The organism is Streptomyces sp. NPDC091377, from assembly GCF_044757045.1.
Lineage (GTDB): Bacteria > Actinomycetota > Actinomycetes > Streptomycetales > Streptomycetaceae > Streptomyces.
On sequence record NZ_JBIVUE010000001.1, the window covers coordinates 854,470 to 910,917 of the forward strand.

Below are 56,448 nucleotides of genomic sequence, written 5' to 3' on the forward strand. Positions count from 1 at the left end.
GGTGCCATGAGCCCCTGAGCCGTGTCCGGAGGGACCGTGTCAGGGACCCGTAGCCGGTGTCCCGGTGGACCCGTGCCGTGAGCCCTGAGCCCTGACCCGTGTCCGGAGGGACCCCGCCATGGACCCCTGGCCGGTGTCCCGGCGGACCCCGTCACGGACCCCTGGCCGGTGTCCCGGTGGGCCCGGGTTACGGACCCTGGCCGTTGTCCCGGCGGGCCGCCTCGTGGGCACCCGGCCCGCGTTCCGGGCACCCCCGCGGTGGGTGTCCGTACCCGGGCCCGGGCGGGCCGCACCCCGGGCGCCCGGGGCGGCATTTACCCCGCCACCCCCCGCCCGGCAAGGGCTCAGTGGCGGTGGAACTCCCCGTCGCCGGTGTCGAGTTCCAGGACCTCGGCGGTGTCGACGCGGTAGTACCAGCCGTGCAGGCTCAGCCGGCCCTCCGCGACGGCGGCCCGTACCTCGGGGTAGCCGCGCAGGGTGTCGAGCTGGGTGGCGACATGGCGCTGCACGAACGCGGACATCGTCGGGTCCTGGGGCGGAGTGCCCAGCAGCGGTTCGAGCCCCGGCCGGGCGAAGGAGACCCAGCGCGCGACGCTCGGCAGCGAGGCCAGGTCCTGCCTGCTGGCCACGGCCCCGATCGCGCCGCAGTGCGAGTGCCCGCAGATCACGATGTCCTGGACCCGCAGCACATCCACCGCGTACTGGAGCGTGGCGGCCTCGCCCGAGGAGCGGTCCGGGTCGTAGGGCGGGACGATGTTGCCCGCGTTGCGCAGTTCGAAGACCTCGCCGGGGCCCGAACCCAGGATGAGCGCGGGAACCACACGGGAGTCGGAACACGTGATGAACAGCGTGCCGGGGCTCTGACCGACGGCGAACTGCTGGTACATGTCGCTCGCGGGGGCGACGCGGTCGCGGAAGGTCCGTGCGTTGTCGAGCAGTTTCCTCATGGCTGTAGCTCCTGCCGGATCTGCGAGTCGGCAGCCGCGGGCTGACACCACCGGGGCGGCCGGTAGGGGGAGGGACATCGTGGGGGTCGTCCGACGGGACGGTCGATGTCCTGGCCCGGAAGCATGCGTGCAGGTCATGAGTCCGCTGTGAGATCACGGTGAGAGAGTTCTCACCGATCTGGCAACGTTGTCAGACGCGAAGAACGCCCTGCCGACGACGTGACTTCCCCTCACATACAGGGCCCGGTACCGGCCGGAGGCTCACGCCCGCAGCCGGTACCCCACCCCCCGTACCGTCTCCACCCGGTCCGGCCCCAGCTTGCGCCGTACGTACCGCACGTACACGTCGACGATGTTGGACCCGGGGTCGTAGTCGAACCCCCAGACCCGGCTCAGCAGTTGCTCTCGGGTCAGCACCTGGTCCGGGTTGCGCAGGAAGACCTCGGCCAGCGCGAACTCCCGGGCCGACAGTTCGGCGACCCGGCCGTCCACATGGACCCGCCGGGTCCGCAGATCCAGTACCAGGTCACCGGCCCGCAGCACCGAGGACTCGGGACCGCCCTCGGCGCGCAGCCGTAGTCGCAGCCGTACCCGGGCCAGCAGTTCCTCGAAGGCGAAGGGCTTGGAGATGTAGTCGTCCGCACCCCCCTCCAGGCCCGCCACGACGTCCGAGACGCTGTCGCGGGCGGTGAGGATCACCACCGGCAGGGTCACCCGTAACTCCCTGAGCTTGCGCAGCACGGTCAGTCCGTCGACGGCCGGCAGCCCGAGGTCGAGGATCATCAGATCGCAGTCGCCGGCGCGGGCGTGCTCGTACGCCGACAGGCCGTCACCCACTACTGAGGTAATGAACCCATTTCCGCGTAAGCCCCTTTCTACGAAGGAGGCGATCCCCGCCTCGTCCTCCGCTATGAGAATCCGGTGCATGGTTTCCTTCCTGGCCGGGGTAGTACGCCGGAAGCTCCAGTACGAACCGCGCTCCGCCGGTCTCCGCGTCCTCCACCCACGCGGTACCGCCGTGCGCCTCCGCGATCTCGCGGACGATGGCGAGGCCGAGCCCGATCCCGGACCCCGCGCCGCCGTTGCCGTAGGCCCCGCCCAGCCCGAAGCGGCCCGCCTGGGCGAACCGGCCGAAGATCCGGTCACGGTCCATCGGGCCGACCCCGGGGCCGGTGTCGCGCACCCACAGCAGCACCCGGTCGTCACGGATCGCCGACCCCATCTCGATGAGGTCGCCGTCCAGGGTGTGCCGTACGGCGTTGGCGGCGAGCTGGATCAGACCCTGGGTGAGCCGCTGGCCGTCGACGAGTACGGTCGCCTCGGCGACGGACGCGACCCGCCAGTACCGGTCGCCCAGCGCACGGGCCTTGGCCACGACGTCCACGATGAGGTCGGTGAGGTTGGTCTCGCCTACGTTGAGGAAGTCGGGCCGCTCGGCCCTGGCGAGGAGCAGCAGGTCGTCCACGATCCTGCTCATCCGGTCCAGTTCGTCCAGGACCAGGGAGCGCATCGCGGTGCGTTCGTCGAGGGTGGTGTCCAGACCGCCGGAGCGCTGTGGCCGCTCGCAGTCCAGGAGTTCGAGATGGCCGCGTACGACGGTGATGGGGGTGCGCAGTTCATGGCCGACCTCGTCCAGGAAGCGCCGTTGCGCGGTGAAGGCCCGCTCCAGCCGGTCCAGCATCCGGTTGAAGGTGTGGGCGAGCGCGGCGACATCGTCGTCGCCGCGCACATCGAGGCGCTGGGTGAGGTCGGACTCGCTGATCCGGGCCGCGGTGTGCCGCACCAGCCGGACCGGCGCCAGGATCCGCCCCGCCACCAGCCAACTCGCCGCGCCCGCCAGGATCAGCGCGCTGAACCCGGCGGCCAGCAGCATCTTCGCGACCCGGCGTTCCTCGGAGAGCTGACGGTCCCGGAACTCCAGGATCACCAGCCGTACGTCATGCGGGTCCCCCTCCACCCGGACAGGGATGACGCCGTAGCGGACCCGGCCCACCGAGGCGTCGTTGAGCCAGCCCACCTGGGAGCGGCCGGAGGGCAGGGCGGACAGCCGGGCCACGATCGTGGGGTCCCGGTCGAGACGGGCGGGCGCCGGGGCGACACTCCTGCGGTCCGCCTCGCCGTCCACGATGCTGAAGAAGGTCTCCTCGCGGTTGGGGAGGTTGATGGTCATGAACGCGGTCAGCAAAGAGGCGCCGTCCGGATAGCGCGGACCGGCGCCCGGCTCCTCGGCGCTGACGGCGAACTGCCGTAACTTCTCCGCCTCCCGCAGCATCTGGGCGTCGATCTGATCGTCCAGCTGGGCCTGCCACACGACGGTGATACCGACCGTGGGCAGGGCGAGTGCCGCCCCCACGAGAAGCAGCATCCAGCCCACGATCCGGGACCGCGCGCTGGCGGTGTGCCGCCGCACGGGTCAGTCCCCGCCCTGGTCGTCGTCGAACTCCGGCGCGTCACCGCCGTCACCGCCGCCGCCGCCGTCGCTCTCGTCGCCCTCGCCCTCGCCCTCGTCTTCGCCCTCGTCGTCGTCATCGTCGTCGTCCGAGGGGAGCGGGGCGGGGGCGGTGGTCGGGGCGTCGTCCTCACTGCGGGGCGGGGTGAGCGAGGGCACGGGGCGCCCACCTGGGCCTTCCGAGGACGACGGGCCCGGTGGATCGGGGTCCGCGGACTCCGGGTCGGGCCGCGGCGCGGAGGCCGAGGTGGAGGGGCGCGCGGAAGTGGGGGTGAGGGGGGAGGACGAAGGGCCGTGCGGTGACTTGGGGGACGCCGAGCGGAAGGCGGACGGGTCCGCGCTGGGCCCCCGCACCTGGAGCGAGGGCCCCAGATCCAGTGGCTGTCCCGGGTCGGCCAGGGCCTTTCCCACCATCAACCCGGCCCCCGCGAGGGCCGCGATCGCGGTGATCGCCAGATTGGCTTTCCGAAGCCTCTTCATGGAGAGATTGTCCAGTCCAATCGAACAGTTGACTGAAAGAGGAGAGGATTCTCATTTCTTGGGCGGCTGATGGGGTGGTTGAGGTTGACAGACGGCATGCCGGAAGGTGATACGTACGGATCGACGTGACCGCTCGGTAGCTTGTGGATCAGTTTTCGGGCCCGCCGCCGTCGCGGTGGCCGGAGCCTTCCCGTGCCCGGGTCCGGAGGGCGCCGGGTCCGGAGGGCGTCGGGTCCGGAGGGCGTCGGGTCCGGAGGGCGCCGTGTGGGCCGGGGCGGGGTGATTTGCCTCGTGGGTCACCGGTGACGTAACGTTGCATTCATCGACGCGGGGTGGAGCAGCTCGGTAGCTCGCTGGGCTCATAACCCAGAGGTCGCAGGTTCAAATCCTGTCCCCGCTACTGAAGGCCGAGGGCCGGAACCCAGATCAGGGTTCCGGCCTTCGGTGTTCCCCGGTGTTTCCCGGCGTCTCCGCGATTCAGCGCTGGTGCCCCACCGCCTCCTCGTACAGGGCGCGGTTCACCGTGCGTGACTCCGGGAGCGGGGATCCCTCCGCCACCCCCTGTGCCTCGTACGCCGACTGGAGCCGGTCGGTGGTGCCCGCGCGGATCTCCCAGTCCATCCGGAGCGACGGCGTCGACCTCAGGACGGCCGCGTCCTGCTCCAGCAGCTTCGACAGATAGCCGACGAACTCCGGGTCGTCCTTGTAGTCGGCGGCGAAGTAGGTGTTCACCGTGCGGATGTAGGCCCGGATCAGGGCCACGCCCGCGTCGGTGTCACCGGAGAGCAGGTCGGGCCCGTACAGCAGACCGCCGAGCGGTTCGCCCATCGGCTGGCCGCCCAGGAAGGTGTACCCCTGCCTGCCGTCGACCTTGCGCCAGACCGGATCCAGCAGCCAGGCCGAGTCCACGCCGCCGTTCTCCAGCGCGGTCAGGACGTCGGCGGAGCCGAGCTGCTGGTACTGGATGCGGTCGAGGCCGCCGCCGTGTTCGCCCAGCGCCCGCTGCATCGGGTACGCGATCACCGACCCCTTGCCGATCATCGTGCCGAGTCTGCGGCCGGCCATCTCGACCCGCTCCGTGCTCCCGCCGTCGCCGGTGCGCACCCACAGGCCGCTCTTGGACGCCGGGTCGGGGGAGAAGTTCCCCGCCACCCAGCGGATGTCGAAGCCGCCCTTGACGCCGTTCATCACCGCCGCCTCCGGGGCCGCCCACAGCGCGTCCAGGTCGCCCTTGGCCAGCAGCGGCAGGGCGTCCGGGGTCGGCAGCACCTTCAGCGTGACGTCGAGACCCTCCTTCGCGAACTCGCCCTTGTCCAGCGCGACCCGCAGCGGCGCCACGTACTCGGCGTTCAGCGTGCCGGTGGCGACGGTCAGCTTCCGCGTCCCGTCCAGCCGTTCCGCGGCCGGGGCGCCCGGGTCGCAGCGGGCCGGGGCGCGGTCCCGCGCGAGCAGGGCGGGGTCGGTCCAGGAGCCCTCGCCGCAGCCCTCGACGGGGCTGACCGTCCGGGGCTCCGCGGCGTCCGCCGCACCGGACGGGCCCGCCGCCGACGAACAGGCCACCGACGCGAGCAGCCCGACGACCAGCAGGACAGCACCGTACGCCCGTCTCCTCGTGGGGCGTCCCGGCCCGGTGGCGGCCCCGGTCCCAGGTCGCCACGGTGCCGTTCCGGCCGCGCCCCTCTGTCGCCGCACCCGCCGTCGTGTCATGACTGCCCCCGTCCCCGGTCGCGTGGTGCCCAGGGGGTGAGGAAGCGGCCCGCCAGGCGGATCAGTTCGGAGAAGAGCACGCCCAGCACGGCGACACAGACGATGCCGACGAACATGACGTCGTTCTGGAAGAGCGCGCGGGCGTCGAAGATGAGATGGCCGAGGCCGTCGGAGGCCGCGATCTGCTCGGAGGCGACGATGACCAGGACCGCGACCCCGGCCGCGATCCGGGCGCCGACCAGCACCGCGGGGAGCGAGGCGGGCAGCAGGACATGCCGGAACATCTGCCAGGGCGAGGCCCCGAAGACCCGGCCCGCGTCCCGGTGCCCGGCCGGCACCGCGATCACCGCCGACATGGTCGAGATCCACACGAAGAAGAAGACCGTCGCGGCCACCAGCGCCACCTGCGGCCCCTCGCCCAGCCCGAACATGTTCAGGAAGATCGGCAGCAGCGCGAGTTTCGGGACCACGTAGCGCGTCGAGCAGCGGCTCCAGTGCCGCTCTGACCAGCGGCAACGATCCCATCAGCAGACCGAGGGCATAGCCCGCGGCGGTGCCGACGGCGTATCCGGCGAGCACCCGTCGCAGGGTGGCCCGGACATCCGGCCACAGCTCACCGGCGGCGGCCCGGTCCCAGCCGTCGGCCAGGATCGTGGAGGGCGCCGGGTAGACGCGGTCGTCGATCCACGCCTGGGCGGCGGCGAGTTGCCAGAGCAGGACCAGGGTCAGCGGTACGGCGAGCGCGAGGGAGATCTCCAGGGCGCGGCGGCGGCGATGGGTGCGCGCGGGGTGCAGTTCCCGCGGTCCCGGCTCGCGGACCAGCACCGACTCGGCGGGGGTGGTGGGGCTGGTGGCGTCGGTGACGGTGCTCATGCCGGCACCGCCTCCTTGCGCAGCAGGTCCCACAGCTCACCCTTCAGCGCGTTGAACTCGGGGGTGGCCCGGATCGCGCCGGTGCGGGGGCGCGGGAACGGCGGGCGGTGCTCGGCGATGATCCGGCCGGGCCGCGCGGACATCACCAGCACCCGGTCCCCGAGCACGATCGCCTCCTCCAGGCTGTGGGTGATGAACAGGGTGGTGGTGCGCAGCGCCTGGGTGATCTCCAGCAGTTCGTCCTGGAGGATCGTGCGCAACTGCGCGTCCAGCGCGGCGAACGGCTCGTCCATCAGCAGCAGTTCGGGTTCGACGGCGAGCGCGCGGGCGATCGCCACCCGCTGGCGCATACCGCCGGACAGGGTGGCCGGGTAGGCCCGGGCGAACTCGGCCAGCCCCATCCGGTCCAGCCAGTCGGCGGCCCGTCGGGTGGCCTCGCGGCGGGGGACGCGCTGTACGTCGAGTCCGAAGCTGACGTTGGCCAGCACGGTCTTCCAGTCGTAGATCCCGTAGTCCTGGAAGATCATGGCGGCCGGGCGGGTGCTGCCGGTACGGATCTCCAGGCGGCCCGCGCTGGGGCGCAGCAGACCCGCGGCGATCCTCAGCAGGGTGGACTTGCCGCAGCCGGAGGGGCCTACGACACAGACGAACTCGCCGCGCTCGACACTCAGGTCCAGCGGGCCGAGGGCGTCGACCGCGTGGGGGGTTCGGCCGAAGGTGCGGGCCAGGTCGGTTGCGATGAGTTTCGGACAGGGCTCGTGAGCGGGGTGCGGCTGTCCCACGGGGTCTCCTTGCGGAGTGGTACGGACTGGTGGGCGCCGCCGACGATATGACGGTCCGTCAGATTCAGGAAGGGCGGCGACAGGGCCGCCGCACCGCCGTACCCATGCCGAAGGCCCCGGCTTCCAGGGGATGCCGGGGCCTTCGGGGAGGTCGGTGGGGGTGCGGGGGCCTTCGGGGTGGTCGGTGGGGGTGCCGGGCCGGTGTCGGAGGAGTGCCGACGGGGCCGGGTGGGGCCGCGCGGGGGCGCCTACGCGCTTGCGCAGTTCGGGCAGACGCCGCGGTAGGTCACCTCGACGCCGGACACCATGAAGCCGAAGCGCTCGGAGTCGGGCAGGTCGGCCATGGGGTTGCCGGTCGGATGGACATCACGGATCGCGCCGCACTCGGCGCAGATCAGATGGTGATGCGGCCGGTGCGCGTTGGGGTCGTAGCGCTTGGCGCGTTTGTCCGTGGTGACCTCCAGGATCTCGCCGAGCGAGACGAGTTCACCGAGGGTGTTGTAGACCGTCGCGCGGGAGATCTCCGGCAGCTTGACCACGGCGCGCGCGTGCACCTCGTCGGCGGTCAGGTGGACATGATCACCGGCGAGCACCTCGGCCACGACGCGCCGCTGCGCGGTCATCCGCCATCCGCGTCCGCGCAGCCGTTCCAGAAGGTCGCTCATGCGCACCACTTTAACAGCAAGGGGCCCAGGTCCTGAATAGGTGTGGCTTTAGAGCCTCGCTTGACTTAGACAATGTCCATTGTAGGATCGAGCTGGGCTCTGGCCGAGGGCGGGCGAGGGTCCGCGCGGTGAGCCGGGTGTGATCCACCCCGCCGCGGACAGACGGCAAGAGCACGCGAGAACGCGCAAGAACACAGCAAGAACCCAGCTGGAGGCTGACGTGACGACGCAGGGACCGCTCACGACGGAGGCCGGGGCACCGGTCTCCGACAACCAGAACAGCGAGACCGCGGGCATCGGCGGCCCGGTGCTCGTCCAGGACCAGCTGCTGCTGGAGAAGCTGGCCCACTTCAACCGCGAGCGGATCCCGGAGCGCGTGGTGCACGCGCGCGGCGCGGGTGCCTACGGCACCTTCACGGTGACCGCCGACGTCACCCCCTACACCCGCGCCGGCTTCCTCTCCGAGGTCGGCAAGGAGACCGAGGTCTTCCTGCGGGTGTCGACGGTGGCCGGCAGCCTCGGCTCGGCGGACGCGGTACGGGACCCGCGCGGCTGGGCGCTGAAGTTCTACACCGAGGAGGGCAACTACGACCTCGTCGGCAACAACACCCCCGTCTTCTTCATCAAGGACGGGATCAAGTTCCCGGACTTCATCCACACCCAGAAGCGCGACCCGTACACCGGCTCCCAGGAGGCGGACAACGTGTGGGACTTCTGGGGGCTGAGCCCGGAATCCACCCACCAGGTGACCTGGCTCTTCGGTGACCGCGGCATCCCCGCGTCCTTCCGCCACATGAACGGCTACGGCTCGCACACCTACCAGTGGACGAACGAGGCCGGCGAGGTCTTCTGGGTCAAGTACCACTTCAAGACCGACCAGGGCATCAAGAACCTCACCGCCGAGGAGGCGGAGGCGCTCGCGGGCCAGGACCCCGACTCCCACCAGCGTGATCTGCGCGAGGCGATCGAGCGCGGCGAGTTCCCGACCTGGACCGTGCAGGTGCAGATCATGCCCGCGGCGGACGCGGCGGCCTACCGCTTCAACCCGTTCGACCTCACCAAGGTCTGGCCGCACGCGGACTACCCGCCGCTCACCATCGGCCGCCTGGAGCTGAACCGGAACCCGGAGAACGTGTTCGCCGAGGTCGAGCAGAGCATCTTCTCCCCGGCCCACTTCGTGCCCGGCATCGGCCCGTCCCCGGACAAGATGCTCCAGGCCCGGCTCTTCGCGTACGGCGACGCCCACCGCTACCGGGTCGGCATCAACGCCGACCAGCTTCCGGTGAACCGCCCGCACGCCACCGAGGCGCGCACCCACGGCCGGGACGGCCACCTCTACGACGGCCGGCACAAGGGCGCCAAGAACTACGAGCCGAACAGCTTCGGCGGCCCCTTCCAGACGGACCGCCCGCTGTGGTCGGCCACCGGCGTCACCGGACTCACCGGTGAGCACGAGGCCCCGGCCCATGCCGAGGACAACGACTTCGTGCAGGCCGGGAACCTCTACCGGCTGATGTCGGACGCCGAGAAGGAGCGGCTGATCGCCAACCTGGCCGGTGCCATCGCGGGGGTCTCCCGCGACGACATCGCCGAGCGCGCGATCGGTAACTTCCGTAAGGCGGACGGTGACTTCGGCAAGCGGCTGGAAGCCGCGGTCCAGGCCCTGCGCGGCTGACCCACCCCCGCACCACGGGGCCGCCTGCCGAGGCGGCGACGGGCCGGGTTCCCTCGGGAGCCCGGCCCGTCCGTCATGAGCCGGCCCCGGGCGGCTGTGTACCGGCCGGCCCCCGGGAGGCTGCGTACCGGCCGGCCCTCGGGCGCGGGTGCGTGCCTCGGACGGTCAGACGGGTACCTGCCGGCGGCGCGGGGCCCAGCAGCGGATGATGTCGCGGACCGAGACGATGCCGGTCGGCTCGCCCCGGTCGAGCACGATCAGATGACGGAAACCACCGTGGGTCATCGACCGCGCGGCCTCCTCCAGGGTCCAGGCCGGCGCGGCGAAGACCACATCGGTGGTGGTGTGGGCGTGGGCGCGCTCGACGTCCGGGTTCTGCCCCAGACCGAGCGAGTCGAGGATGTCGCGCTCGGTGAGGATGCCGATCCCGTCGGCGTCGGGATCGTGGACCACCGCCGCGCCGACCCGGCGCGCGGACATCAGCGCGGCGGCCTGGCGGAGTGTGTGGTCGGGGCCGATCGTGAGGACCACGGTGCTCATGGCGTCGCGGACGAGCATGGGCTGGAGCCACCTCCTTGGGAGATCCCCGCCCCCGGTGCGGCCACGTTCATCGTTTCACAAATTCACAAGGGTGGGGAGCCCCAGACTCCCAGGGGCGGGACGGGTCGACAAGGGGGCGCGCACGGCTCGCGCACGGCGCGCGGAGGCGCCTGGCTCAGCGGCGGCCGTTGACGAAGTCGAGCAGATCGTCGTGGAGCAGGCCGTTGGAGGCGGCGGCATTGCCGCTGTGCGGGCCGGGGCGCCCGTCGAGACCGGTGAAGGTGCCGCCGGACTCCGTCACGATGATCGCGTTCGCGGCCATGTCCCACAGCGAAAGCTCGGGCTCGGCGCACAGGTCGACGGAGCCCTCGGCGACCATCATGTACGGCCAGAAGTCGCCGTACGCGCGGGTGCGCCACACGTTCCGGGTGAGGTCGAGGAAGCCGGGCAGCCGGCCCTGCTCCTCCCACCCGGAGAGCGAGGAGTACGCGAAGGAGGCGTCCGCGAGCCGGGAGACGGCGGACACCCGCATCCGGGCGGCGGAGGTCAGACTGCGTCCCGTGAAGGCGCCGTGCCCCTTCGCGGCCCACCAGCGGCGGCCCAGCGCGGGCGCGGAGACCAGGCCGACGACCGGCTGGTAGCCGCCCTCCGCCGCCTCCATCAGGGAGATCAGGGTGGCCCAGACCGGGACACCGCGTACGTAGTTCTTGGTGCCGTCGATCGGGTCCACGACCCAGCGGCGCGGTCCCGAACCCTCCACCCCGTACTCCTCACCGAGCACCGCGTCGCGCGGCCGGGCCCGCTGGAGGTGGCCGCGGATCAACGCCTCGGTGTCCTTGTCCGCCTCGCTCACCGGGGTCATGTCCGGCTTGGTCTCGACCTTCAGGTCGAGGGCCTTGAACCGGTCCATGGTCGTGGCGTCGGCGGCGTCCGCGAGAACGTGCGCCAGTCGGAGGTCGTCAAGGTAATCGGCCATGCGGGAACCGTATCGGCCGGGGGCGTGACGGGGGTAGCCGGGCCGCACGACGGGCGGGTCGCGGCACCCGCGACGCCCCCGGCCACGGGCCGGGCCTCGGGCCACCCGCGGAATCCGGTCACCACCGGCCGCACCGACGGCCTCCGGCCGATGGCCACCGGTTGCCACCGGCCGCACCGATGGCAACCGGTTGCCCGGCGGTGCTGACGGCCACCGGCCGCACCGGTCTCCACCGGCGGCACGGTTGGCCCTCCGGTGGGCACGGGTCGCACCGGCGGCCACCGGACGCGGCCGGACGCCACCGGACGCGGCCGGTCGTCCCTCGGTCACCACCGGCGGCGCTGACGCACCGGGCCGCACCGACAGCCACCGGACGTCTCCGGCCGCACCGGTCGCCTCCGGTCGTCCCTCGGTCGTCACCGGTCACCTTCGGTCACCACCGGTTGCCGTTGGTCGTTCTCGGCTTCGGGTGGTACGCGGACCCTTGACAGTGGTGGTGGGCGCGTCAAATCTGGGCGGGAGTGTCGTGCTCCAGGGGAGGCGATGATGCCGGCTGCGCGGGAGTCCCTGCTCGACGCCGCTTTCACGGCGCTGACGCGTCGGCCGTGGTCGGCGGTGCGGATGGTGGACGTGGCGGCGGCGGCCGGGGTGTCCCGGCAGACGCTGTACAACGAGTTCGGCGGCAAGGACGGTCTCGCGCGGGCCCTGGTGCGCAGGGAGGCGGACGGCTACCTCGCCGGGATCGAACGCGCGCTCGCCGGCTCCTCCGACGCCCGTGACCGGCTCACCGCCACCGCCGAGTGGACCACCGCCGTCGCCCGGGACAACGCGCTGGTCAGAGCCATGCTCACCGGCTGCTGGAGCGAACGGCTGCCCACCCCGCCGTCCGCCGCCCCGACCCTGGCGTCCGCCGTACCGGCCCAGCGCCGCGCCGACGCCCCGCTGCCCACGCCCGGCGACTTCGTGGCGATCGTCCGCGACCGCGCCGTCGCCGCGCTGTCCGCGCCCGGCGCCCACCTGACGGACCCCGCCGAACTGGCCCGCGCCTGCGAACTGGTCGTCCGTCTCGCCCTGTCCTGCGTCGCCGCGCCCCCCGCCGAGGGCGCTGTCGCCCCGCTGATCCACGGGGCACTGCGACGCCATCCGGTCGGCCCGCACAGCGGCGGGTACGAGGCTCCGTGCGACGGGACCCCCGGGACGGGGTTTCAGTGCGCGGAGCCCGAGAGCTGAAGCCCGATCACACCGATGACGACCAGGCTGATCGACACGATCTTCAGGACGGAGACGAGGTCGCCCAGGAAGACCATGCCGTAGATCGCGGTGCCCGCCGCCCCGATCCCGGTCCACACCGCGTACGCGGGACCCACGTCCAGTTTCTTCAGTGCCAGGGTGAGCAGACCGAAGCTGCCGAGGGCGAAGACGCAGAACGCGACGGTCGGCCAGAGTCTGGTGAAACCGTGCGACAGTTTCAGGCAGACGGCGAAGCCGGTTTCGAGCAGCCCTGCCACGATGACCAGCAGCCACGCCATGTCCAGTCCTCCCGTAACTTCACGTTCTATAACGTTCTGTGACCGCTTGTCAGTTTTTGCTCAAGCTTGGGATACGGCTTTTGCGATTATGCCCTTACCGGACCTGACAGGCGGCAAACAACGCCAAGGACAACCGGGTCGATCATCCGGTACCGCCCACGCCCCGCTCAGTCGCCCTCCCGGCGCTCCCGCGTCGCCAGCAGCCGCCGTAGCGAGTACAGCCTGGCCGGATCCGCGTGCCCCTCGGCCACCCACGCGTCCAGCGCGCAGTCCGGCTCGTCATGGCTGCACGCGCGCGGACAGTCCACCGTGCCCGGCTCCAGATCGGGGAAGGCGAGGATCACCCGGGACGGATCGATGTGCGCGAGCCCGAACGACCGCAGCCCCGGAGTGTCGATCACCCAGCCGTCCGAGCCCGCCAGCGGCAGCGCCAGCGCCGAGGTGGTCGTATGGCGGCCACGGCCCGTCACCGCGTTGACATGACCGGTCAGCCGGCGGCGGTCCGCCGGCACCAGCGCGTTCACCAGCGTGGTCTTGCCGACCCCCGAGTGCCCGACGAACGCCGTGGCCTTGCCCGCCAGATGCTCCGCCACCCGCTCGATCGCCGCCCCGCTCTCCAGCTCCGCGCGGCTGGTCACCACATGCGGGATGTCCAGATCGCCGTACAGCTCCAGCAACTCGTCCGGCGGTGCCAGATCCGACTTGGTCAGCACCAGCAGCGGGGTGAGGCCGCCGTCGAACGCCGCCACCAGACAGCGGTCGATCAGCCGGGGGCGCGGCTCGGGGTCCGCGAGGGCCGTCACGATGGCCAGTTGGTCGGCGTTGGCGACCACCACCCGCTCGTACGGGTCGTCGTCGTCCGCGGTGCGGCGCAGCACCGAGGTGCGCTTCTCGATCCGCACGATCCGCGCGAGGGTGTCCTTCGTGCCGGACATGTCGCCGACCAGCGCGACCCGGTCGCCCACCACCGCGGCCTTGCGGCCCAGTTCCCTGGCCTTCATCGCGAGGACCGTCCGGTCCTCGACCAGACAGGTCAGCCGCCCCCGGTCGACGGTGAGGACCATGCCCTCGGCGGCGTCCTCGTGCTTGGGCCTGATGTTGGTCCGCGGCCGGTTGCCCTTGCGGTTGGGGCGCGAGCGGATGTCGTCCTCGTCGGTGTGCTTGCCGTAGCGGCGCATGGCGAGACCCCTACGCCCCGAGCATCCCGGTCCACAGCTCGGTGAAGTCCGGCAGGGTCTTCGCCGTCGTCGCCACGTTCTCGATCTGCACGTCCTTCACCGCCAGGCCGATGATCGCGCCCGCCGTCGCCATCCGGTGGTCCTCGTAGGTGTGGAAGACCCCGCCGTGCAGCGGGCGCGGACGGATCCGCAGGCCGTCGGCGGTCTCCGTGACATCACCGCCCAGCTCGTTGATCTCCTTGGTCAGCGCGGCCAGCCGGTCCGTCTCGTGCAGCCGCAGATGGGCCACGCCCCGCAGGGTGGACGGGGAGTCGGCGAGGGCCGCCACCGCCGCGATGCCAGGGGTCAGCTCGCCGACCTCGCCCAGATCCACATCCACGCCGTGGATCGCGCCCGAGCCGGTGAACACCAGGCCGTAGTCGGTCAGTTCGCACACGCCGCCCATCTCGGTGAAGATCTCCCGCAGCCGGTCACCTGGCTGGGTGGTACGGGACGGCCAGTCCGGGATCACCACCTTGCCGCCGGTCACCAGCGCCGCCGCGAGGAACGGCTGGGCGTTCGACAGATCCGGCTCGACGGTCAGATCACGGCCGAGCAGCGCGCCCGGCGTCACCCGCCAGACATTGCGCTCCCCACCCGACTCCGGGGTGTCCACCTGGGCACCGACCGCGCGCAGCATGTCCACGGTCATCCGGATGTGCGGCATCGACGGCAGCGTCGACCCGATGTGCCGCACCTCCACGCCCTGGTTGAAGCGCGGCGCGGACAGCAGCAGCGCGGACACGAACTGCGACGACGAGGACGCGTCGATCTCCACCGGGCCGCCCTCCAGCGCACCCGAGCCCTGCACCGTCAGCGGCAGCGCGCCCCGGCCGTCGTCGTCGATCCGGGCACCGAGCATCCGCAGCGCGTCGATCACCCCGTTCAGGGGACGCTCGTACGACCTCGGGTCGCCGTCGAAGCGGACGGGACCGTCGGCGAGGGCCGCGACCGGCGGCAGGAACCGCATCACCGTGCCGGCGTTGCCGACATCCACCGTGGCGTCCCCGCGCAGGCCCACCGGCAGCACCCGCCACGCCTCGCCCGAGCCGTCGGGGCCGCCCGCGACGGAGGAACTCGACGACACCGTCTCCTCGATGCCGACCCCCATCGCGCGCAGCGCGCCCGCCATCAGCAGGGTGTCGCGCGAACGCAGAGGGCGCCGCAGCCAGCCCGGCTCGGAGGCGAGGGCGGCGAGGACGAGGGCGCGGTTGGTGACCGACTTGGACCCCGGCACGTGGACCGTCGCATCGACGGCTCCGCTCGCGTGCGGGGCGGGCCAAAGGGCGGTGTGCGTGGTGTTGGGGACCATACGTCCACCTTATAAGGAGGCGGGTCACCTGGGTTTTCGGCGGCGGCCGAGCGGGCCGCCCCACGCGGCTCCGGTCACAGCTCCAGCAGCCACCGTCCCCCGCCTATCAGCGAGCAGAGCGACACCGCGTGGAACAGGAACAGCCACAGACCCGCCGGGACGTGGGTCAGCCGGGAGAGCTGATCGGCGTCGGAGTCGCCCGCCCCGCCCCGGGAGCGCTTGGCCTGTAGTTCGAACGCCGGGCGTACGCCCCCCAGCAGCAGGAACCAGACCACCGCGTACGCGAACGCGGCCTGCACCTGCGGGCCCGCCAGCCAGGAGACCAGCAGGAACACACCGCCGGTGAGGACGACGGTGAGGACGCCGTACGCGTTGCGGATCATCACCAGCATCGCCAGCAGCAGGGCCGTGGCCACCCACAGCAGCAGGGTGATGCGCCCGGAGCCCAGCAGCGCGGCGCCGCCGAGGCCCAGCAGGGGCGGGGCGGTGTAGCCCGCGGCGGCGGTGAGGATCATGCCGATGCCGTGCGGCTTGCCCCGGCTGACGGTCAGACCGCTGGTGTCCGAGTGCAGCCGGATGCCGGTCAGGGTCCGTCCGGTCAGCAGCGCGATCAGCCCATGGCCACCCTCGTGGGCGATGGTGATGGCGTTGCGGGATATCCGCCACGGCACGTGCGGGACGATCACGGCGAGCGCGACGGCCAGGGTGCCGACGACCACCCAGAGGTCGGGGGCGGGCTGGGTGCCGGTCAGTTCGTCCCAGAGCGAGGTCGCGGTCGTACTGTCCATGCTCTCCATGTTTCCGGGGCGCTCCCTGTGCTCGTACGGAATCTGGCAGTCTGGCACGCATGTGCGGACGGTATGCATCGAGTCGTGGGCCCGAGGATCTCGCAGCGACCTTCGAGGTCGAGCAGTGGGAGCCCGAGGAGACCCTGGCGCCCGATTACAACGTGGCCCCGACCAAAGAGGTCTACGCGGTACTGGACCGTGCCCTCAAGGACGCGGACGACCCGCGTCCGGTTCGCCAGCTCCGCCGGCTCAAGTGGGGACTGGTGCCGTCCTGGGCCAAGACGCCCGAGGGCGGCGCCCGGATGATCAACGCGCGCGCGGAGACCGTGCACGAGAAGCCCGCCTACCGCCGCGCCTTCGCCACCCGCCGCTGCATCCTGCCCGCCGACGGCTACTACGAGTGGGTCACCGGCAAGGACGAGCGGGACCTGGAGGTCGAGGGGAAGAAGAAGCGCCCGCGCAAGCAGCCGTACTTCGTGCTGCCCGCCGACGGGTCGGTCTTCGCGATGGCCGGGCTCTACGAGTTCTGGCGGGACCGCACGCTGCCCGACGACCATCCGCAGGCGTGGTGGGTGACCTGCTCGGTGATCACCACCGAGGCGGAGAGCGGCCCGCTGGCCGTCGCCCCCGCGGAGGGCCCGTACACCCTCTCCGACATCCACCCCCGGATGCCGCTGATGCTCACCCCGGACCGCTGGGACGACTGGCTCGACCCGTCCCGCACCGACCCCGACTCCGTACGCGAACTGCTCACCGCCCCGCCCCCCGGCCTGATGCGCGCCTACCCGGTCTCCACCGCCGTCAGCAATGTCCGCAACAACGGCCCGGAGCTGCTGAAGGAACTGGAGGGGCCCGAGGAGGGCACACTGTTCTGAGCGGACGGCGTGATCGTCCACGGGGGGCCGGCAGCGGAACGGCGAGATCGGGACGGCACTGACGTGACGACGCGAACGGGAAAGACCGACGGGACGGACAAGAGCCGGAGGACCGGCGGGACGGGCGAGGCCCGGAGGACAGGCGCGGCGGGCGGGGCCCGGACGACCGGCGTGGCGGGCGAGGCCCGTAAGGCCGGCGGGACGGGCGGGGCCCGGAGGACAGGCGCGGCGGGCGGGGCCCGGAGGACCGGCGAGGCGGGCGGGGCCCGGACGACAGGCACGACGGGCGAGGCCCGTAAGGCCGGCGGGACGGGCGGGGCCCGGACGACTGGCGCGGCGGGCGAGGCCCGCAAGGCCGGCGCGGCGGGCGAGGCCCGGAGGAGCGGCGCGGCGGGCGGGGCCCGGAGGACCGGCACGGCGGGCGGGGCCCGTAAGGCCGGCGGGACGGGCGAGGCCCGGAGGAGCGGCGCGGCGGGCGGGGCCCGGACGACCGGCGCGGCGGCCGGGGCCCGTAAGACCAGCACGACGGGCAGGACGCGCAAGACCGACGCCCCCCGGGCGACCGCCACAGCCGACGCCCCCCGGGCGGCCCGCACGGCCTCGGCCGACACGGCGGCCACAGCCACAGCCGGCCCGGCCGCCACGGCCGACAACGCCGGAGCCACCGGCCCCGCCACCCCGGCCACCCCCGGCAAGGCGGCGGGCACCACCACCCCCGCCACCCCGGCCGAGCCCGCCACCCCTGCCACCCCCGCCGAGCCCGCCACCCCTGCCACCCCCGTCGAGCCCGCCACCCCCGCCGAGCCCATCGAGCCCGCCACCCCCGCCACCCCCATCGAGCCCATCGAGGCCATCGAGCCCGTCCAGACCGTCCAGCCTGTCCAAACCGTCGACACCGAAGCCGGGACCGCCCGGATCACCTGGTACCCCGCCACGCCCCCGCGCCCGCCCCGGCTCGTGCTGGCCGTCAGCCACGGTGCCGGGGGCGGCATCGACGCCCGCGACCTCCGGGCGCTCGCCCACGCCCTGCCCGCCCACGGGGTGACCGTCGCGCTGGTCGAGCAGCCCTGGCGGGTCGCCGGGAAGAAGGTGGCGCCCGCGCCGAAGACCCTGGACGTCGGCTGGCGGGGCGTGTGGCCCGCGCTCGCCGCCCGGGGGCTGCCGGTGGTGTCCGGCGGCCGGAGCGCCGGAGCCCGGGTGGCCTGCCGTACGGCCGTGGAACTCGGCGCGGCCGGGGTGCTCGCGCTCAGCTTCCCGCTGCACCCGCCGGGCCGGCCGGAGAGGTCACGGGCCGGTGAACTGCTCGGGGCCGGGGTGCCCACTCTGGTGGTCCAGGGCGGCAATGATCCCTTCGGACGGCCCGAGGAGTTCCCCGAGGGGGACCACGAGCTGGTGGAGGTGCCGTACGCCGATCATGGCCTCGCGGTGCCGAAACGGGCCCCGATCAGCCAGGAGGAGGCCGTGACGATCGTCACGGAACAGGTGACCCGGTGGCTCGCGGAGCCGGTGTGGCCGGTGTGACCGTGCGGTGACGGGCCGGGAATGCCGGGGCTTTGCCTGCTGTTGAGGCGGACAGAAGGGCCGGGAGACCGGCGCCGTCGTCCGTGGAGAGGAAGTCCGCCGCATGGGTTCCACCATCTGCCCCGCCCGCAGCGTCACCAGCACCGGTGTGGAGCTGGACTGGACGGTGCTGCGCGCGGCCAAGACCGCTCCTGTTCGAGCGGCGGGCGGACCGGATCGTCGTCTATCCTCCGATTCTGGTGGGACCGGGTTCGGTCCTGCCCGGAAACTTGAGGAGGTGGGTCCGGTTCCCGGTACCGACGCAGGGACCGACTACGGCCAGGCGGACCAGCCCGAGGGCCGGGGCCGCGGCGCGGAGTCGACCGCCGAGCGCAGCGCGCGCTTCGAGCGGGACGCGCTGGAGTTCCTCGACCAGATGTATTCGGCCGCACTGCGCATGACGCGCAACCCCGCCGACGCCGAGGACCTGGTCCAGGAGACGTACGCCAAGGCGTACGCGTCCTTCCACCAGTTCCGTGAGGGCACCAACCTCAAGGCGTGGCTGTACCGGATCCTGACCAACACGTTCATCAACTCGTACCGCAAGAAGCAGCGTGAACCGCAGCGCTCCGCGGCCGAGGAGATCGAGGACTGGCAGCTCGCCCGCGCCGAGTCGCACATGTCGACCGGTCTGCGCTCCGCGGAGTCGCAGGCGCTCGACCACCTGCCCGACTCGGACGTGAAGGAAGCCCTCCAGGCCATCCCCGAGGAGTTCCGCATCGCCGTCTACCTCGCCGATGTCGAGGGCTTTGCCTACAAGGAGATCGCGGACATCATGGGGACACCCATCGGTACGGTGATGTCCCGGCTGCACCGGGGCCGTCGTCAATTGCGCGGCATGCTGGAGGACTACGCCCGTGAGCGCGGGCTCGTCCCGGCCGGCGCCGGAGAGTCGAACGAAGCGAAAGGCTCGGGCTCATGAGCTGCGGAGATCCTCACGAGACGGACTGCGGTGAGGTCCTGGACCATCTCTACGAATTCCTCGACAGCGAGATGCCGGACATCGACCGGGACAAGTTCCAGCAGCACTTCGACGAATGCTCGCCCTGCCTGGAGAAGTACGGCCTGGAGCAGGCCGTGAAGAAGCTGGTGAAGCGGTGCTGCGGCCATGACGACGTGCCCGCCGACCTCCGCGCCAAGGTCATGGGCCGGCTCGATCTGATCCGCTCGGGCCAGACCGTCCCAGAGCACGATGTGACAGCCTCCCCGCGGGAGTCCTGACCGTTTTCGACGGTTCTTGGCCCTGATACAGGCGCCGGTGTCACCCGAACGTGCTAATCGACGGGTTATCCGCCCGCGTGTTTTTCCCCACCGTCCTAGGCTCCGGAGCCTGGACAGGCACGGTCGGGGGAACGCCGGGGGAGGCACGGCATGGAGTCGAGACCGACACAGGCCCATGTGTACATCGCCTGTGTCGCCCTGTCCGCGCTCGCCTGTCTGACCCCCGTCCCCGGGCTGCGCACCCCCTGGTGGGCCGTGGCCATGCTGGCGGTGCTGCACGCGGCGGGGGAGCGGCTCGCCCGCCGCCGGTTCTCCGGCACCTGTTACCCCGTCCTGCTGGCCGGTGCCTTCCTGCTGCCGCCGCCCGCCGCCGCGCTCGTCGTGGTGCCGGGCGCGCTGCTCACCCATGTCGAACAGCGCCCGGTCGGACTGCGGCGGCTGTGGCGGGCCTCCCGGCTGGTGCTCGCCGTCTGGGCCGCGACCCATGTGCACTGGATCTTCGGCGGCCGGGACGCCGTCGTCGGCTCCGACTTCCCCTACGCGCTGCTCCCGGCCGGTGCCGCCGTGCTCGCCTTCTGCGTGGTCCTGACCGTGCTCGACGGCGGGATCCTCGCGCTCGCCGAGGGCGTCCCCGTGCGCCGCGCCTGGAGCGGCCTGTTCCCGCGCTCGCTGGCCCCCGTCGCCGTGCACGGCCTCGCCGGGCTGATGATGGCCGTGCTGTGGCGCAGCCCGTACGGCCCGGTCGCCGCGCTGCTGGTGCTGCTGCCGATGTGCGTCTCCTGGTGGGCGTTCGCCCAGTACCACCGCGAGAGCGCCGCCCACCAGGCCACCATCCGCGCGCTGGTGCAGGCCGTCGACATCAAGGACGGCTACACCCGCGGCCACAGCGAACGCGTCGGCCAGGCGTCCATGATGATCGCCCGGGAACTCGGCATGGACGAGGAGCGCGTCGAACTGATCCGCTTCGCCGGCATCCTGCACGACGTCGGCAAGCTCGGCGTCCCCACCCGTCTGCTGCGCAAGGACGGGCCCCTCACCCCCGAGGAACGCCGGGTCATCGAACTCCACCCCGAGTACGGGCACGAGATGGTGCGCGGCATCGGCTTCCTCGGCGGGGCCCGCTCGGCGATCCTCCACCACCACGAGCGCCTGGACGGCAGCGGCTACCCCTACGGCCTCGTCGGCCAGCAGATCCCCGAGCCCGCGCGGGTCGTCGCGGTCGCCGACGCCTTCGACGCCATGACCTCCACCCGCTCCTACAGCCGGGCCCGCCCGGTGCCGGTCGCGCTGGAGGAACTGCGGCGCTGCGCGGGCGTCCAGTTCGACCCCCGGATGGTCGAGGCGCTGATACGGGCCCTGGGCCGGGGCCCCGGCGCGGGCTGGCACCCGGCCGTCACCTCCGACGAGGCCCCGCCCGCGCGGGCGCCCGCCGTGCGCCGACGGCAGGGGGCCCACCGGTGAGCACGGCCGCCCGGCGCGGGGCCCCGCCCGTCTGGCGCGGACTCGTCCACTCCTGCGCCGCCCTGGGCGCCGGGACCTCCCTCGCCGTCACCCTGTTCACCGGGGTCGCCGACCGGGGCATCGCGCTCGCCTTCGGTGTGCTGGTCGCCGTCGGCGAGCTGACCCGCTGGACCTGGGCCCAGGGCCGCGAGGCCGCGCCGCTCGGCGCCGCGGGGGCGATGGCGTACGCGCTGCTCGGCGAGGTCGCCGGGCAGCCCACCCGGCACGGGGTGGCCCAGGTCGTCACCGTCGTCTTCGCCGCCGCGCTGGTCGGCTGCGTACCGCACATCGCGCGCGGGCGCGGCTCCACCCTCGACCATCTCTCCCGGCGGGTCCTCACCGTCGGGTTCGCCGCCGTCTGCTTCCATCCCCTCTACAGCAACGGGCTGTTCGACGTCTGGGGCGGCGGCCCCGGCTACGCCCTGCTGCTGGTGCTGATCCTCGCGCTCACCGCGCTGTGCGAGGCCGTGCTGGCCGCCGCCTTCGCGCACGCCCGCACCGGCTGGCCCTTCGGCCCGCTGCTGCGCGAGGAACTGCGGGCCATGCGCGGCATCGGGTCGGCGGTGTGCGCGACCGGCGCGGTGATGGCGCTCGGGGTGGCTGTCGCCGGGCTCTGGGCGCTGCCCCTGTTCTGTCTGCCGCTGCTGCTGGCCCAGGTCACCTTCCGCCGCTACGCCGCCGTGCGCGCCACCTACCGGCAGACCATCGCCTCCCTCGCCCGCGCCACCGAGATAGCCGGCTACACCCCGGCCGGGCACGCCCACCGGGTCGCCGCGCTCAGCCAGGCGGTCGGCCGCGACCTCGGGCTGACCGAGCCCGAGCTGACCGTCCTGGAGTACGCGGCCCTCATGCACGACATCGGGCAGCTGAGCCTGGTCGACCCGGTGCCGGCCGGGGCGACGGCCGGGCTGCCCGCCGCCGAACAGCGGCGGATCGCGCTGCTCGGCGGGGCCGTCGTACGCCAGACCGGGGTGAACGCGGCGGTCGCCGCCGTCGTGGAGCGCCAGGCCGACCCCTACCGTGAGCAGCCGGTCGCGGCCCGGATCGTACGGGCGGTGAACGCGTACGAGGAGAAGGCCCGGGACGCCGGTCCCGGCGGGCCGCTCACCGCCCTGGAGGAGCTGCGGCTGGGGACCGCCGGGGACTACGCGCCCGAGGTGGTGGAGGCGCTGGCCCGGGTGCTGGCGAACCAGGGCGGCGGGACGTGAGGTGAGGGGTCTGACCCCGTGCTCAGCGGGGTAACCCATGGGTAATGAGCGCCCTTCCAGCCGTACGTGGTTGGATGCGAGGGAGAGGGTGTCCGGGGGCACAGCCAGCCCACCGACGGAACTGGCAGGCGGGAATCGTGAGGATCTTCGGCAAGGGACGGCACCGGCCCTCCGCCTCCTGGCGGCAGGCCACGGACCGCGCTTTCACACTGATCGGGGACGGTCGGTACGAGGACGCCGGGGCGTTGCTGACCCGGGCCGCCGACCTGGAGCCCTGGCTGTCGGAGTCCTGGTTCAACCTCGCCCTGCTGCACAAGTTCCGGCACGACTGGGAGCAGGCCAGAGCGGCCGGGCTGCGGGCCGTCGCCCTGCTCGACCGGGAGACCGGGGCACCCGACTGGTGGAACGTCGGCATCGCCGCCACGGCCCTCCAGGACTGGCCGCTGGCCCGCCGGGCCTGGCAGGCGTACGGGCTGCAGGTGCCGGGCGGTGCGACCGCCGCCGGCGAGCCGGCCGGGATGGAGCTGGGCAGCGCCGCCGTACGGCTGTCGCCGGAGGGCGAGGCCGAGGTGGTGTGGGGGCGGCGGCTGGATCCCGCGCGGATCGAGGTGCTGTCCATTCCGCTGCCGTCGTCCGGGCGCCGGTGGGGTGAGGTGGTCCTCCACGACGGGGTGCCGCACGGGGAACGCACGACGTCCGCCGGGCACTCCTACCCGGTCTTCGACGAGATCGAGCTGTGGGCGCCCTCGCCGGTGCCGACCTGGGTGGTGCTGCTGGACGCCGCGACCGAGGCGGACCGCGACGCGCTGGAGCAGCTCGCGGCCGACGCCGGGTTCGCGGCGGAGGACTGGTCGTCGTCGGTGCGGTTGCTGTGCCGGCTGTGCTCCGAGTCCCGGATGCCCTCCGACGAGGGCGACGGGGAGCATCTGGACCCGCACGACCACAGCGAGCCGGGGCATCCCGGCCCGCTGGGGCACCGCACGGACGGGCAGCAGTGGGTGCCGGAGCGGGAGTGCGGGGTGGCCGCGCCGGCTTCGCTGGTGCGGGGGCTGCTGGACGGGTGGGTCGCGGACTCCCCCGACTCGCGTGGGTGGCGGGATCTCGAAGAAGTGTGCTGAGGCCCTGCCGCCGGGTGTGGGGGTGTGGTGGGGGTGCCTGGTTCCCCGCGCCCCCGATCTCCGCGCCCCGCGTACCCTGGACCCGCATCGCACCGGAATTTTTTGTGTAGGAAGGGCTTACGTCCGTCATGGCTCAGCAGGACACCGATCAGCAGCACGCGGGCGTGCTTCCCGTGGACGACGACGGGTTCGTCGTGGACACGGAGGACGGCGAGGAGCGTGAGCGGGTCTACCGGGAGCGCGGGACCGCGCGGCCGATCACCGTCGTCGGGAACCCGGTCCTGCACAAGGAGTGCCAGGACGTCACCCGCTTCGACGACGAGCTGCTGAAGCTGGTCGACGACATGTTCGCCAGCCAGCGCGCCGCCGAGGGCGTGGGTCTGGCCGCCAACCAGATCGGCGTCGATCTGAAGGTGTTCGTCTACGACTGCCCGGACGACGACGGCGCGCGGCACACCGGCGTGGTCTGCAACCCGAGGCTGGTGGAGCTTCCCGCGGACCGGCGCCGGCTGGACGACAGCAACGAGGGCTGTCTGTCGGTGCCGACGGCGTACGCGCCGCTGGCCCGCCCCGACTACGCCGAGGTGACCGGGCAGGACGAGCGGGGCAACCCGATCAAGGTGCGCGGCACCGGGTACTTCGCCCGCTGCCTCCAGCACGAGACGGACCACCTCTACGGATACCTCTACATCGACCGGCTGTCCAAGCGGGAGCGCAAGGACGCGCTGCGGCAGATGGCCGAGAACGAGCCGCGCTACGCGGTCGTCCCCAACGACTGAGACCGCACCGCGGCGGCCGGACCTCACGGCGCCCGACCGGGATCCACCCCGGTCGGGCGCCGTTCGTCTGCTCGTCGCCCGCCCGATCCGGGCCGTACCCGCAGTGATCCACAATGAGTCACCCTGGAGGGGAATCTCGGCATGTTGGGGTAGTGAATGAAGCAAATCCGTTCCCAGGTCGGTCAGTTATGGTGCTGAATGGGAAGTGCGGGGATACGCACCCGCGCGCGCCCGGTACCGCGGGAGGGGCGCGCGCACACGGCGGCTGAGAGGGGTTTGTTCGTGTCTTTCCCACACGGCACCACATCGACGGCGACCGCGATCCCACCATCGCTCTCTCTCCCGGTGATCGAGTCGACGTTTCCGCGGCAGTTGCACCCGTATTGGCCCAGTCTCCAGGAGAAGACCAGGACCTGGCTGCTTGAAATGCGCCTCATGCCGGCCGACAAGGTGGAGGAATATGCCGACGGACTTTGCTACACCGACCTCATGGCGGGGTACTACATCGGCGCCCCCGACGAGGTGCTCCAGGCGATAGGCGACTACAGCACGTGGTTCTTCGTCTGGGACGACCGCCACGACCGGGACATCGTGCACGGCCGGGCGGGTGCCTGGCGGCGGCTGCGGCAGCGGCTGCACACCGCCCTCGACGCCCCGCACGACCATCTGCGCCACAAGGATCCCCTGGTGGCGGCCTTCGCGGAGAGCGTGGGACGGCTCCTGTCGTTCCTGCCGGAGACCTGGAACGCCCGCTTCGTACGGCACTTCCACGCGGTCATCGAGGCGTACGACCGCGAGTTCCACAACCGCACCCAGGGAATCGTCCCGAGCGTCGAGGAATATCTCGCGCTGCGCCGCCTCACCTTCGCGCACTGGATCTGGACGGATCTCCTCGAACCCGGAGTCGGGATCGAACTGCCGCGGTCGGTCCGGAAAAACCCTGACTTCCGGCGGGCCGCACTGCTCAGCCAGGAATTCGCCGCCTGGTACAACGACCTCTGCTCACTGCCCAAGGAAATAGCAGGCGCCGAGGTGCACAATCTCGGGATCAGCCTCGTCGTCCATGAAGGACTGACCCTCGAACAGGCCGTGACCGAAGTACGGCGCAGAGTCGAGGAATGCATCTCTGAATTCCAGGTCGCGGAACGCGAGGCACTGCGGTTCGCCGACGGCCTGAATGACGGCACGGTCACCGGAAAGGAAATCAGCGCCGCCGTGCGGTCCTGTGTCTCGAACATGCGGAACTGGTTCAGTTCCGTCTATTGGTTCCACCATGAATCCGGCCGGTACATGGTCGACAGTTGGGACGACCGGTCCACGCCCCCGTACGTCAACAACGAAGCGGCAGGTGAGAAATGACCGTCGAGTCGGTGAAGCCCGAAGGCACCGCCTCCCCCGGGCCCGGGACACTGCGCGAACCCCCCGTGGCGGGCGGCGGTGTCCCGCTCCTCGGACACGGCCTGAAACTGATGCGCGACCCGCTCGGCTTCATGGCCGGGCTGCGCGCCGACGGCGAGGTGGTCCGGCTCAGGCTCGGACCCAAGACGGTGTACGCCGTCACCAGCCCGGAACTGACCGGCGCGCTCGCCCTCGACCCCAACTACAAGATCGACGGACCGCTCTGGGAGTCCCTGGAGGGCCTGCTCGGCAAGGAGGGCGTGGCCACCGCCAACGGCCCCCGCCACCGCCGCCAGCGCCGCACCATCCAGCCCGCCTTCCGGCTCGACGCGATCCCGGCCTACGGCCCGATCATGGAGGAGGAGGCACACGCGCTCACCGAGCGCTGGCAGCCCGGGCGGACCATCGAGTGCACCGGGGAGTCGTTCCGGGTCGCGGTGCGCATCGCCGCGCGCTGTCTGCTGCGCGGTGACTTCATGGACGAGCGCGCGGAGCGGCTGTGCGACGCGCTCGCCGTCGTCTTCCAGGGGATGTACCGGCGCATGGTGGTCCCGCTCGGCCCGCTGTACCGGCTGCCGCTGCCGGCCAACCGCGAATTCAACCGCGCCCTGGCCGATTTGCATCTCCTGGTGGATGAGATCGTCGCCGAGCGCAGGGCATCCGGTCAAAAGCCGGACGATTTGCTGACGGCATTGCTGTCGGCGAAGGACGAAAACGGTGACCCGATCGGGGAACAGGAGATCCACGACCAGGTCGTCGCGATACTCACCCCCGGCAGTGAAACCGTCGCCTCCACGATCATGTGGCTGCTCCACGTCCTCGCCGAACACCCGGAGCACGCCGACCGGGTCAGGGACGAGGTGCTATCGGTCACCGGCGGCCGTCCCGTCGCTTTCGAGGACGTCCGCGCGCTACGGCACACCAACAATGTCGTCGTCGAGGCGATGCGTTTGCGGCCGGCCGTATGGATACTGACCCGCCGGGCGGTGGAGGACTCCGAACTCGGTGGCTATCGCATTCCGGCCGGGGCCGACATCGTGTACAGCCCGTACGCGGTCCAGCGCGATCCGCGATCGTACGACGAGAACCTTCGGTTCGATCCCGACCGGTGGCTTCCGGAACGCGCCAAAGAGGTTCCGAAATACGCCATGAGTCCGTTCAGCGTCGGCAATCGCAAGTGCCCGAGCGATCACTTCTCGATGGCCCAGCTCAGCCTGATCACGGCGGCGGTCGCCACCCGGTACCGCTTCGAGCAGGTCCCCGGGTCCGACGACGCCACCCGGGTCGGTATCACCCTGCGTCCGAACCGACTGCTGCTCACCCCCGTCGCGCGCTGACAGCCGGGCGGGCGGTCAGGCGGCCTCAGGGCCCCGGAACGTACGCCGGTAGGCGTGCGGCGTGATGCCGACCGACCGCAGGAACTGGTGACGCAGCGAGGCCGCCGAGCCGAACCCGGTCCGGGAGGCGATCGCGTCCACCGTCTCGTCGGTCGCCTCCAGCAGCCGCTGGGCCAGCAGCACCCGCTGGCCCAGCAGCCACCGGTAGGGCGTCGTACCGGTCTCCTGCTGGAAGCGGCGGGCGAAGGTGCGCGGCGACATCAGCGCCCGCGCCGCGAGCTGTTCGACCGTCACCTCCTGGTCGAGGTGCTGCTCCATCCAGGTCAGCACCTCGCCGACGGTGTCGCAGCGGGAGGCGGGCAGGGGCCGTTCGATGTACTGGGCCTGACCGCCGTCGCGGTGCGGCGGCACCACCATCCGCCGGGCGATCCGGTTGGCGACCTCGGAGCCCTGCTCCTTGCGCACGAGGTGCAGACAGGCGTCGATCCCGGCGGCCGTGCCCGCCGAGGTGATCACCGGGTCCTCGTCCACGTACAGCACGTCCGGCTCGACCTTCGCGCGCGGATGGCGCCGGGCCAGCTCCTCGCTCTGCATCCAGTGCGCCGCGCACCGCCGCCCGTCCAGCAGACCGGCCGCGCCCAGCACGAACACCCCGGAGCACACACTCAGCACCCGGCCGCCCCGGTCGGTCGCCCGCACCAGCGCGTCCAGCAGCGCGGGCGGATACTCCCGGGTGGCGTAGTCGCTGCCCGCCGGCACCGCGATCAGATCGGCCTCCTCCAGCCGCTCCAGACCGTACGGCGTGGCCACCGAGAAGCCCGGCACATGGGTGCTCAGGGTCGGGCCCTCGGCGGAGACCACCGCGAAGTCGTACACCGGCAGGCCCTCGTCGCTGCGGTCCAGCCCGAAGACCTCGCAGACGACCCCCAGCTCGAAGGGGTGCACACCGTCGAGCAGCACCACGGCCACGTTCTTCAGCATGCCGCCAGTGTGCCGTGCCCTTGGCAGGAAATCGAGGGTGTACGGCAGTCCTGCCACTGCCGGTAAGGAGTGTCAGCCGCGACAGTAGTGTCATGACCGGTGAACAGGTACAAGGACTCCTCGCGATGGTGGCCGTACTCGGCCTGATGCTCTTCATGACCCTCCCTGCGCTGATCGGCGCGGCGCACGAGCGGCGCATCGACCGTCAGCTCAGGGAGGCGGAGCGGGAACCGCTGACCCGGCAGGCCCGGTCCGGTCAGAAGTCCTCGTCCAGGTCCACGGTGCCCTCCACCGCGACCTGGTACGCCGAGGGACGGCGCTCGAAGAAGTTCGTCAGCTCCTGAACACCCTGCAACTCCATGAAGGAGAAGGGGTTCTCGGAGCCGTACACGGGCGCGAAGCCCAACCGGGTGAGCCGCTGATCGGCCACGCACTCCAGGTACTGCCGCATCGACTCGGTGTTCATCCCGGGCAGGCCGTCACCGCACAGGTCGCGCGCGAACTGCAACTCGGCCTCCACGGCCTCCCGCAGCATGTCGGTGACCTCCTGCCGGAGCCCCTCGTCGAACAGCTCGGGCTCCTCCTTGCGCACGGTGTCCACCACGTCGAACGCGAAGGACATGTGCATCGTCTCGTCGCGGAACACCCAGTTGGTGCCGGTGGCGAGACCGTGCAGCAGACCCCGGCTGCGGAACCAGTAGACGTACGCGAAGGCACCGTAGAAGAACAGGCCCTCGATGCACGCGGCGAAGCAGATCAGATTCAGCACGAAACGGCGCCGGTCGGACTGGCTCTCCAGCCGGTCCAGCTTCTCGACCTCGTTGATCCACTTGAAGCAGAACCCGGCCTTCTCGCGGATCGAGGGGATGTTCTCCACCGCCGCGAACGCCGCCGTCCGGTCCTCCGGATCGGGCAGATAGGTGTCGAGCAGCGTCAGATAGAACTGGACGTGCACGGCCTCCTCGAAGAGCTGCCGACTCAGATACAGCCGGGCCTCCGGGGAGTTGATGTGCTTGTACAGCGTCAGCACCAGGTTGTTCGCCACGATCGAGTCACCCGTGGCGAAGAACGCCACCAGCCGGCCGATCAGATGCTGCTCCTCGGGGGAGAGCTTGGCGAGGTCCGCCACGTCCGAGTGAAGGTCCACCTCCTCCACGGTCCAGGTGTTCTTGATGGCGTCCCGGTAGCGCTCGTAGAAATCGGGGTAGCGCATCGGGCGGAGCGTCAGCTCGAACCCGGGGTCGAGCAGGTTCTGGTGACGGGCGGATGTCGACATCGCTGACATTACTGGCATGCCTCGCAGGACTCGGGGTTCTCAAGGGAGCAGGCGACGGCGTCGGGGTCGGCGACCTGCTGGACGGGGATGGTCTTCGCGGCGGGCGCCTGGCCCTGGGCCGCCCGCGCGATCCTGGTCGCCGGACGCGAACGCAGGTAGTACGTGGTCTTCAGCCCCGACTTCCAGGCGTACGCGTACATCGACGACAGCTTGCCGATGGTCGGCGTCTCCAGGAACAGGTTCAGGGACTGCGCCTGGTCCAGATACGGGGTGCGGGCCGCGGCCATGTCGATCAGACCGCGCTGCGGGATCTCCCACGCCGTGCGGTACAGCCCCCGCACCTCCTGCGGGATCCACCCGAAGCCCTGCACCGAGCCGTTGGCGTCGCGCAGCGCCTCACGGGTCCGGGCGTCCCACACACCGAGGTTCTTCAGATCCTGCACCAGATACGAGTTGACCTGGAGGAACTCCCCGGACAGCGTCTCGCGCTTGAACAGGTTGGACACCTGCGGCTCGATGCACTCGTACACGCCCGCGATGGAGGCGATGGTGGCGGTCGGGGCGATCGCGAGCAGCAGGGAGTTGCGCATCCCGGTGGCGGCGATCCGGGCGCGCAGCGCCGCCCAGCGCTCCGGCCAGACCGGCTCCACCCCGTAGTGGTCGGGGTGCAGCACGCCCTGCGCGGTACGGGTCATCTCCCACGCGGGCAGCGGGCCGTGCCGCTCGGCCAGGTCCGCGGACGCCTCGTAGGCGGCCAGCATGATCCGCTCGGCGATCTTCGTGGACAGGGCCTTCGCCTCGGGCGAGTCGAACGGCAGCCGCAGCTTGAAGAAGACGTCCTGGAGGCCCATCGCGCCCAGGCCCACCGGACGCCAGCGGGAGTTGGAGCGGCCCGCCTGCTCGGTCGGGTAGAAGTTGATGTCCACGACCCGGTCGAGGAAGGTCACGGCCGTACGGACCGTCTCGTCCAGGCGCTCCCAGTCCAGGTCGCCGCCGGCCCGGTCCACGAACGCGCCGAGATTGACCGAGCCCAGGTTGCAGACGGCCGTCTCACCGTCGTCGGTGACCTCCAGGATCTCCGTGCAGAGGTTGGAGGAGTGGATGACCTGGCCGGGCCGCGCGGTCTGGTTGGCCGTGCGGTTGGCGGCGTCCTTGAAGGTCATCCAGCCGTTGCCGGTCTGCGCGAGGGTGCGCATCATCCGGCCGTACAGCTCACGCGCGGGGAGCGTGCGCCGGGCCAGGCCCTTGCGCTCGGCCTCGCGGTAGGCCGCGTCGAACTCCTCGCCCCACAGGTCGACCAGCTCGGGCACGTCCGCCGGGGAGAACAGCGACCACTGCGCGTCCGTGTCGACCCGGCGCATGAACTCGTCCGGCACCCAGTGCGCCAGATTGAGGTTGTGGGTCCGGCGGGCGTCCTCACCGGTGTTGTCCCGCAGCTCCAGGAACTCCTCGATGTCGGAGTGCCAGGTCTCCAGGTAGACCGCCGCCGCGCCCTTGCGCCGGCCGCCCTGGTTCACCGCGGCGACCGAGGCGTCCAGGGTCTTCAGGAACGGCACGATGCCGTTGGAGTGTCCGTTGGTGCCGCGGATCAGCGAGCCGCGCGAACGGATCCGGGAGTACGACAGACCGATGCCGCCGGCGTGCTTGGAGAGCCGGGCGACCTGGTGGTAGCGGTCGTAGATGGAGTCCAGCTCGTCCTTGGGGGAGTCCAGGAGGTAGCAGGAGGACATCTGGGGGTGGCGGGTGCCGGAGTTGAACAGGGTGGGGGAGGACGGCAGATAGTCCAGCCGGCTCATCAGCCCGTAGAGCGCGGCGACCTCGTCCAGCGCGCGGACGCTGTCGTCCTCGGCGAGCCCCGCGGCGACCCGGAGCAGGAAGTGCTGGGGGGTCTCGATCACCTTGCGGGTGATCGGGTGGCGCAGCAGATAGCGGCTGTGCAGGGTGCGCAGCCCGAAGTAGCCGAAGCGGTCGTCGGCGGCCGGGTCGATCAGCGCGTCCAGCCGGGCCGCGTGCAGGGTCACGAAGTCGGCGGTGCGATCGGCGATCAGGCCCTCGCGGTGACCGGTCGCCACCGAGCCGGTGAAGGTGGTGACGCCCTGCGAGGCGGCCTCGGCGGCGATGGAGCGGGTCAGCAGCCGGGCGGCCAGCCGCGAGTAGGCGGGGTCCTCGGAGATCAGCCCTGCGGCGGCCTCGGTCGCCAGCTCCCGCAACTCCGCCTCGTCGGCCCGGGCGGAACGGCCGCGCAACGCGGCGGCGGCCACCCGCCCGGGGTCGGCGTCGGTGAGGTCGGCGGTCAGCTCGGTCAGGGTCCGCAGCAGCGCGGCACCTGGACCGTCGTTCCCCTCGGCGGCCACGGGGGTGGCGGCGGAGGCAACTGCTGAAGCCGGGTCGGCTGGCGCGATCGTCACGTGGGGCTCTCCCTCGCTCGGCACGGGACCTCGCCGAGGGCAGGGGGCAGCTCACGAGCGCACGGGGCGTCGCGTCCACCGGCCCATTCCACGAGGCCCGGACGTCCTGCACCCGGACCGGGTGGTCGGGTGCGCCGTCGGCAGGTCCTCGGACTGACCAGGCGCGTGCCGCGAAACCCCGCGAACACGCACAAGTACACCGTTGCGGGACAGTTCCGGATTCGCACCGGATTCCCCTGCGGCGACAGCGAGCATGAGCATACATCTTGTGCCGCGCTGTCGCGTCACCCCCAGATGTTGTGTCGCGACGGTTTCACAGTGTCAACTCGTAGGTGAGGAGAGTGAGGTCGTCCAGCTCCGGTACGGGATTCCAGTCCCGGTGCGGGCTGCGGATGAACCCGAGCCGTTCGTAGAGCCGGTGGGCGGCGTGCATGGCGCTCTGGGTGGAGAGCACGACCCGCTCGGCCCCGGCCGCGCGCGCCACACAGGCGCGTACGAGAGCCTCCCCCACGCCCTGTCCGCGGGCCTCGGGGGCAACCGCCAGCATCCGTATCTCGGCCTCGTCCGGCCGCGCGATGTCGGCCATGGGGTTGCCCCCCGACGGCACGAAGGTGACGGTCCCGAGGACGGCGACCGGCGGGGCGGCGACCTTGTCCGGCGGGACGGCGGCTGGGTCCGGCGTGGCGGTGACCGTGCCCGGCGAGGTGGCGGCCGTGTCCGGCGTGGCGGTGACCGCGCCCGGCGGGACGGCGGCTGGGTCCGGCGTGGCGGTGACCGTGCCCGGCGGGGTGACGGCTGGGTCCGGCAGGACGGTGACCGTGTCCGGCGGGGTCGCGGCTGGGTCCGGCGTGGTGGCCACCCACACCTCGGCGACCTCCGCCCGGCGCGCGACGTCCCTCAGCACGGGGAGATACGGATCCTCCTCCCCGTAGTCCAGCAGCCCCTCCCGAAGATAGGCGTCGGCCACCAGCTCACCGAGCCGGAGGTACTCGTCGGGGCGGGCGGGTCTGATCGTGAGGTCCATGGGGCGAGTGTGCCGGGCGGTGGCCCCCGGTGCCGCCGGGTTTCCGGCCGAGCGCCCGGGGTCAGCAGCAGCGGAAGCCCTCGCGGGGGTCGGTCTCCTGGCGGTCCGTGCGCATGCGCTCGAAGTCGCGCCGGGACGGCACCTCCGCGTCCGGCCGGCCCTTGCGCAGATGGGCGCAGTAACGGTCGTAGGCCGATTCGTCGGTCAGTTCGCGCAGGTACCAGCGGATCCCGCGCAGCGCCCGTGGGACATCAAGGGCCCGGAGCAGTGCCGATCGCATGACGTGCCGCCTCCTCCTTCTCCGCCTTGGTCGGGAACAGCCCGTCCGGGGCCACGATCTTCGACTCCACGTACGGCGCCTCGCTGAGCGTGGACAGGGCCGGGCGGCGGACATGGCGGACGCAGATCCGGGCCGCGTCCACGAGCACCACGACGACCAGCAGCGCGAGCACGGCCGAGAGGACCCCGTCGACCGTGGAGTTGGTGACGATGGTGCGCATGTCGTCCATGGACGTCGCGGGCTTGAGCAGTTGGCCCTTGTCGATGGCGTCCTGGTAGATCTCGCGCTGCTTGAAGAAGCCGACCCGCGGGTCGGAGGAGAACACCTTCTGGTAGCTGGCGGTCAGGGTGACCGTCGCGTCCCAGACCAGCGGGACTCCCGTCACCCAGGCCCACTTCAGGCGGCCCGACTTCACCAGCAGCGTGGTGCAGACGGCGAGCGCGACGGCGGCCAGCAACTGGTTGGCGATACCGAAGATCGGGAAGAGCTGGTTGATCCCGCCGAGCGGCTCATGGACGCCGACCCACAGGAAGTAGCCCCACAGCCCGCACACGATCGCGCTGGTGAGGATCAGGCCGGGCTTCCAGCTGATGTTCTTGAACGGCCGGTAGACGTTCCCCAGCATGTCCTGGAGCATGAACCGGCCGACCCGGGTGCCGGCGTCCAGCGCGGTCAGGATGAACAGCGCCTCGAACATGATCGCGAAGTGGTACCAGAAGGCCCGCATCCCGCCCCCGGTGACCTGGGAGAAGATCTCCGAGACACCGACCGCGAGAGTCGGGGCGCCACCGGTACGGGACTGCAATGAGGCTTCCTCGACGTTCTTCGCCGCCTGCGCCAGGTCCTCCGGGGAGATCTGATAGCCCCAACTGGTCACCACCTGAGAGGCGCTCTCCACCGTGGTGCCGATGACCCCGGCGGGGGCGTTCATCGCGAAGTACAGACCCGGGTCGATGATGCTGGCCGCGACCAGCGCCATCACGGCGACCGACGACTCCATGAGCATGGAGCCGTAGCCGATCATCCGGACCTGGCTCTCCTTCTGGATCATCTTGGGCGTGGTGCCGCTGGAGATCAGCGCGTGGAACCCGGAGAGCGCGCCGCACGCGATGGTGATGAACACGAACGGGAAGAGCGAGCCCGCGAAGACCGGCCCATCGCCGCGCGAGGCGAAGTCGGTCACCGCGTCCATCTTCAGCGTCGGCATCGCGATGATCACACCGAGCGCGAGCAGCGCGATCGTGCCGATCTTCATGAAGGTGGAGAGGTAGTCGCGCGGCGCGAGCAGCATCCACACCGGCAGGATCGAGGCGATGAACCCGTACGCCACCAGCCAGATCACCAGCGTGGACGGGGCGAGGGTGAAGGTCTCCGCCCAGGACGACTCGGCCACCCAGCGCCCCGACACCAGTGCGAACAGCAGCAGCGCCACCCCGAGCACCGACACCTCGACCACCCGGCCGGGGCGCAGCACCCGCAGATAGAAGCCCATCAGCAGGGCGATCGGGACGGTCATCCCGATGGAGAAGGTGCCCCACGGCGACTCGGCGAGCGCGTTGACGATCACCAGCGCCAGCACACCCAGCAGAATGATCATGATGGCGAACGCGGCGAGCAGGGCCGCGGCCCCGCCGAACGGGCCGATCTCCTCGCGCGCCATCTGACTGAGCGAACGGCCGTCGCGGCGGGTGGAGAAGAACAGGACCACCATGTCCTGGACCGCACCCGCGAAGATCACCCCGACGACGATCCAGATGGTGCCCGGCAGATACCCCATCTGCGCGGCGAGCACCGGCCCGACCAGGGGCCCGGCTCCGGCGATCGCGGCGAAGTGATGGCCGAGCAGCACCCGGCGGTCGGTGGGGTGGAAGTCGATACCGTTGTCGAGGCGTTCGGCGGGGGTGGCCCGGGTCCGGTCGACCTTGAGCACCTTGTACGCGATGAACTTCGAGTAGAAGCGGTACGCGATCGCGTACGAGCCGAGGGCCGCGGCGATCATCCAGACCGCGGAGATCTCCTCCCCGCGGGACAGCGCGAGCACCGTCCAGCCGACCGCACCCACCAGCGCGACAAGGGTCCAGATGACGATGGTTCGGGCGTTGGCTCTGCGCACGGCTCGTCCTCCCGTCTCGTACGGCGACGGGAGGACGCTACGGCAGGGCCTGTGATCTCCGCTACACCGCAAACACCGTTGTCAGGTGAGGGGGTTGTGTACAGCGGACGTATGGCGTCAGAGGGATCCGGCGGCTCATGCCTCCGGCCGCTTCAGTCGGGCCACGAACTTGTAGCGGTCCCCGCGGTAGACGGAGCGCACCCACTCCACCGGCTTGCCGTCCCGCTCCACCGAGTGACGGGAGAGCATCAGCATCGGCAGTCCGACGTCGGTGCCGAGCAGTCCGGCCTCGCGCGGGGTGGCCAGCGAGGTCTCGATGGTCTCCTCGGCCTCGGCGAGATGGACGTCGTAGACCTCGGCGAGCGCGGTGTACAGGGAGGTGTACTTGACCAGGCTGCGGCGCAGCGCCGGGAAGCGCTTGGCGCTGAGGTGGGTGGTCTCTATGGCCATCGGCTCGCCGTTGGCCATCCGCAGCCGCTCGATGCGCAGCACCCGGCCGCCGGGGGAGATGTCGAGCAGTCCCGCGAGCCGGTCGTCGGCGGTGATGTAGCCAATGTCCAGCAGCTGGGAGGTGGGTTCGAGGCCCTGGGCCCGCATGTCCTCGGTGTACGAGGTGAGTTGCAGCGCCTGGGACACCTTCGGTTTGGCGACGAAGGTGCCCTTGCCCTGGATCCGTTCGAGCCGTCCCTCGACCACCAGTTCCTGGAGCGCCTGGCGGACGGTGGTGCGGGAGGTGTCGAACTCGGCGGCCAGAGTACGCTCGGGCGGCACGGGCGTGCCCGGCGCCTGGGTCTGCGTCATGTCGAGCAGATGCTTCTTGAGGCGGTAGTACTTGGGCACGCGCGCGGTACGGACGGGCGCCCCACCCTCGTTCTCCGCACTGCTGACGTCGGTGGTCATGCTCTGCCTTCCCGGCTCCGGATGCCGAAGCGACCGGCATCCGCCGGCGCGGCTCACATCGTGGCACGGCTTTGTGCGCGGTTGGCCACTCCCGGTCGCCTCATCGCCTCCGGGTGGTCCGCCGCACGTCCGTGATCTCTTCTGTATACCTTCGTGACCCTCGCTGGTCTAGTCCATAGCGGCAGGATGAAGCCGGTGGTACACCGGAAGTGGTCCGTCCGATACGTCGCTTGTTCAATGAAAGGTCCCTGCATATCTCGGTCGCATCACGGACACCGAGACCGCGCTTGAGCACCCTTGACAGGCCAATTGGTCTGAGCCAAGCTCCCCGTACTGGTCTACACCATTGGTCCAGGTCCCGGCCCCATTGACGGTACGCACGGCGTTTCGACGAGCACCGCGGGGAGGCAGGGGGGTTTGTGGCATCCCTGAGGAGGGTGGCGTGAAGCGCAAGCTGATATCCGCGATTGGTGTCGCGGGCATGCTGGTGTCCATTGCGGCGTGTGGGGGCGACAGCGGCGACGACGGGGGGAAGAAGTCGGGCGCCGACGGTTACGCCGGTGAGACGCTGACCGTCTGGGTGATGGACGGTTCGTCCCCTGACGACTGGCAGAAGGAACTCGGCGCCGCCTTCGAGAAGAAGACCAAGGCGAAGGTCAACTTCGAGATCCAGCAGTGGAACAACATCCAGACGAAGCTGACCACCGCTCTCTCCGAGGAGAACCCCCCGGACGTCTTCGAGGTCGGTAACACCCAGACCCCGGCCTACGCCAAGACCGGCGGCCTCGCCGACCTGGGCGACCTGAAGGAGGAGATCGGCGGCGACTGGACCGAGGCGCTGAACAATTCCTCCGTCTTCGAGGGCAAGCAGTACGCGGCCCCCTGGTACTTCGCCAACCGCGTCGTCCTCTACAACAAGAAGATCTGGGCGGACGCGGGCATCAAGGAGACGCCCAAGACCCGTGACGAGTTCTACGACGCCCTGAAGACGATCGGCGAGAAGACCGACGCCGAGCCGATCTACCTGCCGGGCCAGAACTGGTACCACTTCGTCGGCCTGGTCATCGGCGAGGGCGGCGAACTGGTCAAGGAGGACGGCGACAAGTACGTCTCCAACCTCGACGACCCGAAGGTCGCCGCGGCCATGGAGAAGTACCAGAAGTTCCAGGAGCTGTCGGACGCGCCCAAGGACAAGGACGAGGCCACCCCGCAGCAGGGTGAGGTCTTCGCCGAGGGCAACGTCGGTTCCTTCATCGGCATGGGCTGGGAAGCCGGCATCGCGATCGAGGCCAACCCGGACATCGAGAAGGAGATCGGCTACTTCACCATCCCGGGTGACTCGGCCGAGAAGCCCGAGGGTGTCTTCCTCGGCGGTTCCAACGTCGCCGTCGCGGCCGGCAGCAAGAAGCAGGAACTCGCCAAGGAGTTCCTGAAGATCATGCTGTCCGACGAGTTCGAGGGCAAGCTCGCCAAGGCCAACGGCGTCATCCCGAACAAGGAGTCGCTGCAGAACAACCTGACGGGCAACCCCGCCGCCGAGGCCGCCGCCCCGGCCGCCGCGTTCGGTGGCACCACGCCGCTGATCCCGCAGTGGGCGCCGGTGGAGAACGCCCCGAACCCGATCAAGACCTACATGACCGCTGTGCTGAACGGCAAGACCCCGGCCGAGGCCGCCAAGCAGGTCGAGTCCGAGTTCAACAAGCGTCTGTCCCAGGAGCAGTAAGCCTGAGCGCTCATGCCGGGACGGGGAGGGCCCTCACGGCCGTCCCCGCCCCGGCGGTCGTATGTAGGTAGGTCGAGAAGAGAGATCGCGAGCATGTCCGTGCAGACCGAACGGCCGCCCTCGGATCCGGTGACGATCCGTAAGACGGGCGACGGGGGATCGAAGAAGCCCACACGGCGCGGTGGCGCCCTCACGCCGTATCTGCTGCTGCTTCCAGCACTGGTGGCCACCACCCTGCTGCTGGGCTGGCCGCTGCTGAAGGACTTCATCCTGTCCTTCCAGAACCTCAACATGTCGCAGCTGATCCAGCGGGTCACCGAGTGGAACGGCATCGACAACTACAAGGAGACCCTGACCGGAGAGGACTTCTGGCGGGTCACCATCCGATCGGTCCTGTTCACGGCGACCAACGTCGTCCTGATCATGGTTCTGGGCACCCTCATCGGTCTGCTGCTCGCCCGGCTCGGCAAGCGGATGCGGCTCGCCCTGATGCTCGGCCTGGTGCTGACCTGGGCCATGCCCGTCGTCGCCGCCACCACCGTCTACCAGTGGCTCTTCGCCCAGCGCTTCGGCGTCGTCAACTGGGTGCTGGACAAACTCGGCTGGCACTCCATGGCCGACTACAGCTGGACCAGCACCCAGATGTCGACGTTCTTCGTGGTCACCGTGCTGATCGTGTGGATGTCGGTCCCGTTCGTCGCGATCTACCTCTACGCCGCCACCACCACGATCCCCAAGGAGATGTACGAGGCCGCCTCCCTGGACGGGGCCGGCGGCTGGCGCAGCTTCACCGCGGTCACCATGCCGTTCGTGCGCCCCTTCCTCTACGCCACCACGTTCCTTGAGGTCATCTGGGTCTTCAAGGCGTTCGTGCAGGTCTACGCCTTCAACGGCGGCGGTCCCGACCGGCTCACCGAGATCCTGCCCGTGTACGCCTACGTCGAGGGCGTCGGCAACCAGCACTACGGCATGGGCGCGGCGATCGCCGTCCTGACCATCCTGATCCTGCTCGGTCTGACCGCGTACTACCTGCGGATCGTGCTCAAGCAAGAGGAGGACGAGCTGTGAACCGCTCGCTCTTCGGCCGTATCTGGCCCAACGCCACGGCCGTCATCCTGATCATCGGCTTCGTCTTCCCCGTGTACTGGATGTTCTCCACGGCGTTCAAGCCGACCGGCGACATCATCTCCGCGGACCCCGTCTGGGTCCCCTTCGAGGTCACCCTCGACCACTTCAAGTCCGCCATCGAGGCCGAGAACTTCTGGACCTACGTCCGCAACTCGGTCATCGTCACCGGGCTCGCCGTCGTGTTCTCGCTGGTCATCGCGCTCGCCGCGTCCTTCGCCCTGGCCCGTATGCGGTTCAAGGGCCGCCGCGGCTTCGTCGTCGGCTTCATGGTGGCCCAGATGGCGCCCTGGGAAGTCATGATCATCGCGATCTACATGATCGTGCGCGACGCGTCCATGCTGAACAGCCTGGTCCCGCTCACGCTCTTCTACACCATGATGATCCTGCCCTTCACCATCCTGACCCTGCGCGGCTTCGTCGCCGCCGTGCCCAGGGAACTGGAGGAGTCCGCGATGGTCGACGGCTGCACCCGCGGCCAGGCGTTCCGCCGGATCATCTTCCCGCTGCTCGCGCCCGGTCTGATGTCGACCTCGATGTTCGGGTTCATCACCGCCTGGAACGAACTGCCCCTCGTCCTGGTCGTCAACAAGGAGGCCGAGGCCCAGACGCTGCCGCTCTGGCTCACCAGCTTCCAGAGCGTCTTCGGCAACGACTGGGGCGCCACGATGGCGGCGTCCTCGCTGTTCGCGATCCCGATCCTCATCCTCTTCGTCTTCCTCCAGCGCAGGGCCGTCAGCGGCCTGACCGACGGCGCCGTGAAGGGATAGCGCACCCGATGACGACTATCGCCAGCGAGACCGACACCCTCACGCGCGACGCCCTGACGGTCCTCCAGCCCGGCTTCCCGGGCACCACCGCCCCCGACTGGCTGCTGCGCCGGATCGGTGAGGGCCTCGCCTCGGTCGGCCTGTTCGGCCGCAACATCGCCACACCCGAGCAGATGGCCGCCCTCACCGCCCAGTTGCGCGCCGAACGCGAGGACGTGCTCGTCGCGATCGACGAGGAGGGCGGGGACGTCACCCGCCTGGAGGTCAAGGACGGCTCGTCCTTCCCCGGCAACCACGCGCTCGGCGCCGTGGACGACGTCGACCTCACCCATGACGTGGCCTACGAACTGGGCCGACGGCTCGCCGAGTGCGGCATCAACTTCAACTGGGCGCCGTCCGCCGACGTCAACTCCAACCCCGACAACCCGGTGATCGGCGTCCGCTCCTTCGGCGCCGACCCGGCCCTGGTCGCCCGGCACACCGCCGCCTACGTCCAGGGACTCCAGGCCGCGGGCGTCGCCGCCTGCGTCAAGCACTTCCCCGGCCACGGGGACACCGCCGTCGACTCCCACCACGCCCTCCCACGGATCGACGTGGACACCGACGTGCTGGCCGCCCGCGACATCACCCCGTTCCGCGCCGGCATCGCCGCCGGCAGCCTCGCGGTGATGAGCGCGCACATCCTCGTCCCCGCGCTGGACCCGGACCGCCCGGCAACGCTGTCAGGCCGCATCCTCACCGAGTATCTGCGCGGCGAACTCGGCCACCAGGGCCTGATCGTCACCGACGCCGTGGAGATGCGCGCCATCGCCGGTGCCTACGGCATCGAGCAGGGCACCGTCCTCGCCCTCTCCGCGGGCGCCGACGCCATCTGCGTGGGCGGCGGCCTCGCCGACGACGAGACGGTACGACGGCTGCGGGACGCCATCGTCGCCGCGGTGCGCTCCGGCGAACTCCCGGAGGAGCGGCTGCACGACGCGGCGGAACGGGTACGGGGGCTGGCCCACTGGACCCGGACGCGGGCGCGGGCCCGGACGGCGGACCGTGCCGACGGGGCGGGTTCGGCCGACGGGGTGGCTTCGGACTCCGGGGTGGACTCCGGCTCCGGGGTGAACTCCGGCTCCGGGTCGGACTCCGGCTCCGGGGTGGCTTCTTCGCAGGGGGCCGAGGGGCGGGCCGTTCCGAGGGACATCGGTCTCACGGCAGCGCGCCGGGCGGTCCGGGTGACCGTGGGGGAGGGGTTCGAGCCCCTCACCTCGGCTCCGTACGTCGCCTCCTTCGCCCCGGTCGCGAACATCGCCGTCGGCGACGAGACGCCCTGGGGCCTCGGCCCCGACCTGGCGGACCTCCTCCCCGGCACGGAGACCGGCACCTACACCGACGGCGACGCCGCCGAGCGGGTCCTGGAAGCGGCCGGCGACCGCCGCCTGGTCGCCGTGGTCCGCGACGAACACCGGCACGCCTGGATGTCCGACGCCCTGGACGCCCTGCTGGCCGCCCGCCCCGACACCGTCGTGGTCGAGATGGGCGTCCCCCAGGCCACCCCTCGGGGCGCGCTGCACATCGCCACCTACGGCGCCGCCCGGGTCTGCGGCCGGGCCGCGGCGGAGGCCATCGTCGCCGACCGGAGCGAGCCGCCTCGCGGGTAGCTCCGCCGCCGATGTGAGGCGCCCGGCGACGGCTTGCTGAATCGTTTCACACTGGGGGAGCGCGGGGGCCGTTCGAACGGTTCCCGCGCATCGGCATGAGCGCGCGGCCTTGGGGGCGTCTGCCGACGCACGCCGGGCGTGCGCCGCTGCCAGGCGTTGCTTTGGTGGGCGCCGCTGGGTGGGCCTTGTTCTGGTGGGCGCCGCTGGGTGGGCGTCGCTGGTGGGCCCTGCCTCAGACGGGCGTTGCGAGGTGGTCGCCCATGGCGCGTGCGCTGCAAGGCGGCACCCCTCGGCCAGGCGCTACGGGACGGGCGCCCGTCAGCGCGTACCTCTCAGACAAGTGACGTCGTCAAGGCGGGCACCCTTCAGGCGAGCGCCCCTGCGGCAGGCGGTGTCGTCAGAGGTCGGCCCCGAAGGCAGGCACCCTCCGGGCAGGCGGGTCGGCCGAGTGGGCGGCTGCGGTGGGCGTCTGTCCGGCAGGTGGTGTTGGCCGAGTGGGTCCTTGCGGTGGGGCGCCCCGTCTGCGGGTGGCCCCGAAGGTGGGCGCCTTGTTGGCAGGCGGGTCGGCCGAGTGGGCGGCTGCGGTGGGCGCCGGTCCGACAGGTGGCGTCGGCAGAGTCGGCCGCTGCAGTGGGCGCCCGTCCGACAGGTGGTGCTGGCCGAGTGGGACCCTGCGGTGGGCGGCCCCGTCTGCGGGTGGCCCCGAAGGCGGGCGCCTTGCTGGCAGGCGGGTCGGCCGAGTGGGCGGCTGCGAGGGGCGCCTGTCCGGCAGGTGGTGTTGGCAGAGTGGGTCCTTGCGCTGGGGCGCCCCGTCCGCGGGTGGCCCCGAAGATGGGCGCCTTGCTGGCAGGCGGGTCGGCCGAGTGGGACCCTGCGGTGGGCGCCCCGTCTGCGGGTGGCCCCGAAGATGGGCGCCTTGCTGGCAGGCGGCGTCGGCCGAGTGGGCCGCTGCGGTGGGCCGCCCGTCCGGCAGGTGGCGTCGGCCGAGTGGGCCCCGTTCTGGCGCCCCGTCCGACAGGTGGTGTTGTTCAGGTGGGTGTCGTCCGGTCCGGCAGGCTTCGCCGATGGGGACGTTCATCTGTGGACGTTGCCGTTCCGGCCGGACCAAGATGCCGCCGCTCCGAGCCGGGAGCGGCGGCGTTTTGATGGGAGCGGAAGTGTTCCGCCGACTAGATCCCCTGCCACGCGGGCTTGTTGTTGAACGCATGGCGGAAGTAGTCCGCGAGCTTCAGCTTGGATGCCGCCGCCTCGTCCACGACGACCGTCGCGTGCGGGTGCAACTGGAGCGCCGACGCCGGGCACACCGCGGCCACCGGCCCCTCCACCGTCGCCGCCACCGCGTCCGCCTTGCCCTCGCCCGTGGCCAGCAGCACCAGATGCCGTGCCTCAAGGATCGTCCCGATCCCCTGGGTGATCACATGGTGCGGCACCTGCTCGATGTCACCCTCGAAGAACCGCGCGTTGTCCACCCTCGTCTGCTCCGTCAGCGTCTTGATCCGCGTGCGCGAGGCCAGCGACGAGCACGGCTCGTTGAACCCGATGTGCCCGTCCGTGCCGATCCCGAGCAGCTGAAGGTCCACCCCGCCGCCCTCGCCCAGCGCCCTGTCGTACGCCTCGCAGGCCCCGAGCACGTCCTCGGCCGTACCGTCCGGCCCCATGAACGCGTCCATCCCGATCCCGAGCGGCTCCAGCACCTCGCGGCGCAGCACCGACCGGTACGACTCAGGGTGCTCGGCCGGCAGCCCCACGTACTCGTCCAACTGCGCTATCCGCGCCCGCGAGACATCCACGGCACCGGACCGCACCTTGGCCGTCAGCGCCTGGTAGACGGGGAGCGGCGTCGAGCCGGTGGCCACCCCGAGCAGGGCCTCGGGCTTGTGCCGCAGCAACTGCGCCATGGCCTCGGCGATCAGCTCGCCGCCCGCCGCGGCGTCCGGAACGATGACAACTTCCACGCTGGGCCTGCCGTTCTGAAGAGGGGACTCGAAGGGAGACGCGACCGGCCCGGAAGCGGACCGTGTGGTTTAGACCAATCTATCAGGGATGGCCCCTCCAACCCAGGTCCACACGGCCGCCGCGCACCCTTGACGGGCCGCCCTCCCGGGCCGGGGGAGCGGTAACCGAGGTGCGAGGAGAACACCACGGATCCGACCCCGACAGAAGCCCTCGGAAGCACCCGGGTCCGGGCCCCCCGGCAAGTGGCCTCCCCTACAGCCGCAGCAAAGCGCCCCCCGACGCATCCACGTGCCGTCCCGTCACCCACCGTGAGTCCGGGGAGGCCAGAAACGCCACCACGTCCGCCACCTCCTCCGCCGTGCCGACCCGCTGGAAGACCGAGACCGACTCGGCGTGGGCGCGGGCCGCCGGGTCGGCGAGGACCTCGCGGGTCAGGTCGGTGTCGACGAAGCCGGGCGCGACGGAGTTCGCCGTGATGCCGCGCGGGGCCAGTTCGGCGGCCAGGGAGCGGGTCAGGGCCGTGACCGCGCCCTTGGCCATATGGGTCGCGGCAATCGCGGGTATCGCGGCATCGGTCATCGCGGTCACATTGATGATCCGGCCCTCGTCACGCAGCCGCCCCAGACCGTGCTTGATGACGAAGAACGGTGCCTTCGCGTTGACCGCGTGAGCACGCTCGTAGATCTCGTCACCGGCCTCCCCGATGCTCGCGAAGAACAGCGCCCCCGCATTGGTGACCAGGATGTCCACCCCGTCCGCCCGCCGGTCGAACTCCGCCCACAGCCGCTCCGCGTCCCCCGGCACCCCCAGCTCGCCCCGGATCGCGAAGGCGCTGCCGCCCGCCGCCTCGATCGCCCCCACCGTCTCCTTCGCCGCCGTCTCGTCACTGCCGTAGTGCACGGCGACCCGCGCCCCGTCCCGCGCCAGACGTCGGGCCACGGCCCGCCCGATTCCCCTGCTCCCACCCGTCACCAGCGCCGTCCTGCCCCCGAGCACACCCATGCCAAGCCCCTCCCATGGATCCCCTGCATCGATCCGCACATTAGCTATCGATCGCTACAGAAAAACCGTACACCGCCCCGGCGTCATTTTTCTAGTACCCGCTATAAAATGAACCCCATGGTGAGCACCGAGCACCCCCCGACCTCCCCCCGCCGTCGAGGCCGCCCCCGCTCCTTCGACCGCGCGTCCGCCCTGGAGAAGGCCCTGATGGCGTTCTGGGCCCATGGATACGAGGCCACGTCCGTCTCCGACCTCACCCGCGAGATGGGCATCGGCGCCCCCAGCCTCTACGCCGCCTTCGGGGACAAGCGCGCCCTCTTCGACGAGGTCGTCGTCGAGTACGCGAGGACGTACGGCGCCCTCGGCGAGAAGGCGCTCGCCGAGGAGCCCACCGCCCGCGCCGCCGTCGAGCGGGTGCTCAGGGAGTCCGCCGTCGTCTACACCGAGCCCGGCCACCCCCGCGGCTGCCTCTACGTCCACGCCGCCACCAACTGCACCAGCCCCGAGGTCGAGGCATCGCTGCGCGAGCGCCGCAACGCCACCATCGCCGCCCTGGAGCGCCGTATCCGCGAGGGTGTCGCCGCAGGTGAGCTGGGGGCGGACACCGACACCGCCGCCCTCGCCCGGTTCATCGGCGCCCTGATCCAGGGCATGTCCCAGCAGGCACGCGACGGAGCCGACCGTTCCGAACTGGAGTCCCTGGTGGAAATAGCGCTGACCAACTGGCCCCGAGGCTGACCCCGCCGGGTTAGGCTGCGAGGCGTCGACACCGGTGAACCACCCCCCGCCGGGGACCCGCGCGCCAGTGACACGCGTGATCCGTCCACCCCTCCGTCGCAAGGAATTCGCCGCCTCCGACTCATGGACACGCCCGAGTGGTCTAGTCCACAATGCTTGATGTGGGCACCGCCCGAGGCGGGAGTCCAGCACTGCGCACAAGAGCCTCCGTCTTCCCCGCACAGGAAGGCGGACCGAGGAACCGGAGCTCTCTGCCCTGACTGCCCCGGATCCTCACCCTTCGGCCGACCGGGACCGCACACCCCACGGCCGATGTTGCTCCGGGCTGCGGTGCCGGGAGGGTTGAGGGTCCCTCCCAGGCGCCGCGGCCCGCGGGTGTTTCCGGCCCCGGAGCGGCCCGGACGAGCCACGGACCCGCCCCGATGAGCGAAGGACAGGCGCCGGCGAACGCCGCGCAGACGGCATCACCGCAGCACAGCCACGCCCTACGGCCCCCGCGGACCCCCAGGTACGCTCACAGCGTGCCCTCCATGAACGAACTGGTCCGCCAGCACACCGCCCTCGACGACTCCGACCTTGAGTGGCTCCATCTGCTGGTCTCGGAGTGGCAGCTGCTCTCCGACCTCTCCTTCGCCGACCTCGTTCTGTGGGTGCCCACCCGCGACGGCACCCGCTATGTCTCCGTCGCCCAGATGCGGCCCAACACCGGCCCCACCTCCTACCAGGACGACATGGTCGGCCATCTCGTCCCGCGCGGACGCCGCCCCATGCTGGACGCGGCGCTGGACGAGGGCCGCATCGTCCGCGAGGGCGACCCCGAGTGGCGCGAGGAGGTCCCGGTCCGGGTCGAGTCCATCCCCGTACGACGGGAGTCCCGCGTCCTCGGTGTCATCGCCCGCAACACCAATCTGCTCACCGTGCGCACCCCCAGCCGGCTGGAGCTGACCTATCTCCAGAGCGCCTCGGACCTTGCCCAGATGATCGCGGCCGGGGCCTTCCCCTTCGCGGGCCAGCAGGTCGACATGGACGCCTCACCACGGGTCGGCGACGGTCTGATCCGCCTCGACGCCGACGGCATCGTCCAGTACGCCTCCCCGAACGCGCTGTCGGCCTACCACCGCCTCGGTCTCGCCGCCGACCTCGTCGGCCATCACCTCGGCGCCACCACCGCGGAACTCGCCCCCTCCCGCGGCCCGGTGGACGAGGCGCTCGCCAAGGTGGCCAGCGGCTGGGCACCGCGCGCGTTCGAGATCGAGGCCCATGACGGGGTCATCCAGTTCCGTACGATCCCCCTCAAGCCCAAGGGCACCCGCACCGGCTCCCTGGTCCTGCTCCGGGACGTCACCGAACTGCGTCGTCGTGAGCGCGAGTTGATCACCAAGGACGCCACCATCCGGGAGATCCACCACCGGGTGAAGAACAACCTCCAGACGGTGGCCGCGCTGCTGCGTCTCCAGGCCCGCCGGATCGAGTCCGAGCGGGGTCGCGCGGCGCTGGAGGAGGCGGTGCGCCGGGTCGGCTCGATCGCCATCGTGCACGAGACGCTCTCCCAGAATCTGGACGAGCGGGTCGAGTTCGACGAGATCGCCGACCGGGTGCTCGCGATGGTCGCCGAGATCTCGCCCGGCAAGGTCGCCGGCCGCCGCACCGGCCGCTTCGGCATCCTCGACGCCGAGGTGGCCACCCCGCTGTCCATGGTCCTCACCGAGGTGCTCCAGAACGCCCTGGAGCACGGTTTCACGGAGGGCGAGACGGGCACGGTCGAGGTCTCGGCGGTCCGTGGCGGTACGACGAAGGAGGCCCGGCTGCTGGTCACGGTCCAGGACAACGGGGTGGGCCTCCCGGCCGGATTCGACCCGCACACCTCCGGCAATCTCGGACTGCAGATCGTACGGACTCTGGTGGAAGGCGAGTTGGGCGGCAGCTTCGACATGGTGCCGGCCCCGGAACGCGGCACCCAGGTGATCCTGGACATCCCGGTACGCGGCCACAAATGAAACGGCTTTACCTATAAGGCCGTTCCTCAGTCAGGCTCTCCCTCAGTCAGGCTCTTCCTCATTCGGGCTCTCCCTCAGTCAGGCTGATACTCAGTCAGGCTGTTATTCACCCGGGCCGTTACCAAGCCCCACAACGCAAAGAACCCCGGACCGTGGTGACGGTCCGGGGTCAGTGCGCATCGTGGGTACTGCGCGCTGCGGCTCGGGGGCGGGAGTTGCGTACGTGCTGTACGCGCCGCCAAGCTCAGGCTGTCATGCGGGGCGGGTAGGTCAGGCGGATGCCTGACGGGCCCGGTTGCGGGCGGCGCGGCGCTTCATGGCGCGGCGCTCGTCCTCGCTGAGACCACCCCAGACGCCGGAGTCCTGGCCGGACTCAAGCGCCCACTGCAGGCACTGCTCGATAACCGGGCAGCGACGGCAGACGGCCTTGGCTTCCTCGATCTGCAGCAGCGCAGGACCGGTGTTGCCGATGGGGAAGAAGAGCTCGGGGTCTTCCTCGCGGCAAACGGCGTTGTGACGCCAGTCCATGGCTGCTACCTCTCCTTGGTATTACGTGCTCGTTGCTTGTGAATGTGAACGCTTTCACGAATCCCTCAACAAGGGAAGGGCCGACCGACAGGCTTCCCTGGCGTGGTCCTGTGTGTTTGAAGAGGGGTTCCGGTGATGTGTGGTGGCCGGTGTTGCGGGCCGTCCCAATCACCACGTAGAGAGTCGCAAACCTCAGCGACGGATACAACCCCTTCTGGAAAGTTTTTTTTGATTCCTCGGTGTCGACTAGGTCACAGCCGTACTTCCATGGGGTGGACCGTGGTCTAAACGTTCGAGTGAAAGGACTTTCGCCTCTTCTGCTCACACAATCACACGCAGTGCACGGCGTACGCCTGTGAACGTCACGCTCGTACGCAGCCCCAGGTGGTCACCGTCCATCTGAAGGGGGAGGGGCACCTTCGAATGCAAGGTGAACTCACTCAGATCGTGCAGCGAGACGGCGTGCTTGCCGTGCGGTCCCCGCTCGGGGGACGAAGTGAGCAACTGGGTGCCATACCGGGCAACCGCGGCGGTGGAGAGCCGGCTGAGGGCGAAGACATCGAGGCTGGTATCGAACGACGCCTTAGGTGACGCGTACATCGGGCGATTGCCCAGGAAGGTCCACGGGGCCGTGTTCGAGGCTATGCACACCACGAGGTCGGACACCGGATCCTCACCGGCCCGCTCCAAGGTGATCGAACCGTGGCGGCGGCTGGGCTCACCCAGGAACTGCCGCACCACCTGACGCACGTACAGCGCGTGGGTCGACTTCTTGCCGCGCTCGCGCTGCTGCTCGACCCGGCCGACCACCCCGGCGTCGAAACCCAGCCCGGAGTTGAAGGTGAACCAGCGGGCCGGGACCGCCTCGTCCTCGGTGCCGGGCGTGCCCGAGGCGAGGCCCAGGCCGACCGTGCGCTCGCTGCCCTCGCGCAGCGCGTTCAGCAGCGCGCCGGTCGCCTCCACGGGATGGTTGGGCAGATCCAGGGCGCGGGCGAAGACATTGGTCGAGCCGCCGGGGACCACCGCGAGGCCGGGCAGCCGGTCCGGGTCGGGTCCGGAGTGCAGCAGGCCGTTGACGACCTCGTTGACCGTGCCGTCGCCGCCGAGCGCCACCACCAGGTCGATATTGCCGCTCTCCGCCGCCTGCCGGCCCAGGTCGCGCGCGTGGCCGCGGTACTCGGTGGTGACCGCTTCCAGCTTCATCTCGCTCGCCAGCGCGTGGATCAGCACATCGCGCGTGCGCGCACTGGTGGTGGTTGCCGCCGGATTGACCACGAGAAGTGCACGCATGAGTTGCAGCGTACCTACTGGGGGGTACCGATCCCAGTGCGAGGTGCGCTTCCGGACAGCGGCCGGGGCGCGGGGGCCCGCCCGGCGGCACGGGCACCGGCGGCTACCCTGCAAGGGTGAGCAGCGAGCAGACGACCCCCACCCCGGAAGCAGCCGGCCCCCGACCGCGGCGGCTGACGTACGCCGCGGCCCTGACCGGTCTGGAGGGGCTGGCGCTGGTCGTCGGCGGTGTCTGGATCCTGGTCCTCGGCCTCACCGGTCACCCGGACGATCGGCAGCAGGCGGTCACCGGCGGGATCACCCTCATCGCGCTCGCGCTGCTGCCGCTGCTCGCCGCCCGTGGACTGCTCGGCCGGCGCGGCTGGAGCCGGGGGCCCGCCGTCATCACGCAGATCATCGCGCTGCCCGTGGCGTACAACCTGCTCCGGGCCGACAGTGCGGCGATCCCCGCCGGGATCGTGCTGGGTGTGGCGGCCGTGGTGGCGCTCCTGCTGCTGGTCAACGGAGAGACCACCCGGGCGCTGGGCATCCGCGGGCCGGGGGCCGTCGCGGAGGAAGCCGAGCGCAAGTAGCTGAGCGCAAGCAGCAGCCGAGCGCGGGAGTCGAGCGCAGGTAGCCGAGCGCAAGGGTCGATCCTTAAGGGGTCGAGCCGCAGGAGGCCGAGCCGTAAGAGGCTGAGAGGCTGAGACGTAAGGCGCCGGTCCGTCCGCTCGGCCCTGGGCATGTCACTCCTCCACGAGCAGCTTCTCTCTCAGCTGGGCGAGGGTGCGGGCCAGCAGTCTGGAGACATGCATCTGGGAGATGCCGACCTCCTGGGCGATCTGCGACTGCGTCATGTTGCCGAAGAACCGCAGCAGCAGGATGCGCTTCTCCCGTGGCGGAAGATCCTCCAGCAGCGGCTTGAGGGACTCGCGGTACTCGACGCCCTCCAGCGCCTCGTCCTCCGCGCCGAGAGTGTCGGCGACCGCAGGGGACTCGTCGTCGGTGTCGGGGACGTCCAGCGACAACGTGGAATAGGCGTTCGCCGACTCCAGGCCCTCCAGGACCTCCTCCTCCGAGATCGCCAGCTTCTCGGCCAGCTCATGGACCGTGGGGGAACGGCCGTGCAACTGGGACAGCTCGGCCGTGGCCGTCGTCAGCGCCAGACGCAGCTCCTGGAGCCGGCGTGGGACGCGCACCGCCCAGCCCTTGTCGCGGAAGTGCCGCTTGATCTCGCCGACCACCGTCGGGGTCGCGTACGTGGAGAACTCCACGCCGCGGTCCGGGTCGAAACGGTCGACCGACTTGATCAGACCGATCGTGGCGACCTGGGTGAGGTCGTCCAGCGGCTCGCCGCGGTTGCGGAACCGGCGCGCGAGGTGCTCCACGAGCGGCAGATGCATCCGTACCAGCCTGTTGCGCAGCTCCGCGTACTCCGGGCTGCCCTCCCTCAGCTCGCGCAGCTCCAGGAACATCGCCCGCGCCCCGCTGCGGTCATGGGGGTCGTGCTGCGCGCGCGGCGTGCTCTGCGCGCCCGACGCGGTATGCCCGGAGTTTCGCTCGTGCTCGCTCATCGTCCCGCCCGTTGCCCTTCCCCGAGCCCTCGCGTCAGCTCGGACAGGGGACACCCCGATCCGCCGTCGCGGGGACGCGCCCCGCACGACACCTTCCTCATTCCGTCCCCCGTCCGGGGAGCCGGCCTGACCGAAGCCGCCGGACTCGTCCTCCGGGTGCGGCCGGGCCTGCTCGGGGATGGCGTCGATACCGTCCGCCGTGCGCCGGGAACCGCCCGGGGCACCCGTGGCGTCCTCGGTCGGCAGCTCCCGTGTGCCGCGATCGTCGTCCCGCACCGGCCCGTCCCCGTCCTTCACGCCGGCCCGGGTCCCGCGCCGCGCTGTTTGTACAGGCTGATCGAAACGGTCTTGTCGTCGTCCACGGCGGAGGAGACCTTGCCCGCGAGGGCGGACAGGACGGTCCAGGCGAAGGTGTCCCGCGCGGGGGCGTGACCGTCCGTGGTCGGCGCCGAGACGGTGACCTCCAGCGAGTCGTCCACGAGCCGGAAGACACAGCTCAGCACGGAGCCGGGCACGGCCTGCTGGAGCAGGATCGCGCAAGCCTCGTCCACCGCGATGCGCAGGTCCTCGATCTCGTCCAGGGTGAAGTCCAAACGGGCCGCGAGGCCGGCCGTGGCCGTCCGCAGCACCGACAGGTAGGCACCCGCGGCCGGCAGCCGGACTTCCACGAAGTCCTGGGTCGCGGGCTCGCCTGCGATCTGGGACACCCTCACCTCCAAGGTGGTACAAGCTGTTCGGGGCCGAGGGTCGCCCCCCGGGGGGTAACGCGATGTGGTGTACAGCGGTGACGCTATCGCGCCCTCATCAGTCCTGTCCCCGGGACCCCAACCCCTTGCTGTCACTCATAGTAAACCTTCGGATACGCTCCGTGGCTAGGGGTCTCGCGGGCCCAAATGGGAAGAGCGCGCGCCGGATTGACGTACCCAGACGTCAGACAGTCGAACCGTCCTCGATCCGGACCTGGCGCGGATCACGCGCGACCGGTCGCGGATCACACAGCGTCCGCCCCCGGTCACCCGGAGTCGGTCAGGGGTCACACCAGGACATGGTCCACGAAGCACCACTGCCAGCTCTCGCCGGGTTCGAACGTGCGCATGATCGGGTGACCGGACTCCTTGTAGTGCGCGGTCGCGTGCCGGCCCGGCGAGGAGTCGCAGCAGCCGACGTGACCGCAGGAGAGGCACAGCCGCAGGTGCACCGGCTCCGTCCCCTCGGCAAGACACTCCAGACATGTCTCACTGAGCGGGGCGGGTTCCGGGTGCGGCAGCGCGTCGGCGTGCGTGCACTGTTTCATGATTGCCAGATTACGACGGGTGTGCGGGTGACCGCGCGGAAAACGAAGGTCGGGGATGACGGATGGACGTGATGCCGCTGCTGTTGCTGGTGGCGGGCAGCGCCGCGATCGCCGCGGCCGGCCGGCGCACTCCGGTGCCGGCCCCGCTGCTCCTGGTGACGGCGGGCCTGGCCGTGTCGTACGTGCCGGGGGTGCCCTCGTACACCCTCGACCCGCACATCGTGCTGCCGCTGCTGCTGCCGCCGCTGCTGCACACCGCCGCCACCGACAGCTCGTATCTCGACCTGCGCGCCCAGCTCAGACCGGTCGCGCTGCTCTCCGTCGGATACGTGCTCTTCGCGACGCTCGTCGTCGGGTACGCCGCCTATCTGCTGGTGCCGGGGCTGCCGCTGACGGCGGCGCTGGTGCTGGGCGCGGTGGTGGCGCCGCCGGACGCGGTCGCGGCGACGGCCGTCGCGCGCCGGGTCGGGCTGCCGTCCCGGATCACCACCATCCTCCAGGGCGAGTCCCTGGTGAACGACGCCACCGCGATCACCGCCTACCGGGTTGCCGTCGCGGCGGCGGTCGGCGAGGGGGCCAGCTGGGCGGGCGGCATCCTGGAGTTCCTGATCGCGGCGGTCGGCGGCGTCGGGATCGGGATCCTGCTGATGTTCCCGATCCACTGGCTGCGCATCCACCTCAAGGAAGCCCTGCTCCAGAACACGCTGTCGCTGCTGATCCCGTTCGCCGCCTACGCGGTCGCCGAACAGGTGCACGCCTCCGGGGTGCTCGCGGTCGTCGTGGTCGCGCTGTATCTCGGACATCGCGCGTGGGAGGTCGATTTCGCGACCCGCCTCCAGGAGGACGCGGTGTGGCGCATGGTCGCCTTCGTCCTGGAGTCGGCGGTCTTCGCGCTCATCGGACTCCAGCTACCGGTGGTGCTGCGCGGCCTCGGCGCGTACCAGGGGGCCGACGCCGCGTGGTACGCCGTCGTGATCTTCCTGGTGGTCGTCGCCACACGGTTCGTGTGGGTGTATCCGGCGACCTTCCTCCCACGGATCCTCTCCGCGCGCGTACGCGAACGGGAGGCGAACCCGACCTGGAAGGGGGCGTTCGTCATCTCCTGGGCCGGGATGCGCGGGGTGGTCTCGCTCGCCATCGCCTTCTCCATCCCGGTCACCCTGCACAACGACGAACCCTTCCCCGGCCGCAACCTGATCCTCTTCCTGACCTTCACGACCGTCATCGGCACCCTCGTCCTCCAGGGACTGACCCTGCCCCCGCTGATCCGGCTGCTGCGGCTGCCCGGCAAGGACAGCCAGGCCGAGACCCTCGCCGAGGCCAACGCCCAGGCGCAGGCGTCCCGCGCCGCCGAGGAGCGCCTGGACGAACTCCTCGCCGACGAGCGCAACAGCCTGCCGGGCCCGCTCGCCGACCGGCTGCGCACGGTGCTGGAACGCCGCCGGAACTCCGTCTGGGAGCGCCTTGGCCAACCCAACCCCGTCACCGGCGAGAGCGTGGACGACACCTACCGCCGGCTCTCCCGGGAGATGATCGGCGCCGAGCGCGACGTCTTCGTCCGTCTGCGCGACCTGCGCTACATAGACGACGAGATGCTCCGCACCCTGCTGCGCAGGCTGGACCTGGAGGAGGCGGCGGCGTACCGGGAGGCGTCGGCGTGAGGACCGTTCTCGGCCGGGGCACGAGGAGCGCCCACCGGCCGCCAGGACGCGAGGAGTGCCCACCGGCCCCCGGGGCACGAGGAGCGCCCACCAGCCGCCGGGGCGCGAGGAGCGTCTTCAGGCCGTCGGACGCGAGGGTGCCCTCAGGCCGCCGGGGCGCGAGGAGCGCCCACCCCCGCCGGGACATGAGCCGCGTCTTCAGGCCGTCGGGAAGGGGGCGCCGGTGATGACCGCCGTGAGCCGGGTCCCGCGCGGGAAGGCGCCCTCCTCGGCGAGGGCGACAAGTCCGTGGAGCAACTTGGCGACATACAGACGCTCCACCGGCACTCCGTGGCGCTGTTCGAAATCCGCAGCGAAGGAGTCGAGTCCGTCCGGCACGCGCGCGTAGCCGCCCCAATGGAACCGGTGGTCCAGGGTCCAGTTCCCGCGCGGGCCCCCGAACGCCTCCTCCTGGAGCGCCCGTACGTCCGCGTCCAAGAAGCCGCCCTTCAGCACCGGCACCCCCAGGACCCACTGGTCAGGGGCGAGACCGGCGGCGAGGCCCGCCAGGGTGCCGCCCGTGCCGCAGGCCAGCGCCACGACGTCGGCCACGCCCCGCAACTCCTCACCCAGGCCCCGGCAGCCACGGACCGCGCGCGCGTTGCTGCCGCCCTCGGGGACGACGTACGCGCCCTCCGCCTCGGCGGCGGCGAGCAGCGCCGCCAGGGTGTCCGGTTCGGCCTTGCGGCGATACGTCGATCTGTCGACGAAGTGCAGCCGCATGCCGTCGGCCGCGCATCGGGCGAGCGAGGGGTTGGGCGGGCCGTCTGCCAGTTCCTGGCCGCGGACCACCCCGACCGTCGGCAGCCCGAGCAGCCGGCCCGCGGCGGCGGTCGCGCGCAGATGGTTGGAGTACGCGCCGCCGAAGGTGAGCACCGTACGGCCCGCCGCCGCGCCGAGGTTCGGGGCCAGCTTGCGCCACTTGTTCCCGATCAGGTCCGGGTGGATCAGATCGTCCCGCTTGAGCGACAGTCGTACCCCGCGCCGCGCGAACCGCCCGTCGACCACCTCGACCAACGGCGACGGCAGCCGGGGCCGCAGCGCGGAGACGACATCGGGGCTGGTCACCAGGCCATTGTCAGCCATCGCCGGCGGGTCGGGCGGCCCTGGTCACTTCAGGCGTTCCTTGATGCGGTCCCGCATGGAGGACATCGTGAAGCCGCGTGGGTCGATCTTGCCCGGCTGCCACTCCAGATGGCCGATGACCGAGCGCTGGTTCCAGCCGTGGACCCGGCAGACCGCCGCCGCGGCCCGGGCGATGGCATCGAGTTGCGCGGCGGGCCAGGGGTCCTTGCCGTCGCCGAGGTTCTCGCACTCGAAACCGTAGAAATGGGTGTTGCCGTCGGTGTTCGACTCGTTGTCGGCGGGGAGCCCCTTCTCGGCGATGACGGCGCGCAGCACGTCGTCGTCGCCGAGGCCCGCGTGGTTGGCGCGGCCATAGCCCACGAGATGGATCCGGCCGTCCTTGGTGATCACACCGTGGCACAGCGGGCCCGGCAGCGAGGCGTAGCCGTCCCGGCAGATCTGGACGGTCTTCGCGCTGCCCTTGGTCACCGTGTGGTGGATCATCACGCCGTGCACCGGACCCCAGGGGCCCTTGCTGTTGCGGTTGTGGTCGCGCCAGTCGCCGACCTCGACGACCTTGAGTCCTTCGTCGCGGAGCGTGCTGAGGAACTTGCTCGCGGACATGGGTGGGGCCATGGCCGACTCCTTCGTGCGGTGGAACGTCGACCGCCGGTCGCGGCCGTCCTGTACCGCTGCTTGTACCGAATACGCAGGCGCCGAACCCTTTGTTCGCACAGCGTGCGAGCTGATTCGGACAGTTTCATTCCGCTACAGCCGGGCACAGGAAGCTACAGGCGGGTACGGGAAGGGGTACGCCGGCGCTTTTCGATTCACCGAAGGGCTCGCCTATGCCCCGGCGCACGGTGATCCATTCCCGCTCTTTCGGGTAATAGCATCAGTACGCAGTGTGATGGAAAGCTTCTTCGCGGAGTGAGGTGCCCGGCGCAGTCCGCTGCCGGGCATGACCGGGAGGGCAATTCCATATGTCGGTAGGCGAAGAGGTCCGCGCGGAGCAGGGCACGCCCCAGCAGAGTCTGGGCACTGCGGCGGCGCGGAACCTGGCCACCACGACCAAGTCCGTGCCGCAGATGCAGGAGATCAGCTCGCGCTGGTTGCTGCGGACGCTGCCGTGGGTGGACGTGCAGGGCGGCACGTACCGCGTGAACCGGCGGCTGACCTACGCGGTCGGCGACGGACGGATCACGTTTGTGAAGACCGGCGACCGCGTCGAGGTGGTCCCCGCGGAACTGGGCGAGCTGCCCGCGCTGCGGTCGTACGGGGACGACGAGGTGCTGTCGGAGCTGGCGCGGCGGTGCAGCCAGATGGAGATCGCCGCGGGGGAGGTGATCGCCTCCTTCGGCAACCGGACCGAGGAGGTGTATCTGCTGGCGCACGGCCGGGTCGAGAAGATCGGCACCGGCCCGTACGGCGACGACGCCGTGCTCGGCGTACTCGCCGACGGCGCCTACTTCGGCGAGCAGGCGCTGCTGGACCCGGACGCCAGCTGGGAGTACACGGCCCGCGCGAACACACCCTGCACGGTGCTCGTGTTGTCACGGGCGGACTTCGAGCAGGTCGCCGAACGTGCTGAAACGTTGCGCGAGCATCTGCGGGAGCTGCGCGCGCTCCCCGTGCAGCGCACCAACAAGTACGGCGAGAAGGAGATCGAGCTCGCGGCCGGCCACTCCGGCGAGCCGGACATCCCGCACACCTTCGTCGACTACGAGGCCAGTCCGCGCGAGTACGAGCTGAGCGTCGCCCAGACCGTGCTGCGCGTCCACTCGCGCGTGGCCGACCTCTACAACCAGCCGATGAACCAGACCGAGCAGCAGTTGCGGCTCACGGTCGAGGCGCTCAAGGAGCGCCAGGAGCACGAGCTGATCAACAACCGTGAGTTCGGACTGCTCAACAACTGCGAGTACGACCAGCGGATCCAGCCGCACGACGGGGTGCCGGGCCCCGACGACATGGACGAACTGCTCAGCCGGCGGCGCGGCACCAAGCTGTTCCTCGCCCACCCGCGCGCGATCGCCGCGTTCGGCCGCGAGCTGAACCGGCGCGGACTGGTCCCGGAGACCATCGAGATCGGCGGCAACCGCATCCCGACCTGGCGCGGGGTGCCGATCTACCCGTGCGGCAA

Annotated in this window: 50 protein-coding genes, 1 tRNA gene, 2 pseudogenes and 1 riboswitch (1 of these 54 only partly in view); of the genes and pseudogenes, 23 read left to right on the forward strand and 30 right to left on the reverse strand. The window is 71.0% G+C overall.

What is annotated here, in order from left to right:
* Positions 1-344: 344 nt before the first annotated feature.
* The 4 genes from ACIQNG_RS03750 to ACIQNG_RS03765 form a co-directional block, all read right to left on the reverse strand.
* Positions 345-947, reverse strand: coding sequence for a carbonic anhydrase (locus ACIQNG_RS03750; RefSeq protein ID WP_401429943.1), 603 nt, complete (start codon positions 945-947; stop codon positions 345-347).
* Between the two features lie 261 nt (positions 948-1,208).
* Positions 1,209-1,874 carry a response regulator transcription factor gene (locus ACIQNG_RS03755; RefSeq protein ID WP_401429945.1) on the reverse strand — a complete coding sequence of 222 codons (666 nt, stop codon included), beginning with the start codon at positions 1,872-1,874 and terminating at the stop codon, positions 1,209-1,211.
* Positions 1,777-3,312 carry a sensor histidine kinase gene (locus tag ACIQNG_RS03760; RefSeq protein ID WP_401482461.1) on the reverse strand — a complete coding sequence of 512 codons (1,536 nt, stop codon included), beginning with the start codon at positions 3,310-3,312 and terminating at the stop codon, positions 1,777-1,779. The genes ACIQNG_RS03755 and ACIQNG_RS03760 overlap by 98 nt, the downstream gene beginning before the upstream one ends.
* A 48-nt stretch (positions 3,313-3,360) precedes the next feature.
* Positions 3,361-3,876: a hypothetical protein gene (locus ACIQNG_RS03765; RefSeq protein ID WP_401482462.1), complete on the reverse strand. Its 516-nt coding sequence runs from the start codon at positions 3,874-3,876 to the stop codon at positions 3,361-3,363.
* Positions 3,877-4,202: 326 nt separating this feature from the next.
* Between ACIQNG_RS03765 and ACIQNG_RS03770 the strand changes: the two genes are divergently transcribed.
* Positions 4,203-4,276, forward strand: a tRNA-Met gene (locus ACIQNG_RS03770).
* A gap of 77 nt (positions 4,277-4,353) precedes the next feature.
* Here ACIQNG_RS03770 and ACIQNG_RS03775 read toward each other — a convergent pair.
* The 4 genes and pseudogenes from ACIQNG_RS03775 to ACIQNG_RS03790 form a co-directional block, all read right to left on the reverse strand.
* Positions 4,354-5,436 (reverse strand): ABC transporter substrate-binding protein, encoded by a 1,083-nt coding sequence (locus ACIQNG_RS03775; protein WP_401482463.1) that lies wholly within the window; start codon positions 5,434-5,436, stop codon positions 4,354-4,356.
* A 143-nt stretch (positions 5,437-5,579) separates the two neighbouring features.
* Positions 5,580-6,456: pseudogene (locus tag ACIQNG_RS03780) on the reverse strand (ABC transporter permease).
* On the reverse strand, positions 6,453-7,238 hold the full coding sequence (locus tag ACIQNG_RS03785) for an ABC transporter ATP-binding protein (RefSeq protein WP_401482464.1): 786 nt from the start codon (positions 7,236-7,238) through the stop codon (positions 6,453-6,455). Before ACIQNG_RS03785 ends, ACIQNG_RS03780 begins: the two are co-directional and overlap by 4 nt.
* A 248-nt stretch (positions 7,239-7,486) precedes the next feature.
* Entirely contained in the window at positions 7,487-7,903 is a 417-nt protein-coding gene (locus tag ACIQNG_RS03790; protein ID WP_401429957.1) for a Fur family transcriptional regulator, read from the reverse strand.
* A 220-nt stretch (positions 7,904-8,123) separates the two neighbouring features.
* Between ACIQNG_RS03790 and ACIQNG_RS03795 the strand changes: the two genes are divergently transcribed.
* The gene (locus ACIQNG_RS03795) at positions 8,124-9,578 is read left to right on the forward strand and encodes a catalase (protein WP_401482465.1); all 1,455 of its coding nucleotides are present in this window, start codon (positions 8,124-8,126) and stop codon (positions 9,576-9,578) included.
* Positions 9,579-9,743: 165 nt separating this feature from the next.
* On the opposite strand, the gene ACIQNG_RS03800 is transcribed toward ACIQNG_RS03795, so the two are convergent.
* Together ACIQNG_RS03800 and hisN are read right to left on the reverse strand one after the other, a co-directional pair.
* On the reverse strand, positions 9,744-10,136 hold the full coding sequence (locus tag ACIQNG_RS03800) for a cyclic nucleotide-binding/CBS domain-containing protein (RefSeq protein ID WP_401429961.1): 393 nt from the start codon (positions 10,134-10,136) through the stop codon (positions 9,744-9,746).
* Positions 10,137-10,293: 157 nt separating this feature from the next.
* Positions 10,294-11,094, reverse strand: a complete 801-nt coding sequence (gene hisN, locus ACIQNG_RS03805; protein WP_401429963.1) for a histidinol-phosphatase — start codon at positions 11,092-11,094, stop codon at positions 10,294-10,296.
* Between the two features lie 543 nt (positions 11,095-11,637).
* Here hisN and ACIQNG_RS03810 point away from each other — a divergent pair.
* Complete coding sequence (locus ACIQNG_RS03810; RefSeq protein ID WP_401482466.1) at positions 11,638-12,324, forward strand: TetR/AcrR family transcriptional regulator; 687 nt, start codon at positions 11,638-11,640, stop codon at positions 12,322-12,324.
* Here ACIQNG_RS03810 and ACIQNG_RS03815 read toward each other — a convergent pair.
* The 4 genes from ACIQNG_RS03815 to ACIQNG_RS03830 all read right to left on the reverse strand — a co-directional run bounded on the left by ACIQNG_RS03815 (position 12,300) and on the right by ACIQNG_RS03830 (position 15,940).
* On the reverse strand, positions 12,300-12,623 hold the full coding sequence (locus ACIQNG_RS03815) for a DMT family transporter (protein WP_401429967.1): 324 nt from the start codon (positions 12,621-12,623) through the stop codon (positions 12,300-12,302). The two genes, ACIQNG_RS03810 and ACIQNG_RS03815, sit on opposite strands and share 25 nt — an antisense overlap.
* A gap of 167 nt (positions 12,624-12,790) precedes the next feature.
* On the reverse strand, positions 12,791-13,801 hold the full coding sequence (rsgA, locus tag ACIQNG_RS03820) for a ribosome small subunit-dependent GTPase A (protein ID WP_401482467.1): 1,011 nt from the start codon (positions 13,799-13,801) through the stop codon (positions 12,791-12,793).
* A 10-nt stretch (positions 13,802-13,811) separates the two neighbouring features.
* On the reverse strand, positions 13,812-15,152 hold the full coding sequence (gene aroA / locus ACIQNG_RS03825; protein ID WP_401482468.1) for a 3-phosphoshikimate 1-carboxyvinyltransferase: 1,341 nt from the start codon (positions 15,150-15,152) through the stop codon (positions 13,812-13,814).
* 74 nt (positions 15,153-15,226) lie between these two features.
* Positions 15,227-15,940 (reverse strand): M50 family metallopeptidase, encoded by a 714-nt coding sequence (locus tag ACIQNG_RS03830; protein ID WP_401429973.1) that lies wholly within the window; start codon positions 15,938-15,940, stop codon positions 15,227-15,229.
* A gap of 59 nt (positions 15,941-15,999) precedes the next feature.
* On the opposite strand from ACIQNG_RS03830, the gene ACIQNG_RS03835 reads away from it, so the two are divergent.
* The 10 genes from ACIQNG_RS03835 (at position 16,000) to ACIQNG_RS03880 (ending at position 26,936) form a co-directional block, all read left to right on the forward strand.
* A complete protein-coding gene (locus tag ACIQNG_RS03835; RefSeq protein WP_401482469.1) occupies positions 16,000-16,815 on the forward strand; it encodes an SOS response-associated peptidase in 816 nt (271 codons plus the stop codon).
* 834 nt (positions 16,816-17,649) lie between these two features.
* Positions 17,650-18,336: an alpha/beta family hydrolase gene (locus tag ACIQNG_RS03840; protein WP_401482522.1), complete on the forward strand. Its 687-nt coding sequence runs from the start codon at positions 17,650-17,652 to the stop codon at positions 18,334-18,336.
* Between the two features lie 277 nt (positions 18,337-18,613).
* Positions 18,614-19,297 (forward strand): RNA polymerase sigma factor SigR, encoded by a 684-nt coding sequence (gene sigR, locus ACIQNG_RS03845; protein ID WP_401482523.1) that lies wholly within the window; start codon positions 18,614-18,616, stop codon positions 19,295-19,297.
* Positions 19,294-19,596 (forward strand): mycothiol system anti-sigma-R factor, encoded by a 303-nt coding sequence (gene rsrA, locus ACIQNG_RS03850; protein ID WP_401429977.1) that lies wholly within the window; start codon positions 19,294-19,296, stop codon positions 19,594-19,596. Before sigR ends, rsrA begins: the two co-directional genes overlap by 4 nt.
* 150 nt (positions 19,597-19,746) lie before the next feature.
* Positions 19,747-21,057 carry an HD-GYP domain-containing protein gene (locus ACIQNG_RS03855; protein ID WP_401429979.1) on the forward strand — a complete coding sequence of 437 codons (1,311 nt, stop codon included), beginning with the start codon at positions 19,747-19,749 and terminating at the stop codon, positions 21,055-21,057.
* Positions 21,054-22,304, forward strand: a complete 1,251-nt coding sequence (locus tag ACIQNG_RS03860; RefSeq protein WP_401482470.1) for an HD-GYP domain-containing protein — start codon at positions 21,054-21,056, stop codon at positions 22,302-22,304. Before ACIQNG_RS03855 ends, ACIQNG_RS03860 begins: the two co-directional genes overlap by 4 nt.
* A 137-nt stretch (positions 22,305-22,441) precedes the next feature.
* Positions 22,442-23,422, forward strand: a complete 981-nt coding sequence (locus ACIQNG_RS03865) for a tetratricopeptide repeat protein (RefSeq protein WP_401429983.1) — start codon at positions 22,442-22,444, stop codon at positions 23,420-23,422.
* A 128-nt stretch (positions 23,423-23,550) separates the two neighbouring features.
* Positions 23,551-24,201, forward strand: coding sequence for a peptide deformylase (gene def, locus ACIQNG_RS03870; protein WP_401482471.1), 651 nt, complete (start codon positions 23,551-23,553; stop codon positions 24,199-24,201).
* Positions 24,202-24,546: 345 nt separating this feature from the next.
* Positions 24,547-25,560, forward strand: coding sequence for an epi-isozizaene synthase (gene cyc1 / locus ACIQNG_RS03875; protein WP_401482472.1), 1,014 nt, complete (start codon positions 24,547-24,549; stop codon positions 25,558-25,560).
* Positions 25,557-26,936: a cytochrome P450 gene (locus ACIQNG_RS03880; protein ID WP_401429989.1), complete on the forward strand. Its 1,380-nt coding sequence runs from the start codon at positions 25,557-25,559 to the stop codon at positions 26,934-26,936. Before cyc1 ends, ACIQNG_RS03880 begins: the two co-directional genes overlap by 4 nt.
* A gap of 15 nt (positions 26,937-26,951) precedes the next feature.
* Here the strand turns inward: ACIQNG_RS03880 and ACIQNG_RS03885 are convergent, their stop codons facing one another.
* Positions 26,952-27,917 carry a helix-turn-helix domain-containing protein gene (locus ACIQNG_RS03885; protein WP_401482473.1) on the reverse strand — a complete coding sequence of 322 codons (966 nt, stop codon included), beginning with the start codon at positions 27,915-27,917 and terminating at the stop codon, positions 26,952-26,954.
* A 92-nt stretch (positions 27,918-28,009) separates the two neighbouring features.
* Here ACIQNG_RS03885 and ACIQNG_RS03890 point away from each other — a divergent pair, with 92 nt between their 5' ends.
* Positions 28,010-28,261 carry a hypothetical protein gene (locus tag ACIQNG_RS03890; RefSeq protein WP_401482474.1) on the forward strand — a complete coding sequence of 84 codons (252 nt, stop codon included), beginning with the start codon at positions 28,010-28,012 and terminating at the stop codon, positions 28,259-28,261.
* Here ACIQNG_RS03890 and ACIQNG_RS03895 read toward each other — a convergent pair.
* The 6 genes and pseudogenes from ACIQNG_RS03895 to ACIQNG_RS03920 all read right to left on the reverse strand — a co-directional run bounded on the left by ACIQNG_RS03895 (position 28,174) and on the right by ACIQNG_RS03920 (position 35,918).
* On the reverse strand, positions 28,174-29,193 hold the full coding sequence (locus ACIQNG_RS03895; protein WP_401482475.1) for a ribonucleotide-diphosphate reductase subunit beta: 1,020 nt from the start codon (positions 29,191-29,193) through the stop codon (positions 28,174-28,176). The genes ACIQNG_RS03890 and ACIQNG_RS03895 overlap by 88 nt on opposite strands.
* An 8-nt stretch (positions 29,194-29,201) precedes the next feature.
* Complete coding sequence (locus ACIQNG_RS03900; protein WP_401482476.1) at positions 29,202-31,601, reverse strand: ribonucleoside-diphosphate reductase subunit alpha; 2,400 nt, start codon at positions 31,599-31,601, stop codon at positions 29,202-29,204.
* A gap of 121 nt (positions 31,602-31,722) precedes the next feature.
* Positions 31,723-31,869, reverse strand: a riboswitch (cobalamin riboswitch).
* Between the two features lie 45 nt (positions 31,870-31,914).
* A pseudogene (locus ACIQNG_RS03905) lies at positions 31,915-32,232 on the reverse strand (GNAT family N-acetyltransferase); the annotation flags it as partial.
* Between the two features lie 454 nt (positions 32,233-32,686).
* The gene (locus ACIQNG_RS03910; protein ID WP_401429998.1) at positions 32,687-32,905 is read right to left on the reverse strand and encodes a YbdD/YjiX family protein; all 219 of its coding nucleotides are present in this window, start codon (positions 32,903-32,905) and stop codon (positions 32,687-32,689) included.
* A complete protein-coding gene (locus tag ACIQNG_RS03915) occupies positions 32,877-35,018 on the reverse strand; it encodes a carbon starvation CstA family protein (RefSeq protein WP_401482477.1) in 2,142 nt (713 codons plus the stop codon). Before ACIQNG_RS03915 ends, ACIQNG_RS03910 begins: the two co-directional genes overlap by 29 nt.
* Before the next feature lie 135 nt (positions 35,019-35,153).
* The gene (locus ACIQNG_RS03920) at positions 35,154-35,918 is read right to left on the reverse strand and encodes a GntR family transcriptional regulator (RefSeq protein ID WP_401430002.1); all 765 of its coding nucleotides are present in this window, start codon (positions 35,916-35,918) and stop codon (positions 35,154-35,156) included.
* Positions 35,919-36,360: 442 nt separating this feature from the next.
* Between ACIQNG_RS03920 and ACIQNG_RS03925 the strand changes: the two genes are divergently transcribed.
* The 4 genes from ACIQNG_RS03925 (at position 36,361) to ACIQNG_RS03940 (ending at position 41,185) form a co-directional block, all read left to right on the forward strand.
* The gene (locus ACIQNG_RS03925; protein WP_401430004.1) at positions 36,361-37,641 is read left to right on the forward strand and encodes an extracellular solute-binding protein; all 1,281 of its coding nucleotides are present in this window, start codon (positions 36,361-36,363) and stop codon (positions 37,639-37,641) included.
* A 93-nt stretch (positions 37,642-37,734) separates the two neighbouring features.
* A complete protein-coding gene (locus ACIQNG_RS03930) occupies positions 37,735-38,709 on the forward strand; it encodes a carbohydrate ABC transporter permease (RefSeq protein WP_401430006.1) in 975 nt (324 codons plus the stop codon).
* The gene (locus ACIQNG_RS03935) at positions 38,706-39,536 is read left to right on the forward strand and encodes a carbohydrate ABC transporter permease (RefSeq protein WP_401430008.1); all 831 of its coding nucleotides are present in this window, start codon (positions 38,706-38,708) and stop codon (positions 39,534-39,536) included. Before ACIQNG_RS03930 ends, ACIQNG_RS03935 begins: the two co-directional genes overlap by 4 nt.
* 8 nt (positions 39,537-39,544) lie before the next feature.
* Complete coding sequence (locus tag ACIQNG_RS03940) at positions 39,545-41,185, forward strand: glycoside hydrolase family 3 protein (protein WP_401482478.1); 1,641 nt, start codon at positions 39,545-39,547, stop codon at positions 41,183-41,185.
* A gap of 1,169 nt (positions 41,186-42,354) precedes the next feature.
* On the opposite strand, the gene nagB is transcribed toward ACIQNG_RS03940, so the two are convergent.
* Both nagB and ACIQNG_RS03950 read right to left on the reverse strand, forming a co-directional pair.
* Positions 42,355-43,140: a glucosamine-6-phosphate deaminase gene (gene nagB / locus ACIQNG_RS03945; RefSeq protein WP_401430012.1), complete on the reverse strand. Its 786-nt coding sequence runs from the start codon at positions 43,138-43,140 to the stop codon at positions 42,355-42,357.
* Positions 43,141-43,393: 253 nt separating this feature from the next.
* A complete protein-coding gene (locus tag ACIQNG_RS03950; protein WP_401482479.1) occupies positions 43,394-44,143 on the reverse strand; it encodes an SDR family oxidoreductase in 750 nt (249 codons plus the stop codon).
* 108 nt (positions 44,144-44,251) lie between these two features.
* Between ACIQNG_RS03950 and ACIQNG_RS03955 the strand changes: the two genes are divergently transcribed.
* A complete protein-coding gene (locus tag ACIQNG_RS03955) occupies positions 44,252-44,881 on the forward strand; it encodes a TetR/AcrR family transcriptional regulator (RefSeq protein WP_401430016.1) in 630 nt (209 codons plus the stop codon).
* Positions 44,882-45,411: 530 nt separating this feature from the next.
* Positions 45,412-46,878: a sensor histidine kinase gene (locus ACIQNG_RS03960; RefSeq protein ID WP_401430102.1), complete on the forward strand. Its 1,467-nt coding sequence runs from the start codon at positions 45,412-45,414 to the stop codon at positions 46,876-46,878.
* Between the two features lie 270 nt (positions 46,879-47,148).
* On the opposite strand, the gene ACIQNG_RS03965 is transcribed toward ACIQNG_RS03960, so the two are convergent.
* Entirely contained in the window at positions 47,149-47,406 is a 258-nt protein-coding gene (locus ACIQNG_RS03965; RefSeq protein WP_003992873.1) for a WhiB family transcriptional regulator, read from the reverse strand.
* Positions 47,407-47,727: 321 nt separating this feature from the next.
* Positions 47,728-48,696, reverse strand: a complete 969-nt coding sequence (locus ACIQNG_RS03970) for a diacylglycerol/lipid kinase family protein (protein ID WP_401482480.1) — start codon at positions 48,694-48,696, stop codon at positions 47,728-47,730.
* A gap of 116 nt (positions 48,697-48,812) precedes the next feature.
* Here ACIQNG_RS03970 and ACIQNG_RS03975 point away from each other — a divergent pair, with 116 nt between their 5' ends.
* Positions 48,813-49,268 carry a hypothetical protein gene (locus tag ACIQNG_RS03975; RefSeq protein ID WP_401430020.1) on the forward strand — a complete coding sequence of 152 codons (456 nt, stop codon included), beginning with the start codon at positions 48,813-48,815 and terminating at the stop codon, positions 49,266-49,268.
* 153 nt (positions 49,269-49,421) lie between these two features.
* Here ACIQNG_RS03975 and ACIQNG_RS03980 read toward each other — a convergent pair whose 3' ends face one another.
* From ACIQNG_RS03980 to ACIQNG_RS03990, 3 genes are all read right to left on the reverse strand, one after another.
* Positions 49,422-50,525: an RNA polymerase sigma factor SigF gene (locus ACIQNG_RS03980; protein WP_401430022.1), complete on the reverse strand. Its 1,104-nt coding sequence runs from the start codon at positions 50,523-50,525 to the stop codon at positions 49,422-49,424.
* Between the two features lie 17 nt (positions 50,526-50,542).
* Positions 50,543-50,956 (reverse strand): anti-sigma regulatory factor, encoded by a 414-nt coding sequence (locus ACIQNG_RS03985; RefSeq protein WP_030784224.1) that lies wholly within the window; start codon positions 50,954-50,956, stop codon positions 50,543-50,545.
* Between the two features lie 326 nt (positions 50,957-51,282).
* Entirely contained in the window at positions 51,283-51,543 is a 261-nt protein-coding gene (locus ACIQNG_RS03990; RefSeq protein ID WP_401430024.1) for a UBP-type zinc finger domain-containing protein, read from the reverse strand.
* 62 nt (positions 51,544-51,605) lie between these two features.
* Here ACIQNG_RS03990 and ACIQNG_RS03995 point away from each other — a divergent pair, with 62 nt between their 5' ends.
* Positions 51,606-53,204 (forward strand): Na+/H+ antiporter, encoded by a 1,599-nt coding sequence (locus ACIQNG_RS03995; RefSeq protein ID WP_401430026.1) that lies wholly within the window; start codon positions 51,606-51,608, stop codon positions 53,202-53,204.
* Positions 53,205-53,402: 198 nt separating this feature from the next.
* Here ACIQNG_RS03995 and ACIQNG_RS04000 read toward each other — a convergent pair whose 3' ends face one another.
* Together ACIQNG_RS04000 and ACIQNG_RS04005 are read right to left on the reverse strand one after the other, a co-directional pair.
* Positions 53,403-54,329, reverse strand: a complete 927-nt coding sequence (locus ACIQNG_RS04000) for a 1-aminocyclopropane-1-carboxylate deaminase/D-cysteine desulfhydrase (RefSeq protein ID WP_401482481.1) — start codon at positions 54,327-54,329, stop codon at positions 53,403-53,405.
* Positions 54,330-54,353: 24 nt separating this feature from the next.
* Positions 54,354-54,944 carry an N-acetylmuramoyl-L-alanine amidase gene (locus ACIQNG_RS04005; protein WP_401482482.1) on the reverse strand — a complete coding sequence of 197 codons (591 nt, stop codon included), beginning with the start codon at positions 54,942-54,944 and terminating at the stop codon, positions 54,354-54,356.
* Positions 54,945-55,291: 347 nt separating this feature from the next.
* On the opposite strand from ACIQNG_RS04005, the gene ACIQNG_RS04010 reads away from it, so the two are divergent.
* Positions 55,292-56,448 carry the 5' portion of a family 2B encapsulin nanocompartment shell protein gene (locus ACIQNG_RS04010; protein ID WP_401482483.1) on the forward strand. Its footprint extends 250 nt past the window's final position, so 1,157 of the gene's 1,407 nt are visible here — the first part of the coding sequence; its start codon is at positions 55,292-55,294; the stop codon falls past the right edge of the window.

Bases quoted from the DNA above. Each gene is read 5' to 3' on its own strand.
- ACIQNG_RS03750 (WP_401429943.1), bottom strand. From the start codon at position 947: ATGAGGAAACTGCTCGACAACGCACGGACCTTCCGCGACCGCGTCGCC.
- ACIQNG_RS03755 (WP_401429945.1), bottom strand. From the start codon at position 1,874: ATGCACCGGATTCTCATAGCGGAGGACGAGGCGGGGATCGCCTCCTTC.
- ACIQNG_RS03760 (WP_401482461.1), bottom strand. From the start codon at position 3,312: ATGCTGCTTCTCGTGGGGGCGGCACTCGCCCTGCCCACGGTCGGTATC.
- ACIQNG_RS03765 (WP_401482462.1), bottom strand. From the start codon at position 3,876: ATGAAGAGGCTTCGGAAAGCCAATCTGGCGATCACCGCGATCGCGGCC.
- ACIQNG_RS03790 (WP_401429957.1), bottom strand. From the start codon at position 7,903: ATGAGCGACCTTCTGGAACGGCTGCGCGGACGCGGATGGCGGATGACC.
- ACIQNG_RS03800 (WP_401429961.1), bottom strand. From the start codon at position 10,136: ATGCTCGTCCGCGACGCCATGAGCACCGTGGTCCTCACGATCGGCCCC.
- hisN (WP_401429963.1), bottom strand. From the start codon at position 11,094: ATGGCCGATTACCTTGACGACCTCCGACTGGCGCACGTTCTCGCGGAC.
- ACIQNG_RS03810 (WP_401482466.1), top strand. From the start codon at position 11,638: ATGATGCCGGCTGCGCGGGAGTCCCTGCTCGACGCCGCTTTCACGGCG.
- ACIQNG_RS03815 (WP_401429967.1), bottom strand. From the start codon at position 12,623: ATGGCGTGGCTGCTGGTCATCGTGGCAGGGCTGCTCGAAACCGGCTTC.
- rsgA (WP_401482467.1), bottom strand. From the start codon at position 13,801: ATGCGCCGCTACGGCAAGCACACCGACGAGGACGACATCCGCTCGCGC.
- aroA (WP_401482468.1), bottom strand. From the start codon at position 15,152: ATGGTCCCCAACACCACGCACACCGCCCTTTGGCCCGCCCCGCACGCG.
- ACIQNG_RS03830 (WP_401429973.1), bottom strand. From the start codon at position 15,940: ATGGACAGTACGACCGCGACCTCGCTCTGGGACGAACTGACCGGCACC.
- ACIQNG_RS03835 (WP_401482469.1), top strand. From the start codon at position 16,000: ATGTGCGGACGGTATGCATCGAGTCGTGGGCCCGAGGATCTCGCAGCG.
- rsrA (WP_401429977.1), top strand. From the start codon at position 19,294: ATGAGCTGCGGAGATCCTCACGAGACGGACTGCGGTGAGGTCCTGGAC.
- ACIQNG_RS03855 (WP_401429979.1), top strand. From the start codon at position 19,747: ATGGAGTCGAGACCGACACAGGCCCATGTGTACATCGCCTGTGTCGCC.
- def (WP_401482471.1), top strand. From the start codon at position 23,551: ATGGCTCAGCAGGACACCGATCAGCAGCACGCGGGCGTGCTTCCCGTG.
- ACIQNG_RS03880 (WP_401429989.1), top strand. From the start codon at position 25,557: ATGACCGTCGAGTCGGTGAAGCCCGAAGGCACCGCCTCCCCCGGGCCC.
- ACIQNG_RS03885 (WP_401482473.1), bottom strand. From the start codon at position 27,917: ATGCTGAAGAACGTGGCCGTGGTGCTGCTCGACGGTGTGCACCCCTTC.
- ACIQNG_RS03890 (WP_401482474.1), top strand. From the start codon at position 28,010: ATGACCGGTGAACAGGTACAAGGACTCCTCGCGATGGTGGCCGTACTC.
- ACIQNG_RS03895 (WP_401482475.1), bottom strand. From the start codon at position 29,193: ATGTCGACATCCGCCCGTCACCAGAACCTGCTCGACCCCGGGTTCGAG.
- ACIQNG_RS03910 (WP_401429998.1), bottom strand. From the start codon at position 32,905: ATGCGATCGGCACTGCTCCGGGCCCTTGATGTCCCACGGGCGCTGCGC.
- ACIQNG_RS03920 (WP_401430002.1), bottom strand. From the start codon at position 35,918: ATGACCACCGACGTCAGCAGTGCGGAGAACGAGGGTGGGGCGCCCGTC.
- ACIQNG_RS03930 (WP_401430006.1), top strand. From the start codon at position 37,735: ATGTCCGTGCAGACCGAACGGCCGCCCTCGGATCCGGTGACGATCCGT.
- ACIQNG_RS03940 (WP_401482478.1), top strand. From the start codon at position 39,545: ATGACGACTATCGCCAGCGAGACCGACACCCTCACGCGCGACGCCCTG.
- ACIQNG_RS03950 (WP_401482479.1), bottom strand. From the start codon at position 44,143: ATGGGTGTGCTCGGGGGCAGGACGGCGCTGGTGACGGGTGGGAGCAGG.
- ACIQNG_RS03955 (WP_401430016.1), top strand. From the start codon at position 44,252: ATGAACCCCATGGTGAGCACCGAGCACCCCCCGACCTCCCCCCGCCGT.
- ACIQNG_RS03960 (WP_401430102.1), top strand. From the start codon at position 45,412: ATGAACGAACTGGTCCGCCAGCACACCGCCCTCGACGACTCCGACCTT.
- ACIQNG_RS03965 (WP_003992873.1), bottom strand. From the start codon at position 47,406: ATGGACTGGCGTCACAACGCCGTTTGCCGCGAGGAAGACCCCGAGCTC.
- ACIQNG_RS03970 (WP_401482480.1), bottom strand. From the start codon at position 48,696: ATGCGTGCACTTCTCGTGGTCAATCCGGCGGCAACCACCACCAGTGCG.
- ACIQNG_RS03990 (WP_401430024.1), bottom strand. From the start codon at position 51,543: ATGAAACAGTGCACGCACGCCGACGCGCTGCCGCACCCGGAACCCGCC.
- ACIQNG_RS03995 (WP_401430026.1), top strand. From the start codon at position 51,606: ATGGACGTGATGCCGCTGCTGTTGCTGGTGGCGGGCAGCGCCGCGATC.
- ACIQNG_RS04000 (WP_401482481.1), bottom strand. From the start codon at position 54,329: ATGGCTGACAATGGCCTGGTGACCAGCCCCGATGTCGTCTCCGCGCTG.
- ACIQNG_RS04005 (WP_401482482.1), bottom strand. From the start codon at position 54,944: ATGGCCCCACCCATGTCCGCGAGCAAGTTCCTCAGCACGCTCCGCGAC.